Here is a 56,261-nt window from a genome sequence, read left to right on the forward strand (position 1 = left end):
TGGCCGCCCGCCGCGTCTGGCTGGACGCGCTCGGCTCCTAGCCCACCCCTCCGCACGCCGACCACGGCCCGGGATCCTCCACAGGATCCCGGGCCGTCGTCCGTCCGGGTCGCGGCACTGGCATGGTGCGCGCATGTCGCCCCGCCTCGCCCCCGTCCTGTCCGTCCTCGACCTCCCGCTCGCCGAGCTCTGCTCCGCCCGTCTCGACGGGGAGGTGTACGAGGTCGACGCCTGCTACTCCCCCGTCGACGAGCTCGCGTCGCCGTGGCTCCGTGCCGCCGCCCTCGCCGCCCAGGTGCCGTCCCGCCTCATCGCCGAGCGGTCCACGGCCGCCTGGGTGCACGGCGCCGTCCGCACCCCGCCGCGCACGCACGAGTACTGCGTCGACAGCGTCGCCCGCTGCCACCCGCCGGCCCTGCGCAACGTCCGCATCCGCGAGGTGGTGCTCGACGAGCGCGACACGCTCGTGCTCGCCGGGCTCCGCGTCACGACGCCGCTGCGCACCCTGTGCGACATCGCGCGCACGGTCGCCGACCTGACGCCGCGCCACCGCGCCGCGTGCCTCGGCCTGCTCGCGATGCCGGGGGTCACCGAGGCCGCGGCCCGCGAGCACCTCGCCGGGTGCGGCGCCCTCCCCGACAAGCGCCGGGCGCTGGCCCGCCTCGACGAGCTGGCCCGCCTCGCGGCGACGGCCGAGCCGGGACGGGACCCGTCCTCCTCCGGAGCGGTCAGCCCCCGTTGACGCGGTACACGTCGTACACCGCGTCGATGCGCCGCACCGCGTTGAGCACGCGGTCCAGGTGCGTCACGTCACCCATCTCGAAGACGAAGCGGCTGATGGCCAGACGGTTCGACGAGGTGGAGACCGAGGCCGAGAGGATGTTCACGTGGTGCTCCGAGAGCACGCGCGTCACGTCGCTGAGGAGACCGGAGCGGTCGAGCGCCTCCACCTGGATGTGCACGAGGAACAGGCTCTTCGACGACGGCGCCCACTCCACCTCGATCATGCGGTCGGGCTCCGCGCGCAGCGACTCCACGTTGTGGCACGAGGCCTGGTGCACGGAGACGCCGGCGCCACGCGTGACGAAGCCGATGATCGCGTCGCCGGGCACGGGCGTGCAGCACTTCGCGAGCTTCACGAGGATGTCGGGGGCGCCGCGCACCAGCACGCCGGAGTCGCTGTTGCGCGACACCCGCGATCGCTGCGTGACGGCGAAGACCTCCTCGGCCTCCCCGCCGCTGTCGCCCTGGATGGACGACAGCACCTTCTCGATCACCGACTGCGTGGAGACGTGACCCTCGCCGACGGCCGCATACAGCGCGGCCACGTCGTCGTACTTCATGCTCTGCGCCACGTCCGAGAACGCGTCCTGGTTCATGAGCTTCTGCAGCGGCAGGTTCTGCTTGCGCATGGCCCGCGCGATGGCGTCCTTGCCCTGCTCGATGGCCTCCTCGCGGCGCTCCTTCGTGAACCACTGCTTGATCTTGTTCCGCGCGCGGGCGCTCTTGACGAACGCCAGCCAGTCCTTGCTCGGGCCGCTGTCCGGGTTCTTCGAGGTGAAGACCTCGACGACGTCGCCCGTCGTCAGCGGGTTCTCGAGCGGCACGAGCCGGCCGTTGACCTTCGCCCCCATGGTGCGGTGGCCGACGTCGGTGTGCACCGCGTAGGCGAAGTCCACGGGCGTGCCGCCGGCGGGCAGGCCGATCACCTTGCCGTGCGGCGTGAAGACGTAGACCTCCTTCGCGCCGATCTCGAAGCGGAGCGAGTCGAGGAACTCCCCCGGATCGGCCGTCTCCGACTGCCAGTCGGAGATGTGGGCGAGCCAGGCGAGGTCGGTGTCCCCCTGCGGCGACACCTCCGTGGTGCGACCGCCGTTCATCCGCTCCTTGTACTTCCAGTGCGCCGCGACGCCGAACTCGGCCCGCTGGTGCATCTCGTGGGTGCGGATCTGGATCTCCACCGGGCGCCCCTTCGGCCCGATGACCGTGGTGTGCAGGGACTGGTAGAGGTTGAACTTCGGGGTCGCGATGTAGTCCTTGAAGCGACCGGGCACGGGCGTCCAGCGCGCATGGATGGCGCCGAGCACCGCGTAGCAGTCGCGCAGGGAGTCGACCAGCACGCGGATCCCGACGAGGTCGTAGATCTCGTCGAACTCGCGTCCGCGCACCACCATCTTCTGGTAGATCGAGTAGTACTGCTTCGGTCGGCCGGCGACCTTGCCGCGGATCCGGGCGGCGCGCAGGTCGTCGTTGACGCTGTCGATCACCTGCTGCACGAACTGCTCGCGCTGCGGCGTGCGCTGCTTCACGAGGTTCTCGATCTCGACGTAGATCTTCGGGTAGAGCACCGCGAACGAGAGGTCCTCGAGCTCCCACTTGATGGTCGAGATGCCGAGGCGATGCGCCAGCGGCGCGTAGATCTCGAGCGTCTCCTTCGCCTTGCGCTCGGCCGACGCCGACTCGACGAAGCCCCAGGTGCGCGCGTTGTGCAGGCGGTCGGCGAGCTTGATCACGAGGACGCGGATGTCCTTCGACATCGCCACGACCATCTTCCGCACCGTCTCGGCCTGCGCGCTGTCGCCGTACTTGAGCTTGTCGAGCTTCGTGACACCGTCCACGAGCATCGCGATCTCGTCGCCGAACTCGTGGCGGAGCATGTCGAGCGTGTACTCGGTGTCCTCGACGGTGTCGTGGAGGAGGGCGGCGGCCAGGGTCTTCGGCCCGATGCCGAGGTCGGCGAGGATCTGCGCGACCGCCACGGGGTGCGTGATGTACGGCTCGCCGCTCTTGCGCTTCTGCCCGTCGTGGGCCCGCTCGGCGACCGCGTACGCCCGCTCGATGAGGCTCATGTCGGCCTTGGGGTGGTGCAGACGCGCCGTGCGGATGAGCTGCTCCACGGCGCCCGCGGGCTGGGCCCGGGAGAAGAGGCGCGGCACCAGACGCCGGAGGGAAGCCGTGCTCGAGGTCGTCTCCGTCATCGTTCAGCCTCCCAGGCGTGTGCTGGAGACCAAATTATCACCGCGTCCGAGCGCTCCCGACCACGGCCGATGCGGCGGACGCGGGCCGGACGGCCCCAGCGGCGCGACGGACCGGGCCGTGCGGCGTCCCGCTGCGCCGGGCCGCCGGCCGGACGCCGCGGGCGGACACCGGGCGATCAGGCGACGCGGCCGTCCGCGCCCTCGTCGGTGACGACGTCGCCGCCCATCTGCGACCACGCGTGCATGCCGCCCGTGACGTTCGACGCGGCGAAGCCGCCGCGGATGAGCGCCTGCGTCGCGATCGACGAGCGGTGGCCGGAGCGGCACACCACCGCGATGTGCTGGTCGGTCGGGATCTCCCCGGCGCGGGCCTCGAGCTCGCCCATGGGGATGTGGTGGGCGACGGCCGAGTGGCCGGCCTCCCACTCGTCGTCCTCGCGGACGTCGAGGAGCCAGGACTCGCCCGTGGCGGTGCGGGCCTTGGCCGTGGCGGCGTCGAGCTCCTCGGGGACGCCTGCTCCGTTCATGCTGCTCATGCCTCCACCGTACTGACGGCGCGCTCGGCCTGGGCACGGCTCGCGGCCGTGGCCGCCAGCGCATCGCCCCTCTTGACCTTCGGCTCGCCCTCACGGAGGTGCGCGTACAGCGGCGCGGCGATGAAGATCGTCGAGTAGGTGCCCACGATGATGCCGATGAACAGCGACAGGGCGATGTCGCGCAGCGTGCCGGCCCCGAGGACCACGGCGCCGATGAAGAGGATCGAGCCGACCGGCAGGATCGCGACGATCGAGGTGTTGATGGAGCGGACCAGGGTCTGGTTGACCGCGAGGTTGACCGACTGCGCGAACGTGCGCCGCGACTCCTGCCCGTCCTCCGCCGTGTTCTCCCGGATCTTGTCGAACACCACGACCGTGTCGTAGAGCGAGTACCCGAGGATCGTCAGGAAGCCGATGACGGCCGCCGGCGTGACCTCGAAGCCCGTGATGCCGTAGATGCCGGCGGTGAGCACGAGGTCGTGGAGCAGGGCCACGATCGCCGCGACCGACATCTTCCACGTGCGGAAGTAGACCGACATGACGACCGCCGCCAGCGCGAGGAACACCACGAGGCCCCAGAGCGCCTGGCGGGTGATGTCCTGGCCCCACGACGGGCCGATGAACGACTCGGTGACGCTCGACGTCTCGACCCCGTAGGCCGTGGCCAGCGCCTGGCGGACCGCGGTGCTGTCCTCGGGCTGCAGCTGGTCGGTCTGCACGCGGACGCCGTCGGAGCCGACGGACGACACGCGCGCCGGGACGGGAGTCACGGTGGCCACGGCGTCGCTCGCGATGTCCTGCGACTGGGACTGCACCCCGCTCACGGTGTACTCGGATCCGCCGGTGAACTCGATGCCGAACGTGAAGCCGCCACGCAGCAGCGGGCCGAGGATCGAGACGAGGATGCAGATCGCGGCGATGCCGTACCAGAGGCGGCGGCGCCCGACGATGTCGAACGAGCGCTTGCCCGTGTAGAGGTCGTTGCCGAACTCGGAGAAGCCAGCCATCAGTCGTCCCTGCTCGTGTCGTCGGGTCGCGGCGCGTCGATCGTCGCGGTCGAGGTGGATCCGGTGGTCGACCCCTGCGCGGCCTTGCGCTCCGCGATGGTCTGCCGGCGTGCGGCCTCCTTCGCCGCGGCGGCGTTGCGGCCCGTGCTGGCGGCAGGCGTGCGGAAGGTGGCGCGGCCGCGGTAGACCGCGCCGAGCGCCCGCGGGTCGAGCCCGCTCATGCGGTGGCCCTCGGCGAAGAAGCGCCGCTCGGCCAGCAGCTGCAGGATCGGGTGGGTGAAGAGCGAGACCACGATGAGGTCGATGATCGTCGTGAGGCCGAGCGTGAGCGCGAAGCCCTTCACGTTGCCCACCGCGAGGATGAACAGCACGGCCGCCGCGAGGAAGTTGACCGTGTCGGACGCGATGATCGTGCGCAGCGCGCGCTTCCAGCCCTGCTCCACGGACGAGACGAGGCCGCGGCCGTCGCGGAGCTCGTCCTTGATGCGCTCGAAGTAGACGATGAACGAGTCCGCCGTGATGCCGATGGCCACGATGAGGCCCGCCACCCCGGCGAGCGACAGCCGGTACCCCTCCCGCCAGCTGAGGAGCGTGATGAGGAGGTACGTGATCACCGCGGCGATGACCAGGGACGCGACGGTCACCAGGCCGAGCGCCCGGTACTGCACGAGCGAGTAGAGCACCACCAGCGCGAGCCCGATGAGGCCCGCGATGAGGCCGCTGGTGAGCTGCGAGGAGCCGAGCGTCGCCGAGATGACGTCGGAGCTCTGCAGGGTGAAGCTGAGCGGCAGGGCGCCGAACTTGAGCTGGTCGGCCAGGGCCTTCGCGCTCTCCTGCGTGAAGTTGCCGGTGATGGAGGGCTTGCCGTTCGTGACGACGCCCTGCGTGACCGGCGCCGAGATCACGTCGTTGTCGAGCACGAACGCGAACTGGTTGCGCGGCGACTCGAGCGTGATGAGGCGGGTCGACATGTCGCCGAACTGCTTGGTACCGTCGCCGTCGAAGACGAGGTTGACCGACCACGTGCCGGTGCTGACGCCCTGGCTGGACTGCTGCAGGCCGCTGGTGGCGTCGGAGATGGTGCTGCCGTCGACCTCGACCGGACCGAGCAGGTACTTCGCGGCGCCGTCGTCGGCGCACGCGATGATCGCGCGGTCGGCGGGGGCGGCCTGGCCGTCGCTCTCCGGGGCGGTGGCGCAGTCGTACGCCGCGAACTCGGCCTGCAGGCGGGGCGTCGCCCACGAGAGGTCGCTGGGGCCGGTGGGCTCCGCGGTGGGCTCGTCGGAGAGGGTCGCGGGATCCGGCGTCGCCTCGGCGGCGGGGGTCTCGGCGGCCGGGGTCGATCCGTCGGTCGGCGTCGTGCCGTCCGCGGGTGCCGAGCCGTCGGTGGGGGTCGGCGTCGGGGTCGGGCCGACCGAGGCCGTGCCCGCCGCGCCCACGAGCACGGGCCGCAGCTCGAGCTTCGCGGACGACTGCAGGCGCTGCATGGTGGCCGCGTCGGGCTCACCCGGCAGGCTCACGACGATGTTGCTGCCGCCCTGCGTGGTGATCTCGGCCTCGCTGACGCCGCTGGCGTCGACGCGCTGGCGGATGATCGACACGGCCTGCGCGAGCTGCTCGCTCGTCGGCCCCGAGGACGCGCCGTCGAGCTGCGGGGCGAGGATGATCTGCGTGCCGCCCTCGAGGTCCAGCGCGAGCTTCGGGCTCCAGGACCCGTTGCTGAACGCGACGCTCGCGGCGTTGCCGCCGGCCAGGAGGCCGATGATGACGAGCAGCCAGACGAGCTTGCGCCGGGCCTTGCGTACCGGTGTGGGCGACTTGGCCACCTGGACACTCGACTTTCTTCACGGTGCGCCGGCGTGATCCGCGCGGCTCCCCGGATGGAGGGTGGGATCGGTCCGGGCGCGGTGACGCCCGGGAGGGGCGGGCGGCCGTGGCCGCCCGCCCGGTGGATCAGGAGCGGGCGGCGGGGCCGTCGCCGTCGTCGAGTCGACGCGCGGAGTCCGGCGTGCCGGTCTCGTCGACCACGTCGGCGGCCGGGGCGTCGTCCACGAGCGCGCTCGCGTCGTCGGCGACGGCGACCGTGGGCTCGACGACGCGCGCGATCGTCTGGCGGTGGAGCTTCAGCACCGTGCCGGGCGACACCTCGAGGTACGCGAGGTTGTTCTCCTCGTCGAAGGAGACGAGCGTGCCGTAGATGCCGGAGGCCGTCATGACCTCGGCACCGGGGACCATCTGGGTCTGCAGCTCGGCGAGGTCCTTCTGGCGCTTCCGGCTGTTGCGGAACATGAAGAAGATGAGGAGCGCCAGGACGGCGAACATGATCAGGGTGAACGGGTCCATGCGGGACGGGCCTTTCAGGTGCTGGGGTGTGACGGACGCGACGAACCGGCGACGTTCCGCGGGAGGCCAGCTTGAATCATAGGCCATCGTCGAACAGGGCCTCGGCGGCCGCACCCGGCGCAGAGGGGCGGGCGGGTGCCCCCGGGACGGGCGGCGGCTCGAGCCCGAAGTGCCGCCAGGCGGCGGGCGTCGCGACGCGACCCCGCGGGGTCCGCGTCACCAGACCGATGCGCACGAGGAACGGCTCGACGACCGACTCGATCGTCTCCGCCTCCTCCCCCACGGAGACCGCGAGGGTGTTGAGCCCGACGGGGCCCCCGCCGAAGCGCGTGAGTATGCCGCGCATGACGGCGCGGTCGAGGCGGTCGAGGCCGAGGGGATCCACGTCGTAGAGGTCGAGCGCGGCGCGGACGGAGTCGACGCCGGCCTCCGTCCCGTGGACGAGCGCGTAGTCGCGCACCCGGCGCAGGAGCCGGTTGGCGATGCGCGGCGTCCCGCGGCAGCGGCCGGCGATCTCCGCGACGGCCTCGTGCTCGATCTCCAGGTGCAGCATGCGCGCCGCCCGCTCGATGACCTGCTCGAGCTCGTGCGTCTCGTAGAACTCGAGGTGCGCGGTGAAGCCGAAGCGGTCGCGCAGCGGACTCGGCAGCATGCCCGAGCGCGTGGTCGCGCCCACGAGGGTGAACGGGGAGAGCTCCAGCGGGATGGAGGTCGCACCCGCGCCCTTGCCGACCATGATGTCGATCCGGAAGTCCTCCATCGCGAGGTACAGCATCTCCTCGGCGGAGCGGGCCATGCGGTGGATCTCGTCGACGAAGAGGATCTCGCCGGGCACGAGCGCGGACAGCACCGCCGCGAGGTCGCCCGCGTGCTGGATGGCCGGGCCGCTCGTGAGGCGCAGCGGCCGGCGGCTCTCCTCCGCGACGATCATCGCGAGCGTGGTCTTGCCGAGGCCGGGCGGGCCCGCGAGCAGGATGTGGTCGGGCGAGCGGTTCTGCATGGCGGCGGCCGTGAGCAGCAGCTCCAGCTGGCCGCGCACCTTGACCTGCCCGACGAACTCGGAGAGCGACCTCGGGCGCAGCGCGCCCTCGAAGGCGAGCTCGGCGTCGGACTCGGGGACGGGGCTCGACACGTCGCCGTGCTCGAGCGCGCTCACCGGTCGGCCGCCGCGACCGACGTGGAGGCGCCCTGCGGCTGCTGCGGCCCGAGGATCCCGAGCGCGACGCGCAGGAGGCGCGGCATGTCCGCGGGCGCGCCCTGCTCCTCGGTCGACGCGACCGCGTCGTCGACCGCCGTGCGGGCGACGCGCTCGGACCAGCCGAGCCCCACGAGGGCCGTGACGACGTCCGTCGTGATGGAGGCGGGCGCGGACGAGGCCGGGCGCGTGCGCGGCTGGGTGACGAACAGCTTGCCCGCGAGCTGCAGGACGATGAGCTTCGCGGTCTTCGGACCGATGCCCGACACGCGGCGGAAGGCGGCGTCGTCCTCGATCGCGACGGCATGCGCCATGGCCTCGGGATCCAGGTGCTCGAGCACCGCGAGGGCCGACTTCGGTCCGACGCCCGTGACGCCGCAGAGCAGCTCGAAGGCGCGCAGCTCGTCCGGGCCGGGGAACCCGAAGAGGGTGAGCGAGTCCTCGCGGACCACGAGGGACGTGAGGACGGTGGCCTCGGATCCGTGCCGCAGCTCGAGCGCGTGCCGGGGCGTCACCTGGACGCCGTAGCCCACCCCGTGCACCTCCAGCAGGAGGGCCTGACCGGAGACGGACAGCACGGTGCCGCGGAGGGAGGAGATCACCACCCAACCCTACGAGCTAGCGCCGACCCCGCTGCGCACGCTCGGCCGCGATCCACGCGGCCTGCGCGGTGGTGGGCCCCGCGGCGGCGGGCGCGCCGGCGGCGGTCGGCCGTGGCGCCGGCGCCGGCGTCCCCGCGATGCCCGCGCGCGACATCCCGGCCCGCCAGCCGGCGCAGATCGCGAGGGCCAGCGCGTCGGAGGCGTCGGCGGGCGTCGGCAGCTCGTCGAGGCCGAGGATCCGCGCGACCATCGTCGCGACCTGCTTCTTGTCGGCCTGGCCGTACCCGGTCACGGCGGCCTTGACCTCGCTCGGCGTGTGCATGGCGACGTCGAGCCCGCGGCGCGCGGCGCCCACGAGCGCGACCCCCGTGATCTGCGCCACGCCCATGACGGTCGAGAGGTTGTCCTGCGCGAACACGCGCTCGATGGCGACCACGGACGGCCGGTGCCGGTCGACCAGCTCCTCGATGCCGTCCCCCACCGCGAGCAGGCGGTGGTGCAGCTCGTCCGTCGGGCTGGTGCGCACCACCTGGACGTCGACGATGCGCGCCGTCCGGTCGGCGAAGACGTCGACCACCCCGACGCCGCAGCGGGTCAGGCCGGGGTCGATCCCGAGGATCCGCACGGACGCGCCGCTGCCGCCCGCGCCGCTCCCCCTGGCACCGGCGATGAGGGCCTACTCCTCGTCGTCGTCGAGCGCGGCCTGCACGTCGGCGGGCACGTCGCTGTTGACGTAGATGTTCTGGACGTCGTCCAGGTCCTCCATGGCGTCGACGAGCTTGTTGACCTTGCGCGCGGTCTCGAGGTCGACCTCGACCTTGACCTGCGGCACGAACTCGACGTCGGCGGAGTCGTAGTCGATGCCCGCCTCCTGGAGCGCCTGGCGGACGGCGACCATGTCGCTCGGCTCGCACTGGATCTCGAAGACCTCGCCGTGGTCGGTGACCTCCTCGGCGCCCGCGTCGAGGACCGCGGCGAGGACGTCGTCCTCGGTCGGGGTCTCCGCGTGCGGCACCGCGAGGACGCCCTTGCGGTGGAAGTTGTAGGCGACGCTGCCCGGGTCGGCCATGGTGCCGCCGTTGCGGCTCATGGCCGTGCGGACCTCGGCGGCCGCGCGGTTCTTGTTGTCCGTGAGGCACTCGACGAGCATCGCGACCCCGTTGGCGGCATAGCCCTCGTACATGATCGTCTGGTAGTCGACGACCTCGCCGAGCAGGCCGGCCCCGCGCTTGACCGCGCGGTCGATGTTGTCGTTCGGGACGCTGGTCTTCTTCGCCTTCTGCACCGCGTCGACCAGGGTCGGGTTGCCCGACATGTCGGCGCCGCCGATCTTGGCCGCGACCTCGATGTTCTTGATCAGCTTCGCGAACGACTTGGCGCGCCGCGAGTCGATGATCGCCTTCTTGTGCTTCGTGGTCGCCCACTTGGAATGTCCGGACACGGGTGGTTCTCCTTACGCGGCGTCTGCTCGCTGTCAATGATGGACCATCGGGGCCTCCCGCCGAGGGACCCGGCTGGTCAGAGGGTGCGGCCCGCCCGCTCGACCATGTCGAGGAAGAGGCGGTGGAACCGGAGGTCGCCCGTGACCTCCGGGTGGAACGAGGTGCCGAGGAGCGCGCCCTGCCGGACGGCCACCACGCGGCCGTCGTCGAGCGTCGCGAGCGCCGAGGCGGCGGCTCCGACCGACGCCACCACGGGCGCGCGGATGAAGACGGCGTGCACGGGCGGGTCCCCGAGCTCCGGCACGTCGAGGTCCACCTCGAACGACGCCGTCTGCGACCCGAACGCGTTGCGCCGCACGGAGACGTCGAGCCCGCCGATGCTCCGCTGCCCGTGGATCGCGTCGACGATCTCGTCGGCCAGCATGATGAGGCCGGCGCAGGTGCCGTAGACGGGAAGCCCGTCATCGATGGCCGCGCGGAGCGGCTCGGCGACCCCGAATTGCCGCGACAGCTTGTCCATCACCGTGGACTCTCCGCCCGGGATCACGAGACCGGAGATGCCCGGGAGGTCCTTCGGCTGCCGGACGAGCCGCGTCCGGGCGCCGAAGCCCTCGAGCACGCGCACGTGCTCGCGCACGTCCCCCTGGAGGGCGAGGACGCCGACGACGGGGCCGTCGCCGTGCGGTGCCGCCGTGCTACCAGCCACGCTCGGCGAGGCGGTGCGGGGCGGGGACGTCGGCGACGTTGATCCCGACCATGGCCTCGCCCAGCCCGCGCGACGCCTGGGCGATCGCGTCGGGGTCCTGGTAGAGCGCGGTCGCCGTGACGACGGCCTTCGCGCGCGCGACCGGGTTGCCCGACTTGAAGATGCCGGATCCGACGAACACGCCGTCGGCGCCGAGCTGCATCATCATCGCGGCGTCGGCCGGGGTGGCCACGCCGCCCGCGGTGAAGAGGACGACGGGCAGCTGCCCGGTCGTCGCGACCTCGAGCACCAGGTCGTACGGCGCCTGCAGCTCCTTCGCGGCGACGTAGATCTCGTCGTGCGTGAGGGCGCTGAGCGCACGGATCTCGGACTTGATGGTGCGGATGTGCTTGGTGGCCTCGGAGACGTCTCCCGTGCCGGCCTCGCCCTTGGAGCGGATCATGGCCGCGCCCTCGGTGATGCGGCGGAGCGCCTCGCCCAGCGTCGTGGCGCCGCAGACGAAGGGGACGGTGAAGCCCCACTTGTCGATGTGGTTGACGTAGTCGGCCGGGCTCAGCACCTCGGACTCGTCGATGTAGTCGACCTCGAGGGACTGCAGCACCTGGGCCTCGACGAAGTGGCCGATGCGCGCCTTCGCCATGACGGGGATGGAGACCTCAGCCTTGATCTGGTCGATGAGGTCGGGGTCGCTCATGCGGGCGACGCCGCCCTGCGAGCGGATGTCGGCGGGGACGCGCTCGAGCGCCATGACGGCGACGGCGCCGGCGTCCTCCGCGATGCGCGCCTGCTCGGCGTTGACGACGTCCATGATGACGCCGCCCTTGAGCATCTCCGCGAGTCCGCGCTTGACGCGGCTCGAGCCGACCTGTCCGGGGGTGTTGATGTCAGTCATTGTGATCCCTATCCTATTCGCCCGCCGGGGCGGGCCAGGCTGCTGCGATGGATGCACGGACGTCGCCCAGCAGCTGCGGCAGCGCCTTGGTCTTCGCGATGATCGGCAGGAAGTTCGCGTCCTGCCCCCACCTCGGCACGATGTGCTGGTGCAGGTGCTCGGCGATGCCGGCGCCCGCGACCTGCCCCTGGTTCATCCCGATGTTGTAGCCGTCGTTCCGCGAGACCTCGCGGACGACGCGCATCGCGGTCTGCGTGAGGGAGCCGATCTCGGCCACCTCCTCCGGGCTCGCCAGGTCGTAGGTCGCGATGTGCCGGTAGGGGCAGACGAGCAGGTGCCCGCTGTTGTAGGGGAAGAGGTTCAGCAGCACGAAGGCGTGCTCCCCGCGCGCGACGATGAGCGAGTCCTCGTCCGACATCGACGGCGCGATGCAGAACGGGCACTCGTCGCGGTCCGGCTGCTGGCCCTTCTGGATGTAGACCATCCGGTGCGGGGTCCAGAGCCGCTGGAACTCGTCCGGCACGCCCGCGAGGTGTCCGGCGTCGTCGACGCGCGCGCCGCCGAGGTCGTCCTCTCCCCCGGGCTCGTGGTCCGACAGGGTCAGACGGGCCACGCGGTCACCACCTGCTCGCGGCGCGCGATGGCGCCCGTGATGCGCTCGACCGCCTCGTCGACGGGCACGCCGTTGACCTGCGTGCCGTCGCGGAAGCGGAAGCTCACGGATCCCGCGGCGCGGTCGTCCTCGCCGGCGATGAGCTGGTACGGCACGCGGAGCTTGGTGTGCGTGCGGATCTTCTTGGGCATGCGGTCGTCGGAGGTGTCGAGCTGCGTGCGCACGCCCGCCGCCCGGAGCCGGTCGAGGACGCCGCCGAGGTACTCCTCGTAGTCCTCGGCCACGGGGATGCCGACCACCTGCACGGGCGACAGCCACACCGGGAACGCGCCCGCGTAGTGCTCCGTGAGCACGCCGAAGAAGCGCTCGATGGACCCGAACAGCGCCCGGTGGATCATGACCGGCTGCTTGCGCGTGCCGTCGTTCGCCGTGTACTCCAGGCCGAAGCGCTCGGGCAGGTTGAAGTCGAGCTGGATGGTCGACATCTGCCAGGTGCGGCCTATCGCGTCGCGCGCCTGCACGGAGATCTTCGGGCCGTAGAAGGCGGCGCCCGCGGGATCCGGCACGAGCTCGAGGCCCGTGTCGACCGCGACCTGGCGGAGCGTCTCGGTCGCCTCCTCCCAGACCTCGTCGGAGCCGACGAACTTCTCGGGGTCCTTCGTGGAGAGCTCGAGGTAGAAGTCGTCGAGGCCGTAGTCGCGCAGCAGCGAGAGCACGAACTCGAGCGTGCCCTTCAGCTCGTCGGCCATGCGCTCGCGGGTCGTGAAGATGTGGGCGTCGTCCTGCGTCATGCCGCGCACGCGGGTGAGGCCGTGGATCACGCCGGACTTCTCGTTGCGGTAGACGGTGCCGAACTCGAACAGGCGCAGCGGCAGCTCGCGGTAGGAGCGCTGGCGCGACCGGTAGATGAGCACGTGCATGGGGCAGTTCATGGGCTTGAGGTAGTAGTCCGCGCCCTGGCGCGTGATCTCCCCCTCGTCGTTCCGCGCCTCGTCGAGGTGCATGGCGGGGAACATGCCGTCCTTGTAGAAGTCGAGGTGCCCGCTCGTCTCGAACAGGTTCGACTTCGTGATGTGCGGCGAGTAGACGAACTCGTAGCCGCCGTCCTCGTGCCGACGACGCGAGTAGTCCTCCATCTCGCGGCGGATGATGCCGCCCTTGGGGTGGAAGACCGCGAGGCCGGAGCCGATCTCGTCCGGGAACGAGAACAGGTCGAGCTCGGCGCCGAGGCGGCGGTGGTCGCGCTTCAGCGCCTCCTCGATGCGGCCCTGGTACGCGCGCAGCTCGTCCTTCGTGGGCCACGCCGTGCCGTAGATGCGCTGCAGCTGCGGGTTCTTCTCGGATCCGCGCCAGTAGGCGGCCGCGACGCGCGAGAGCGCCCAGCCGTTGCCCACCATGCGGGTGCTCGGCAGGTGCGGTCCACGGCAGAGGTCGCGCCAGAAGACCTCGCCGGTCTTGCCGTCGACGTTCTCGTAGACCGTGAGCTCGGCGCCGCCGACCTCGACGGACTCGCCGTCCTCGCCGAGCTCCTCGGAGGAGCCTCCCTTGAGGCCGATGAGCTCGAGCTTGTACGGCTCGTCGGCCATGAGCTCGCGGGCCTCCTCCTCGGTCACGACGCGGCGCGTGAAGCGCTGGCCCTGCCGGATGATGCGCTCCATGTTCTTGGAGATGGCCTTGAGGTCCTCGGGCGTGAAGGGCTCGGCGACGTCGAAGTCGAAGTAGAAGCCGTCGGTGACGGGCGGCCCGATGCCGAGCTTCGCCTCCGGGTCGATCTGCTGCACGGCCTGCGCCATGACGTGCGCCGCCGAGTGCCGGAGGATCGCGAGGCCGTCGGGCGAGTCGATGCGGACGGGCTCGACGACGTCACCGGGCGCGACCTCGGCCGCGAGGTCCTTCAGCTCCCCGTCGACGCGCATGGCGACGACGGCGCGGTCGCTGAACAGGGTGAACCCCGTGCCCGCCTCCGTCGCCTCGACCGGCTGAGCGCTCGGCTCCGCGGGCGCGGCCTCGTCGTGGATCTCGGGCTGGGCGGCGTCTACCACTGCGGGCTCCTTGCGGGACGGGGAGGGAACCGATCCAGACTACCGGCGCGCGGCAGCCGCTCCTCGACGGGAGGAGACGGAGCACCCCGCCGGCTCGGGCACGGGTCCCGGGAAAAGAAGAAGGCCCCGGTCTCCCGGGGCCTTCTGGTGGTGAGCGATACTGGGATCGAACCAGCGACCTCTTCCGTGTCAGGGAAGCGCGCTACCGCTGCGCCAATCGCTCATGCACTTGCTCGAGGTGGGGACGGGATTTGAACCCGCGTGGACGGCTTTGCAGGCCGCTGCCTCGCCTCTCGGCCACCCCACCACCGGTGGTTCCCACCTTGTGAAAGGGACCCCCTTCGGGGCCCCTGTTCGAGCGGATGACGAGATTCGAACTCGCGACCCTCACCTTGGCAAGGTGATGCGCTACCACTGCGCCACATCCGCATTTCGCTCGCTGTCCCCGGCTTCCCGGCGACCCTGCGTGCTCGATGACTCTAGCCGAACTCGCGTCGCGGGCGCAAAACGACGCGCTCCGCAGCGCTCCCGGAGCGCCGTCCACGGGCCCGCTGCCCCGTGTTCACGCGGATCCGTCCACCGCGGCGCTCGATGCGACCCGGGCGTGTCGCGAGCTGGTCGTCCGCGGCAGCGCGCACGGGGCGCCGGTGACCGCGACCGCCCTCGCGGTATGGCATCATGGATCCGCACCGTCCGCGGTGCGAGCACGGGCGATTGGCGCAGTTGGTAGCGCGCTTCCTTCACACGGAAGAGGTCATCGGTTCGAGTCCGGTATCGCCCACCATCACCTCCCGCGTCCTCCTGCTGCCCTGCGCCCTACTGCAGCAGTGCCCGCGCCGTCGACTCGTCCAGCACGATGTCCGTCACGAGCCCCGCGGCCAGCGCCCCGCGCACGCTCCGCGCCTTGGACGCCCCCGCGACCACGCACACGCGCCGGGGAGCCCGACGGATGGTGGCGAGGTCCGGACCGCTGGCGCGCGCGTTGATCGCGATGTCCGCCGACGACCCGTCCTCCCGGAAGAAGACGGTGGACACGTCTCCCACCACGCCGTCCGCGTCGAGGGCGCGCTGGTCGGACCTCTCGAGGTAGCCGCCGGAGTAGACGTGGCTCGGCACGAGGGCGACCGGGGAGCCGACGCCGAACAGCACCATGTCCATCCGCTCCTGCAGCTCGAGCACGCGCTTCGTGCTCCGCTCGCGCCAGAGCGCCTGCTTCGTGGCCGGGTCGTCGAAGAAGGCCGGCACCGGGAACTGCTGCACGGTCGCGCCGTACGCCTGGCCGAACCGCCGGAGGATCTCGCTCGCGTACATGATCCCCGTGGTGCGCACGTTCCCCGCCCCGTTGAGCTGCACGACGAGCGTGTTGTGCGTCGGCTTCGGCACGAGGTAGCGGCTGACGGCGCTCACGGTGGAGCCCCATGCGACGCCGACGACCATGTTCGAGTCGACGTACTGGGTGAGCATCCGTGCAGCGGAGAGCGCGACGCGGTCCACCCGGTCGACGTCGCTCGTCTGGTCGGGCACCGGCACCACGTGCGCGACGACGCCGTAGCGGTCGTGCAGCTGCTCCCCCAGCACGGTCGCGAGGTCGAGCGGCGAGCGGATTTGGATGTCCACGAGCCCCGTCTCCCGGGCGAAGGAGAGGAGCCGCGAGATCGACGAGCGGCTCGTGTCGAGCTCGCGGGCGATGGCCTCCATCGTGAGGTCCTGCATGTAGTAGAGGTGCGCCGCGCGGAGGGCGTCCTGGGTGCGCTCGTGCGCGATGCCGTCGACCATCCGGTCATGCTTGCACATCCGTGCACGGGCTTCGCATGATCCGTTCGCGGGCGGATGATGGAGGCATCAGCAAGCGCACCACGCACGCATCAGGACAACAGGAAGAAGCCTCCTCGTGACCACGTCGAAGAAGACCGACCTCAGGGACAACGTCGCCCGCATCCACGACCGCCCGAGCGCGCAGGTGCTCGTCATCGGCGGCGGCATCAACGGCATCGCGACGTTCCGCGACCTCGCGCTGCAGGGCGTCGACGTCGTGCTCGTCGAGCGCGCCGACTACGGCTCGGGCGCCTCGGCGGCCAGCTCGCACATGATCCACGGCGGCATCCGCTACCTCGAGAACGGCGAGTTCCGCCTCGTGCGCGAGTCCGTAGAGGAGCGCAACGGCCTCATCCGCATCGCGCCGCACTACGTGAAGCCGCTGCAGACGACCATGCCGATCTTCTCCACCTTCTCCGGCATCCTCAACGCGCCGCTGCGCATGCTCACCCACAAGCAGCGCTCCACCAAGGAGCGCGGCGCGCTCCTCATCAGCGTCGGCATGACGCTGTACGACTCCTTCTCGCGCGACGGCGGCTCGGTCCCCCGTCACCGCTTCCGCGTCGGCAAGGCGGCCCGCGAGGACATGCCCGCCCTCAACAAGGACGTCAAGTTCACCGGCACCTACTACGACGCATCCGTGCACGAGCCGGAGCGCCTCGCGCTCGACGTGCTCAAGGACGGCCTCGCCGCGGGCGAGCACGCCCGGAGCGCGAACTACCTCGAGGCCGTGGGCGTCGAGGACGGCGGCGTGAAGCTGCGCGACGTGATCTCGGGCACCGAGTTCGTCGTGAAGGCGGACGTCGTGGTCAACGCGTCGGGTCCCTGGACCGACCTCACGAACGACGCCATGGGCGGCGACACGAAGTTCATGGGCGGCACCAAGGGCTCGCACATCGTCGTCGACAACGCCGAGCTGCTCGAGGCCACCAAGGGCCGCGAGATCTTCTTCGAGAACAACGACGGCCGCATCGTCCTCATCTACCCCCTCAAGGGCCGCGTCCTCATCGGCACGACCGACATCGACGCCGACCCGCGCGAGCCGGCCGTGTGCACCGAGGAGGAGGTCGACTACTTCTTCGACCTCGTCAAGCACGTGTTCCCGCAGATCGAGCTGGGACGCGACCACATCGTGTACCGCTACTCGGGCATCCGCCCGCTGCCGCGCCACGAGGACACGGCGCCCGGCTTCGTCTCGCGCGACTACCGCATCGTCGAGACCGAGATCGCGGGCCTCCCCGACGCGAAGGTGCTGAGCCTCGTCGGCGGCAAGTGGACGACGTTCCGCGCGCTGTCCGCCCACCTCTCGACGGAGGCGACCACGCGCCTCGGCGTCGAGCGCTCGGTCGACACGACGGGCATGCCCATCGGCGGCGGCAAGGACTTCCCGTCCTCCAGCACGGCCCGCGCCCGCTGGATCGCCACGCAGGCGGCCCGCGCGGAGGGCATCGGCACCGAGCAGGTCGACCGCCTGCTCAACCGCTACGGCACGCGCGCCACGAGCGTCATCGACGTGCTCTCGGGCCAGCCCTCCACGCCGCTCGCGACCGACCCGCAGCTCACGCGCGCCGAGATCGCGTACTTCGCCACGCACGAGGACGCGGTGCACCTCGCGGACGTGGTCCTGCGGCGCACGAACCTCGCGTTCGTCGGCGGGGTGACCCACGAGATGCTCGCGGAGATCGCGGACGTGCTGCAGGAGGCGCTCGGCTGGAGCGACGACGAGCGCGACGCCGAGATCCAGGACACCGTCGACACGCTGCTCACCCACCACGGCGTCGACGTGGGCGCCACGAAGGTCGCCGCGGACGCGACCGTCACGGAGTTCGCGAACTAGCGCGACGCACCGCGGATCCGATCCGCACCCGGGAGGCCGGTCGCCCTGTGGCGGCCGGCCTCCTCGCGTGCTGCCGCTCGCGCATCCCGGGCGCCCGCTGTCAGGCGACGGGGCTACGTTCGGGCCATGACCCATCCCCGGCTCGACCCGATCCCGCTGACCACGCTCCAGGGCGAGCAGACCACCTTCGGCGCCTACGCCGACAAGGTGGTGCTCGTCGTCAACGTCGCCTCGCGCTGCGGGCTCGCGCCCCAGTACGAGAAGCTCGAGCAGCTGCAGCGCACCTACGGGGAGCGCGGCTTCACCGTGATCGGCTTCCCGAGCAACCAGTTCCTGCAGGAGCTCGGGTCCGCGGAGGCCATCGACGAGTACTGCTCCACCACGTGGGGCGTCACCTTCCCGATGATGGAGAAGGTCAAGGTCAACGGGCGTTCCGCCCACCCCGTCTACGCGGAGCTGACGCAGACGCCGGACGACGACGGTAAGGCCGGGCGGGTGAAGTGGAACTTCGAGAAGTTCGTCGTGACACCGTCGGGCGCCGTGCACCGCTTCCGGCCCACGGTGGAGCCGGACGCGCCCGAGATCGTCGCGCTGATCGAGGCCGAGCTGCCCGGCTGATCCGCGAGCGCCGCGCGCCGCGCACGGCCCGTCCGCTCAGCCGCGGCGCGCGACGAGGCCCGCGAGGTAGGACGCCTGCCCGGCGTGCTGCAGGTCGTCGGAGAGGACGCTGACGAGCCGGGCGGCGAGGGTCACGGGCGGGTTCCACGCCTCGTCGACGACCCGGTCCAGCTCGGAGTCGTCGAGGCCCGCGAGGTAGGCGAGCGTCGCGGCCTGCACCGCGTCGAGGTAGCCGAGGAGCAGCTCCGCGGTTGCCCCCGCGAGCGCGGCGACGTCCTCCGAGGTCTGGCCGTAGCCCGTCGCGGCGTCCTCGAACGGCAGGGCGAAGCGCTCCGCCCAGCCGCCGGTCGTCCAGGCCTGCTCGGCACCCGCGACGTCGGCGACCTGCGCGTCCTGGACCCGGGCGAGGTGCCAGACGAGCCAGCCGACGGAGTTGGCCTCGGGATCCGGTCGGTGCGCCAGGTCGTCGGCGTCGAGCCCCTCGACGGCGTCGTGCACGATCCCGGCGATGCGCCCGTAGGCGTCGATGAGCAGGTCGGTGGCGGGGGTCATGGGTCTCCTCGGGTCGGCGGCGGTGCGGGCAGGGGGACGACCGCCCCTCCATCCTGCTCCGCGCGCGGGCGTGGGAGGCTCGGGGGATGACGCGCCTCTCCCCCGCCGCCCCGTGGTCGACGCCCGACGACGACGCCTGGTGCCCGTGCACGAGCGGCGACCCCTACGGCGCGTGCTGCGCGCCGATCCACCGCCGTGACGTCCCGGCGCCCACGGCCGAGCGCCTGATGCGGTCGCGGTTCTCGGCCTACGCGCGCGGCGACGCGACGCACCTCGCGCGCACGTGGGATCCCTCGACGCGGCCGGAGGGGATCGACCTCGACCCCTCCGTGCGGTGGTTCCGCCTCACGATCCTCCGCACCTCCCTCGGCGGCCCGGCGGACGCCACGGGCGTCGTCGAGTTCGAGGCCGCGTTCCGGCACGAGGGCGCACAAGGCAGCCAGCGCGAGGCCAGCCGCTTCGCCCGGCACGCGGGGTCCTGGGTCTACCTCGACGCGATGTGACCGGTGCGGGGCGCCGCGCTCACGCCTCCCCGAAGCCCGACTCGATGAGCTCGACGAGCGCGGTGACGGCCTCCGCCGCGTCGTCGCCCGTCGCCTCGATGACGACGTGCGCGCCGCGCGTGAGGCCGAGGGCCATCACGCCCAGGAGCGAGGCGGCGTTCTGGCCGTTGACGGTGATCGCCGAGGAGTAGGCGGACGCACGCGTGACGAAGTCCGCCGCCGGGCGGGCGTGCAGGCCGTCGCGGTTGACGAGGACGGCCTCTCCGCGCACGGTGCCGGAGCCGGAGCCGGAGCCGGAGCCGGAGCCGCTCGCGGGAGCGGGCTCGGCGCCGTCGGCGCGGGGATCCGGGGCGAGCCCCGCGTCCGCGTCCTCCGCGGCGTCCGCTGTCGCGGCCGAGGCGGCTGCTGCCGCGACCTCCTCGAGCGTGCCCCCGGTCTCGGCCGCGACCGCGGCGGCGACGGCGCCCTCCACGAGCGGCGCGCGCACCACGACGATGCGGGCGGCCGCGTCCTCGTCGAGCAGGTCGACGGCGGTCTCGGCCGTCAGGTAGGCGGATCCGAGGTCGGCGAGCACGACGACTCCGTCGCCGCCCTCTGCCTCCGCGAGCGCCGCGGAGACGACGTCGAAGCTCGTGCCGATGCCGGCGTCGTCGCGGCTGCCGTCGCCGGATCCACCCGCCGGCACGAGCGCGACGGTCGGCGCCATCTGCCGCGCCAGGTCGACGAGCCCGTGCGCGATGAGCGCGCTGTGCGACACGAGGACGAGGCCCACGCTCACGACGCGGCCGCCTCGGCGTCGCGGGCGGTGGTGGCGGCCGCGCGGAGGATCAGCGCGGACGACTGCGCACCCGGATCCCGGTGGCCGATGGCCCGGTCGCCGAGGTACGAGGCTCGGCCCTTGCGCGCCACCAGCGGCTCGGTGTCCGCGGCCCCGCGCTCGGCGGCGTCCGCGGCGGCCGCGAGCGCGTCGGCGGCGCCGGATCCCGCGTCGGCGGCGGCACGCGCGGCCTCGGCCGCGGGACCCCACGCGTCGACCATGGTCTTCTCGCCGCGCTCGGCCTTGCCGCGCAGCACGATGCCGCCGACCGCCGCCTCGAGGAGGTCGCCGATCGCGGCGGCGTCGAGCTCGGCGCGGCCGGCCACCGCAGCGGACGCCTTCAGGTACGCGGTGCCGAGCAGCGGCCCGGAGGCGCCGCCGACGGTGGAGATCAGCGTGGTGGCGACGGTCTTGAGCACGTCAGCCGGCGATGCGTCGTCCGCGATGCCCGCGAGCTTCCCCGCGACGGCGCTGAAGCCCCGGTCGAGGTTCTCGCCGTGGTCGCCGTCCCCGATCTCGCGGTCGAGGGCGATGAGCTCCGCCCGGTGGTCGGCGACGACGCGCGCCGCCTCCGCGGTCCAGGCCGTGGCCCAGCTGGTCCCGAGTGCCATCCGACTACCTCCCCCACCGCAGGGCGGCGGTCTGCACGGGCGAGTCCCACAGCTCGATGAGCTCGTCGTCGAGCTGCAGCACCGTGAGGGACAGGCCCTCCATGTCGAGGGCCGTGACGTAGTCTCCCACGAGGCTCCTCGCGACGGTCAGGCCGGCCTCCTCGAGCACGGCGGCCGCGCGCCGGTACGCGATGTGGAGCTCGGACAGCGGCGTCGCCCCCATCCCGTTCACGAGCAGCAGCACGCGGCTCCCGGCGGGCGCGGCCAGGTCCTCGAGCACGGGGTCGAGCAGGCGGTCCACGATGGCGTCCACCGGCTCGAGCGGCAGGGTGGCGCGTCCGGGCTCGCCGTGGATCCCGATGCCGATCTCCATCTCGTCGTCCCCGAGCGCGAAGCTCGGCTCCCCCGCGTGCGGGACCGTGCAGGCGCGGATCGCGACGCCCATGCTGCGGACCCGCGCGACGACGCGCTCGGCGATCCCCGCGACGGCGTCGAGGTCGTCCCCGCGCTCGGCGGCGGCCCCCGCGATCCGCTCCACCAGCACCGTGCCGGCCACGCCGCGGCGGCCGGCCGTGTAGAGCGAGTCGGTGACGGCGACGTCGTCGTCGACCAGGACCGTGCGCACCCGGACGCCCTCCGCCTCGGCGAGCTCGGCGGCCGTCTCGAAGTTGAGGACGTCGCCCGTGTAGTTCTTCACGATGTGCAGCACGCCGGCTCCGGCGTCCACCGCGAGCGTGGCGGCGACGATCGGATCCGGCGTCGGGCTCGTGAACACGGGACCCGGCACCGCGGCGTCGAGCATGCCGTGTCCGACGAAGCCCGCGTGCAGCGGCTCGTGCCCGCTGCCGCCGCCGCTGACGAGGGCGACGCGCCCGGGTCGGGTCGGCTCCGCGCGTCGCACGTACAGCGGGTCGGCGCTCAGGGACACCAGGTCGGCGTGCGCGGCGGCGAAGCCGGCGACGGCCTCCTCGGCGACGGTCCTCGGGTCGTTGATCAGCTTCTTCATGCCGGCTCCTCGCGGGTCGCGGGCGGCACGCGGGCCGCCGGGCCTCCGAGCCGGATCGAGGTCGGGACTCGGTCGGCGGCGACTCGGGTACGCGCCCAACATACGCCCGCAGGGCATCGCGGGACAGAGCAGTGCGCGCCGCGCGGCGGGAGGGCATCCGCGTCGCGAAGCGGCCTGCCGCGGCCGGGACGGCGCGCACCCCGGCACTACATTGGAGGGACCGCGATGACGCGGCAGAGGTCGCCCCCGCGCCTCGACGAACGATCGGAGCACCACGTAGTGGATCTTGGAGTCATTTTCCTGTCGGAGACGGTGGGCACCGCCCTCCTCGTCCTGTTGGGATGCGGAGTCGTGGCGAACGTCGCGCTCGTCAAGTCGAAGGGGCTCGCCGGCGGCACCCTGATGGTGAACTTCGGCTGGGGCCTCGCGGTCTTCGCCGGCGTCACCGTGTCGTACGCGTCCGGCGCCCATCTCAACCCGGCCGTGACGCTGGGCCTCCTGGCCGCGGGCAAGGTCGAGGACCCCGCGAGCGTCCCCGTCTACATCCTCGCCCAGATGGTCGGCGCGATCATCGGAGCCGTCTTCTGCTGGCTCGCCTACAAGCAGCACTTCGACGAGGAGCCCGACGCGGCCACCAAGCTCGGCGTGTTCTCGACCGGCCCGTCCATCCGCAACTACGGCTGGAACCTCGTCACGGAGATCATCGGCACCTTCGTCCTGGTGATCGTGATCCTCGGCTTCAGCCTCGCGAACAACCCCGACGCCGACGCGTCCACCCCGGCCGGCCTGTCGGCGCTCGGCGCGATCCCCGTCGCCCTCCTCGTGGTGGGCATCGGCGCCTCCCTCGGCGGCCCGACCGGCTACGCCATCAACCCGGCCCGCGACCTCGGCCCCCGCATCGCGCACGCGATCCTGCCCATCAAGGGCAAGGGCCCGAGCGACTGGTCCTACGCCTGGGTCCCCGTCGTGGGCCCCGCCATCGGCGGCGTGCTCGCCGGCCTCGCGTCCTACGCGCTGCTCCCCATCCTCTAGACCCCCACGACCCCCAGAAGGAGAGACCACATGAGCGAGAAGTACATCGTCGCCATCGACCAGGGCACCACCAGCACGCGCGCCATCGTCTTCGACCACAGCGGATCCATCGTGTCCGTCGGCCAGCTCGAGCACGAGCAGATCTTCCCCCGCGCGGGGTGGGTCGAGCACGACCCGATGGAGATCTGGCGCAACACCCGCGAGGTCATCGGCCAGGCGCTGTCCAAGGCCGACATCACGCGCCACGACGTCGAGGCCGTGGGCATCACCAACCAGCGCGAGACCGCCGTCGTGTGGGACCGCACGACCGGCAAGCCCGTCTACAACGCCATCGTCTGGCAGGACACCCGCACCCAGAAGATCGTCGACCGCCTGGCGGCCGACGGCGGCGTCGAGCGGTTCAAGCCCACCGTCGGGCTCCCGCTGGCCACCTACTTCTCCGGCACGAAGATCGTCTGGATCCTCGAGAACGTCGAGGGCGCGCGCGAGAAGGCCGAGGCCGGCGAGCTGATGTTCGGCACGACCGACACCTGGGTCCTCTGGAACCTCACGGGCGGCACCGACGGCGGCGTCCACGTCACGGACGTGACCAACGCGTCCCGCACGCTCTTCATGGACCTCGAGACGCTCCAGTGGGACGACGAGATCCTGAAGGCGTTCGACGTGCCGCGCTCGATGCTCCCCGAGATCAAGAGCTCCTCCGAGGTCTACGGCCAGGTCGAGTCCTCCAGCCTCCTGCGCGAGGTGCCCATCGCGGGCATCCTGGGCGACCAGCAGGCGGCCACGTTCGGCCAGGCCGCCTTCGACCAGGGCGAGTCGAAGAACACGTACGGCACCGGCAACTTCCTGATCTTCAACACCGGCACCGACATCATCCACTCGCAGAACGGCCTCCTCACGACGCTCGGCTACAAGCTGGGCGACGCGGAGCCGCACTACGCGCTCGAGGGATCCATCGCCGTCACGGGCTCGCTCGTGCAGTGGATGCGCGACAACCTCGGCCTCGTGTCGAGCGCCGCGGAGATCGAGACCCTCGCCGCCACGGTCGAGGACAACGGCGGCGTGTACTTCGTGCCGGCGTTCTCGGGCCTCTTCGCGCCGTACTGGCGGTCCGACGCGCGCGGCGCCCTCGTCGGCCTCACGCGGTTCGTGAACAAGGGCCACATCGCCCGCGCGGCCCTGGAGGCCACGGCCTTCCAGACGCGCGAGGTGCTGGACGCGGTCAACGCCGACTCGGGCGTCGACCTCACGGAGCTCAAGGTGGACGGCGGCATGATCGCCAACAACCTGCTCATGCAGTTCCAGGCCGACATCCTCGGCGTCCCCGTCGTCCGCCCCGTCGTCGCGGAGACCACCGCGCTCGGCGCCGCGTACGCCGCCGGCCTCGCGGTCGGGTTCTGGAAGGACCTCGACGACCTGCGCAGCAACTGGCAGGAGGACAGCCGCTGGACGCCCGACATGGACGACGCCGAGCGCGAGCGCCAGCTGCGCCTCTGGAAGAAGGCCGTCACGAAGACCTTCGACTGGGTCGACGACGACGTGCAGTAGTCCGCACCCGCACGATCCGCACGCTCCGTCGCCCTCGGTGACGGGGCGTGCGGTGCGTCCGGGCGATCGTCAGATCAGCGTCGGCTGCCCGTCGTCCGCGGGGACGTCGTCGACGGGCGCGACCAGGTCGGGGCCGTCGTTGCGCACGCTGTTGACGCGCGTCGACACCCGCCGCGGCACGAGGTGCGGCTCCGGCAGGGATCCGAGCAGGTGCCGCACGTCGTCCACGGCGGTCGTGCCCGCGTCCAGCCAGTCGTCCAGGCGGTCCGCCGGGACGATCACCGGGGTGCGGTCGTGGATGTGCCCCAACGCGTCGCTCGCGGCCGAGGTGATGATGGCGAGGCTCCGGAGCCACGCGCCGGGCTCGCCCTCCGCGACCCGCGGGTCCCGCCAGTGCTCGTAGACGGCGGCGAAGGCCAGCGGGCCCTCGTCCGCGCCGTGCAGGTAGACCGGCTGCTTCCCGCTCGCGGTGACCTGCCACTCGTAGTAGCCGTCGGCCGGCACGACGGCGCGACGCGTGAGAACCGCCGTGCGGAAGGTCGGCTTCTCCGTCACCGTCTCGACGCGGGCGTTGATGAGCGGCGGACCCTGGAGGGACTTCGCCCACGGCGGGACGATCCCCCATCGCGCAGCGGTCAGCACGCGTCGGGCCTCGCCCTCCGGGTCGTCGCGCGGCCGTCGGTCGGCGACCATCCGGACCGTCGTCGTCGGGGCGACGTTCCACGAGGGCGGCGGATCCTCGCCCTCGACGTCGTCGACCGACCAGTCGCCGACGAGGTCGCCCGTCGCCCGCGCCACCACGAATCTCCCGCACATGCGCCCATCATCCCCCGCACCCGCGACGACGGCCGGAGCGCCCGGGCATCAGGAGCGGGTGGCGGTGGCCCACTCCTCGAGCTTGGCTGCCGCGCGGCCCGAGTCGACGGCGTCCGCGGCGACGAGCAGCTTCTCGCGGAGACGACGTGCCATGGGCTGCTGCACCCGGGTCGGGTCGTCCATCAGGTCGAAGGCCTCGAGCCCCGCCGCGGCGTTGAGCAGCACGACGTCGCGCTGCGGTCCGCGATCGCCGGCCAGCACCCGCCGGATGACGTCGGCGTTCTGCTCCGGCCCCTCGCCGAGCAGCGCCTCGATGGGCGCGCGCGGGATCCCGAGCTCGAGCGGGTCGAGGTCGTGCTCGGTGACCGCGCCGCGGCTGACCTCCCAGATGTGGCTGTGGCCCGTGGTCGTGAGCTTGTCGATGCCGTCGTCGCCGCGGTACACGAGCGCCGTCGCCCCCCTGGTGCGGAACACGCCCACCATGAGCGGCACGCGGGCGAGGTCGGCGACGCCCACCGCCGACGCCTCCGGACGCGCGGGGTTGCAGAGCGGCCCGAGCACGTTGAAGAGCGTCGAGATGCCGAGCTCCTGCCGGGTGGCGGACGCATGGCGGAAGCCGGGGTGGAACATCGCGGCGTGCGCGTACGTGATCCCGGTCTCGCGCAGCACCGCGGCCACGCGCTCCGGGGGGATGGAGAGGTCGACGCCGAGGGCAGTGAGCACGTCCGAGGCGCCGGACGACGAGCTGGCCGCGCGGTTGCCGTGCTTGATCACCGGGACGCCCGTGGCGGCCGCGATGACGGAGGCGACCGAGGAGATGTTGAGGACGGCGCCGTAAGGGTCGCCTCCCGTGCCCACGATGTCGAGCGCGCGCGGGTCGGCGTCGAGCGGCACGGCGTCCTCGAGGACGGCGTCGCGGAACCCGACGATCTCGTCGACCGTCTCGCCGGAGGCGCGCAGGGCCACCAGCAGGCCGCCCAGCTGCGCGGATGTGGCCTCCCCGCGCATCACCTGGCGCATGGCCCAGGTGGACTCCGCGACCGACAGGTGCCGCCCCTCGATCAGGGTCGTGATGAGCGCGGGCCAGGTGGGGGCGGAGGGCATGCGGATCAGCCTAACGAGAGGCTGGACGCGATCTCACGGGCGGCCCGGGTGGGCGTCGGCGTCGTCGGCCTGGGACATAATGGAACCTGTGACGACCACCTCCATCTCCCCTGCATCCACCGCGCCGGTGGTGAACCGGCCGAACACGGTCGCCGTCGGCACCATCGTGTGGCTCGGCAGCGAGGTGATGTTCTTCGCGGGCCTCTTCGCGATCTACTTCACCCTCCGCTCCACGTCCGGCGCCCTCTGGGAGTTCGAGGCGGGCCGCCTCAACGTGCCCTTCTCCCTCGTGAACACGCTCATCCTCGTGTCGAGCTCGTTCACATGCCAGTTCGGCGTCTTCGCGGCCGAGCGCCTGCAGGCGCGTGCCACCGGCTGGAAGCCCAGCCAGTGGGGCACGGTCGAGTGGTTCTTCCTCACCTACGCCCTCGGCGCGATCTTCGTCGTCGGCCAGATCTTCGAGTACGCCACCCTCGTCACCGAGGGCATCACGCTCAGCAGCAATGCCTACGGCTCGGCGTTCTACATGACCACGGGCTTCCACGGCCTCCACGTCACCGGCGGCCTCATCGCCTTCCTCCTCGTCATCGGCCGCATCTTCGCCGTCCGGTCCATGGGGCACAGGGAGGCGACGAGCGCCATCGTCGTGTCCTACTACTGGCACTTCGTCGACGTCGTCTGGATCGGGCTCTTCCTGGTCATCTACGTCCTCAAATAGCACCGAGCGGGAGCAACGAACACAGCATGAGCACCACCACAGCACGCGCCCGTCGCACCGGTCGCCGCAGCCCCCTGACCACCGTCGCCCTCCTCGCGATCGGCCTGCTCTTCACGGGCGGCGCCTACGCGCTGATCCAGTCGGGCACCGCATCGGCGGACGTCGACCTCAAGTCCGCGCAGACCATCGAGGAGGGCCAGAAGCTCTTCGGCTCGAACTGCGCCACCTGCCACGGCATGGACGCGACCGGCTCCGGCGTCGCCCCGAGCCTCATCGGCGTCGGTGCGGCGTCCGTCGACTTCCAGGTCGGCACCGGCCGCATGCCCCTCCAGGGCACCACGGTCCAGGCGCCCGAGAAGCCGACGCAGTTCACGGACACCCAGGTCAAGGAGCTGGCCGCGTACGTCGCGTCCCTCGCCCCCGGCCCGGCGATCCCCGAGAGCCAGTACCTCGACGGGGAGGGCGACGCCGCCAACGGCGCCGAGCTCTTCCGCATCAACTGCGCCATGTGCCACAACGTGGCCGCGGCCGGAGGCGCCCTCACGGAGGGCAAGTTCGCCCCCAGCCTCGAGGGCGTGGACCCGGTCCACATCTACGAGGCCATGGTCACCGGCCCGCAGAACATGCCGGTCTTCAACGACACCAACATCTCCCCCGAGGACAAGCGCGACATCATCACGTCGCTGCAGTACATCGAGGAGAACAGCACGGTCGGCGGCGCGAACCTCGGCGGGCTCGGCCCGGTCTCCGAGGGGCTCTTCATGTGGATCTTCGGTCTCGGCGGCATCGTCGCCCTGACCGTGTGGCTCACGGCCCGGTCCAACTGACGCCCGCATCGATGACCCGCACCAGAACACAGGAGAGGCACGCACATGGCACACGACGATAAGGACGAGTCGGGCGTCGTCCCCGCGGGCTACGACGCCGGCGAGCTCGAGCCGGCAGGCCGTGACGTCGTGCTGCCCGGCGGCACCGCCGTCGCCACGCGCGACGCGTTCGCGAACCCCGGCTTCCCGGAGCACCGTCTCCGCGTCACCGACAAGGACCCGAAGAAGGCCCGGACGGCCGAGCGCGTCGTCTACACCTGGTTCTACCTGTCCATCGTGGGCAGCGTCTTCGCGATCGGGGCCTACTTCGGCTTCCCGATCTACGCGGACGACCCGGGCAGCGTGCGCCTCAACAACCTGTTCCTCGGCGTCGGCATCGCGCTCGCGCTGCTGAGCCTCGGCATCGGCGCGATCCACTGGTCGAAGGCGCTCATGAGCGATCACGAGCTCATCGACGAGCGCCACCCGCAGGGCGGTTCCCCCGCCACGCAGGCCCGCGCCGTCGAGATCTTCGCCCAGGCGAACGAGGAGTCCGGCTTCGGCCGTCGCTCGCTCATCCGCAACAGCCTCATCGGCGCCCTCGTCGCCTTCCCGCTGCCGGCCGTGGTCCTCTTCCGCGACCTGTACCCGGGCAGCGCCGAGGAGCCCGCCTCCGCCCTCAGCCACACGCTGTGGAAGAAGGGCGAGGTCCTGACCCGCGACCCCTCCGGCACCCCCATCAAGGCGTCGGACGTCACGATCGGCTCCGCGTTCCACGTCATCCCGGCCTCCCTCATGGAGCTCGAGGAGGGCAAGCTCGAGGAGAAGGCCAAGGCCGCGGTGCTGCTCATGCGCCTGCGCCCCGAGGACCTGGTCGAGCTGCCCGAGCGCAAGGGCTGGTCCTACGACGGGATCGTCGCCTACTCGAAGGTCTGCACGCACGTGGGCTGCCCGGTGGCGCTCTACGAGCAGCAGACGCACCACCTGCTCTGCCCCTGCCACCAGTCCCAGTTCGACGTGACCAACCACTGCGAGGTCATCTTCGGACCGGCCAAGCGGCCCCTGCCGCAGCTGCCCATCGCCGTCAACGACGAGGGCTACCTCATTGCACAGAGTGATTTCACCGAGCCCGTAGGGGCGAGTTTCTGGGAGCGTCGTGGTGACTACAACAGCTGATCCGACCACGACGGGCGCCACCGCGCCCGCCGCCAAGAGCGGGGGCGGCCTCACCGCCGCCGCCGCGACCTACCTCGACGAGCGCACCAGCGTCAGCGTCGCCGTCAAGGAGTTCGGGCGGAAGATCTTCCCGGACCACTGGTCCTTCATGCTCGGCGAGGTGGCGCTCTACAGCTTCGTCGTCATCCTGCTGACGGGCTCCTGGCTCACCTTCTTCTACGACCCGTCGATGGCGGAGACCCACTACGAGGGCTCGTACGCGCCGCTCAAGGGCGTCGAGATGTCGGTCGCCATGTCGTCGTCGCTCGACATCTCGTTCGACATCCGCGGCGGCCTGCTCATGCGCCAGATCCATCACTGGGCGGCCCTGCTGTTCGTGGCCTCGATCGGCCTGCACATGCTGCGCATCTACTTCACGGGTGCGTTCCGCAAGCCGCGCGAGCTCAACTGGTTCATCGGCTTCGTCCTCTTCATCCTCGCGATGGCCGAGGGCTTCACGGGCTACTCCCTCCCCGACGACCTGCTCTCCGGCAACGGCCTGCGGATCATCGACGGCATGGTCAAGGGCATCCCGGTCATCGGCACGTGGATCTCGTTCCTGCTCTTCGGCGGCGAGTTCCCGGGCACGGCGATCATCCCGAGGCTCTACACGCTGCACATCCTGCTGCTGCCGGCGATCCTCGTGGCGTTCCTGGCCCTCCACCTGCTCTTCGTGGTCGTGCACAAGCACACCCAGTTCGCCGGCCCCGGCCGCACGAACGAGAACGTGGTCGGCGTCCCCGTGCTCCCCACGTTCGCGGCGAAGGCCGGCGGGTTCTTCTTCGTCGTCTTCGGCGTGATCGTGGTCATGGCGTCGTTCTTCACGATCAACCCCATCTGGAACTACGGCCCCTACGACCCGTCCCCGGTGTCGGCGGGAACGCAGCCCGACTGGTACATCGGCTTCGCCGACGGCGCCCTGCGCCTCGTGCCGCCGGGACTCGAGTTCGTGCTGCTCGACCACACGTTCTCGTTCAACATCATCCTGCCGATCACGGTCCTGGGCCTGTTCATCGTGCTCGTCGCGCTCTACCCCTTCATCGAGGCGTGGATCACCGGCGACAAGCGCGAGCACCACATCCTCGACCGTCCGCGCAACGCCCCGACCCGCACCGCCATCGGCGCGGCCGGCGTCTCGTTCTACGCGGTCCTCTGGTCCGCCGCGAGCTCGGACCTCATCGCCACGCACTTCAAGGTGTCGATGGAGGGCGTCATCCACACGCTGCAGGCGCTCCTTATCCTCGGACCGGTCATCGCCTACCAGGTCACCAAGCGCGTCTGCCTGGCGCTCATGAAGAAGGACCGCGAGATCGCCCTCCACGGCGTCGAGTCGGGCCGCATCGTGAAGCTCCCCGGCGGCGAGTTCATCGAGGTGCACGAGCAGCTCGACGAGTTCGAGCGCTGGCGCCTCGTGAGCTACGACGACTACAAGCCGCTCATGATCCGCCCGGACAGCCGTGGACGCATAACGGTCAACCAGCGGGCCCGCGCGGCGCTGTCGAAGTGGTTCTTCGAGGACCGGATCTCCCCGGTCACCACGAAGGACGTCGAGCGCAGCCACGGCGACCACCACTAGGAACACCCGCTCGCGCTGACGCGCGAACGCCCCGAGAGCCGGTCCGGCGTCATGCTGGACCGGCTCTCGTGCGTCCATCACACGACGACACGACCTGGAGGAGCACGCGTGGACCTGATCCGGCTCGCGTCCTGGCTGCGGTGCCCGACCTGCGGCGAGGAGCTCCGCGCGATCCCCGCGCTCGTGCTCCGCTGCGACCGGGGTCACGCCGTCGATGCCAACAAGCGCGGGTACGCGACCCTCCTCGCGCCGGGCACGCGCGTCGTCGGCGACACCGCGGCGATGCTCGCCGCCCGGGACCGCTTCCTGGAGCGGGGGCACTACGCCCCCGTCGTCGACGCCCTGAGCGAGGCGGTCGGCGCGGGGATCGAGGCGGACAGGCCGCCGGAGCCGCTCCGCATCGTCGACGCCGGCTGCGGCACGGGGCACTACCTTCGCGCGCTCCTCGACCGCCTTCCCGGGTCCGTGGGGATGGCCGCCGACCTCTCCCCTTCCGCCGTGGCCATCGCGGTGCGCGGCCGCTCGGACGTCGACGGGGTGGTCGCCGACACCTGGGCCTCGCTCCCGCTCCGCGACGGGACCGCCGACCTCATCCTCGACGTCTTCGCGCCGCGCAACCTCCCCGAGTTCCACCGGGCGCTCGCGCCGGGCGGTCGCGTCGCCATCGTCGCCGCCGGACCCGGACACCTCGCCGAGCTCCGTGCCGCCGGCCGTGCCGTGGGTGTCCAGGAGGACAAGCGGGAGCGCATCCTCGACGCCGCCGATCCGCTGTTCGAGCGGATCTCGGAGGCCCGTGTCCACCGCGTCCTGAGGCTTACGGAGGACGACGTGGCCCTCCTGCTCGGCATGGGGCCGTCGGCGCACCATCCGGGCGTCGCCGCCGACCTCGCGGCACCCGCGCCCCCCTCCCCGTCGACGCGGGCACCCGTGCCGGACAGCCAGGACGTGACGGTCGACGTCATGATCCACGTCCTCCGCCGACGGGACGCCCCGACGGCCGCGTGAGGGCAGCTGCGGGCCTCCGACGCGCCTCCGCGACCTCGCGGCTCTGCGCCTCGCGCGTGCCCCTCGAGGCTGGCCGGGCAGCTCTCCTATCGTGCTGCTGAGTGATCCGCCAGACCCTGGTCCGCACGGCTCCGACGGGTAGCGTGATCCTCATCACGCTGTTGCTGCCCGGGGGGTGCGGTGCAGGCTGGCGGACTCCCCGGGTGGACGCCCGCTCTCGCGGACGACGTACCGTCCCCGGTCCGTCCCCTCGACCTGACCCATGGGACACGGATCGCACCTTGCTCGACTCGCTCACCCTCCGCGTCGCCTTCGGCGTGACGACGCTCACCCTGTTCCTGCTGTTCGCCCTCGTCACGTTCCGCACCACGCGATCGCCGTTCAGCTTCTGGTGGTGCGCCGCGCTCGCCCTGTTCATGGGCGGCTCGCTCGCGTACCTCCTCGACGGCACCGCCGGTCAGGTGTGGGCCAATCCGCTGGGTAACGGCCTCATCGTCGCCGGATCCGCCTCCGTCTGGATGGGGAGCAGGTCGCTCCGGGAGCGGCCGACTCCCTGGTGGCTGGTGGTGCCGCCCGCGGCGCTCGTCGTCGCCGTCTCGTGCGCCGACTCCCCCGCGACCAACGACTGGTCCGGGGGCCCGCTCTACCTCGCCCTGATGTCCACCCTCATCGGGCTCTCGACGCGGGAGATCGCCCTCCTCGGAGCCGGGCAGTCCCGGACCCGCTGGCCGCTGCTGCTCGCCTCCGGCGCCCTCGCGACCTACTACGGCCTGCGTCTCGTCGCCTTCGTCGCCACCGGCCCCCGGAGCCCCGCCTTCACCACCTGGTTCGGCACGCCGTCGACGACGCTCATCACGCTGGTCCTCCTCGTGGTGGTGTCGTTCAGCATGGCGTCGCTCAGCGGCGAGCAGGTGGCGAAGAAGCTCGCCGCCCGCGCCGCGCGAACCCGGCAGGAGCTGGTGGAGGGCGGCGGCGTGCAGCGTCGGCTGCTCCCGCAGACCGTGCCCGACATCGCCGGCTACGAGGTCGCGGGGACGTGCGTGCCGAGCGGCGCGGTCAGCGGGGACTTCTTCGACTGGCAGCGGACACCGGACGGCCTGGTGGTCACCCTGGCCGACGTCATGGGCAAGGGAGTCGGCGCCGCCATGATCGCGGCGACGGTCCGCGCCGCGCTCCGCGTAGCGCTCCCCGCGCACGACCCGGGAGGGACGATGACCGTCGTCGACCGCGCGGTGGAGTCCGACCTCGACGCGAATGACGCCTTCGTGACGCTGCTGCATCTGCGGCTCGACGCGCCGAGCGGCGAGATCCAGCTGGTGGACGCGGGCCACGGCCTCGGCGTGGTCTGCCGGGCCGACGGCTCCCGGGAGCCCATCCCCTCCCGGAACCTGCCCCTCGGCGCCCTCGGCACGCAGGACTGGGCGGTCACGACCGTGCGCCTGGACCCGGGCGATCTGCTCCTCATCTGCAGCGACGGGGTCCTCGACCTGTTCGACGGCACCCTGGCCTCGATGGACCTGGCGGCGCTCACCGCCATGTCCATGGCGTCGAGCGCTGCCCAGGCCGTCGCGAGCCTCACCCGCCTGGCCGCGGACGGGACTCCCCCGGACGACGTGACGGTCGTGGCCATCCGCCGGGTCGCGGCTGCGGCCTGAGCGGGCACCGTGGATCGTCCCGGCCCGTGACCGCCCTCCCCCCTGCGCGAGACGATGCGTGCGGCCCGCGGGAGCTTCTGACCGGGGCACATCGCCCCAGCGGACGGGTACCGGACGCGACGATGCCCGGCCCCTCGCGGGACCGGGCATCGTGACGAACGGTGCTGCCTAGCGCAGCAGCTTCTTGTAGAACTCGGCGGTGCGCTCGTAGCCGAGGCGCTTGTAGAACTCACCGGCACGACGCGTGCTCATCGTGATCTGGCCGACGCCGCGATCGCCGCAGAGACGCTCCACCGCCCTGACCAGGGAGGACCCCGTGCCGGCGCTGCGCGCGGTGCTATCGACCACCAGCTCCTCGAGGTGGGCGCTGAGCCCGCCGGCGTAGAGGAGCCGGGACACGACCAGGTACGCGTACCCGACGACACGGCCGCCGTCCTCCGCGACCAGGAGCACGTCGCGACCGACGTCCTTGTTCGCCCGCAGGATGTGGGAGAACGTGACGTCGAAGTCGTCGCGGGTCGCCGGGGCGTTGATCATGTCGAGCTGCTGGCAGAGGGCGAAGACCGCGTCCCCGTCCGTGGCCAGCGCGTGCCGGATGTCGACCACGGGATCAGCGGGCGAAGTAGCCGCGGTAGTACTCGTAGGTCCAGCCCACGAGCGCGATGATCGCGAGACCGCCGCCGATGATCGCGATCCAGATGCCCACGGCGAGGCCGAGGAACACGGAGGCGGCACCGGCCGCGAGGATGACCGGCCACCAGCTCCACGGGCTGAAGAAGCCGAGCTCCGGGTCGCCGTCGTCGACGTTGGCGTCGCTGCGGTCCTCCGGGAGCTCGCCGTTCTGCGCCGCGTAGAGGCGCGCCACGAAGAAGCCGATGAACGCGGCCAGCACCCCGGAGAGCGCGATGGCCAGCGTGCCGACCCACTCGACCGTGTTCTGGTCGATGAGGTGCCAGATCGTGTACGCGGCCGCGGCGATGACGAAGAAGACCGCGAGGACGTAGAAGAGGTTCCTATTGGCGCGCACGTCACTTCACCTTGTCGCTGGAGATGTCGTAGGTCGCGGCATCCGGAGCGTCCTTCGCCGGACCGATTCCCACGGGGATGCCCGCCTCGGGGTGGTTGAGGTCGAAGGCCGGGGCCTCCGAGCGGATGCGCGGGATGGACGTGAAGTTGTGCCGCGGCGGCGGGCACGACGTGGCCCACTCGAGCGAGCGGCCGTAGCCCCACGGGTCGTTGACCGTGACGCGCGGCGCCGTGCGGGCGGTGATCCAGACGTTCAGGAAGAACGGGATCATCGACAGCGCGAGGATGCCGGCGCCGATCGTCGACAGCTGGTTCATCCACGTGAAGTCGTCCTCGGGCTGGTACGTCGCGTAGCGACGCGGCATGCCCATGACGCCCAGCCAGTGCTGGATGAGGAACGTGGTGTGGAAGCCGACGAACAGCAGCCAGAAGTGGACCTTGCCGAGGCGCTCGTTGAGCATCGTGCCCGTCCACTTGGGCCACCAGAAGTAGAAGCCCGAGAACATGGCGAACACGACCGTGCCGAACACCACGTAGTGGAAGTGCGCCACGACGAAGTACGTGTCGGACACGTGGAAGTCGAGCGGGGGCGACGCCAGGATGACGCCGGTCAGGCCGCCGAACGTGAACGTGATGAGGAAGCCGATCGCCCAGAGCATGGGGGTCTCGAACGTGACCGATCCGCGCCACATGGTGCCGATCCAGTTGAAGATCTTCACGCCGGTCGGGACCGCGATGAGCATGGTCATGAGCGAGAAGAACGGCAGGAGGACCGAGCCGGTGACGTACATGTGGTGCGCCCACACCGTGACCGAGAGGGCCGCGATGGAGATGGTCGCGTAGACCAGCGTCTTGTACCCGAAGATCGGCTTGCGGCTGAAGACCGGGAAGACCTCGGAGACGATGCCGAAGAACGGCAGCGCGATGATGTACACCTCGGGGTGTCCGAAGAACCAGAACAGGTGCTGCCAGAGGATGGCGCCGCCGTTGGCCGGGTCGTAGATGTGGGCGTCGAAGATGCGGTCGGCGCCGAGGCCGAAGAGCGCGGCGGCGAGCACCGGGAACGCCATCAGCACGAGGATCGACGTCACGAGGATGTTCCAGGTGAAGATCGGCATGCGGAACATCGTCATGCCGGGCGCGCGCATCGTGATGATGGTAGTCACGAAGTTCACGGCGCCGAGGATGGTGCCGAATCCGCTGAGCGCGAGACCCATCACCCAGAGATTGCCTCCCAAACCCGGCGAGAACGTCGTGCTGGACAGCGGCGCGTACGCGAACCATCCGAACGAGGCCGCGCCGGCCGGCGTGAGGAAGCCCGCGACTGCGATGAGGGAGCCGAAGTTGAAGAGCCAGTACGCGAAGGCGTTGAGGCGGGGGAACGCCACGTCCGGCGCGCCGATCTGCAGCGGCATGAGCACGTTGGCAAAGCCGGCGAACAGCGGCGTCGCGAACATGAGCAGCATGATCGTGCCGTGCATGGTGAAGAGCTGGTTGTACTGCTCCTTGGTCTCCACGACGTGCAGGCCGGGCTCGAAGAGCTGGGCGCGGATGACGAGCGCCATGACGCCGCCGAGGCAGAAGTAGAGGAACGAGGTGATCAGGTACAGGTACCCGATCGTCTTGTGGTCGGTGGAGGTGATCCAGTTGACCACGACGTTGCCCCGGCGCTCGGCCTTGCCGTTGCCGTCGAGGACCTTCGCCTGACCCGCGGGGATCGCGGTGGGACGGTTGAGGGTCGATGTCACGTTTCTGCTGCCCTACTCTTCGGACGACTCGGTGGTGGCCGGCACGTCGGTGCCGGGGAGGTTCTGCAGGCGGTCGTAGTCCTTGCCGAGGTCGCCCTCGAAGCCGGCCGCCTTCTGGCTCTCGATGTAGGCGTTGTACTCGTCGATCGAGACGACCTTCACCTGGAAGAGCATGAGGGAGTGGTACTCGCCGCAGAGCTCGGCGCACTTGCCCATGTACGTGCCCTCCTTCTCCGGGATGAACGTCATGTAGTTCGTCTTGCCGGAGATGAGGTCCTTCTTGTACAGGAAGTCGACGACCCAGAAGGAGTGGAGCGTGTCGCGGGTGTTGAGCTCGAGCTCGACCTTGGTGTTCACCGGCAGGTAGAGCGTGGGGAGCTTGTCCTTGTCGATCGAGCCCTGGGGCCCGTCGGGGTCGTCCACGGCCTGGACGCCCTGCTCGTAGGCGCCGCCCTCGATCGCCTGGCCGGACTCGGTCTCGCCGCCGAGGTAGTTGAAGTCCCACGCCCACTGCTTGCCGAAGACCTGGACCTTGACCTCGGGCTGGTCGAAGCGCGCCTCGATGGCGGCCTGGTCCTTGGCGGTGAAGGCGAAGAAGCCGAGCACGAGGATGAGCGGCACGATCGTGTAGAAGATCTCGATCGGCATGTTGTAGCGCATCTGCACGGGGAGGCCGGTCTGGCCCTTGCGGCGGCGGTAGACGACCGCGGCCCAGATGGTGAGGCCCCAGGTCAGCACGCCGACCGCGAGGAGCACGATCCATGCCGTGACCCACAGGCCGATGACCGAGTCGACGTGGTTCGTCGTGCCGGCCTCGGTGGGGAGGAAGCCCTGGAGCTGCTGCTGCGTGCACCCTGCGAGGAGTACCGAGATGCCTATGGCGACGGGGATCGTCAGCCAACGTTGACGGCGAGTGGAGCGCACGTGCAGACCCTTCGAAGAACCGGATGTGACGTGTTCCACCCTACGCGACAGGGAGCCGCCCGAAGGACGACTCCCTGTTCGAAGCCCGGTTTCCCGGGGCCAGATCGCTTACCGCTCCATGTGTCAGTGGAACGAGTCGCCGCACGCGCAGGAGCCGCCGGCGTTCGGGTTGTCGATGGTGAAGCCCTGCTTCTGGATGGTGTCCTCGAAGTCGATCGTCGCGCCGTCCAGGTAGGGGACGCTCATCTTGTCGACGATGACCTCGACGCCGTCGAAATCGACCGTGGCGTCGCCGTCGAGCTCGCGCTCGTCGAAGTAGAGCTGGTAGATGAGGCCGGAGCAGCCGCCGGGCTGGACGGCGACGCGGAGACGGAGGTCCTCGCGGCCCTCCTGCTGGAGCAGGCTCTTGACCTTGCTCGCGGCGGTGTCCGTGAGTCCGACGCGGTGGGCCGCCTGGGCGGTCTCGGTCAGCGTGGTGTCGGTCATGAGCACTCCTCGGGTGGTGGGATCTGCGGTCGGGCGACTCCGGTGGAGTCTACGTCGTGCAACCGCGGGAGTCACCCGGGTGTTCCCGCCGTCCCGTGCGTGTCCGGCGCGGACGGGGGCGGGACGGCGGCGGCGCTCAGCTGCGGCGGGCGATGCGGGAGAGCAGCACGGCCTCGCTGAGGATCGCGCGCTGGAGCACGCCCAGGTGCTGCGACTCGTTGGGGCTGTGCGCGCGCGTGTCCGGGTCCTCGACGCCCGTGACCAGGATCTGGGCGGACGGGAACGCCTCGACGAGGTCGGCGATGAACGGGATCGACCCGCCGATGCCTGCCTGCACGGGCGCGCGGCCCCAACCCGCGGTCATCGCGGCGGTCGCCTCGGCCATCGCCCAGCCGGTGGTGTCGACGAGGAACGGGTCGCCCTGGTCGACGTCGTTGATCTCGACGTGCGCCCCGAAGGGCCGGTGCCCCTGGATGTGCGCCTCGAGGGCGCGGAAGGCGTCCGCGGCGGTCTGGCCGGGGGCGATGCGGGCGCTGATGCGCACGGACACCTCCGGGAGGAGCGTGTTGCTCGCGTTCGCGACCGAGGGCGCGTCGATGCCCGTCACCGTGATGGAGGGCTGGGCCCACAGGCGGGTGAGGATCGGGCCGGTGCCGACGGGCGAGACGCCCGGGAGGAGGGCGGCCTCCTCCGCGAGGCGCGCGTCGTCGTACTCGTGCGTCTCCATCGCGGCGCTCGTGAGGCCGGCGACGGCGACGGACCCGCCCTCATCCCAGAGGGAGTCGAGCAGGCGGACGGCCGCCATCATCGCGTCAGGCACGGCACCGCCGAACATGCCCGAGTGCGAGGCGTGGTCGAGCGTGCGGACCGTGAGGCGGAAGGTCACGTTGCCGCGGAGGGCGATGGTGATGGACGGGGTGTCGACGTCCCAGTTGTCGCTGTCGGCGACGACGATGACGTCGGCGGCCAGTGCGTCGTGGTGCTTCGCGAGGAAGTCGGCGAAGGAGCGGGATCCCGCCTCCTCCTCCCCCTCGATGAAGACGGCGAGGCCGAGGTCGAGGTCGTCGCCCTCCGCCTCGACGAGCGCGCGGATGGCCGCGACGTGCGTCATGATGCCGGCCTTGTCGTCCGACGCGCCGCGCCCGTGCAGTCGATCGCCGCGCAGGGTCGGCTCGAAGGGCGGCGTCTCCCAGTGCTCGTCGGCTCCGGGCGGCTGCACGTCGTGGTGCGCGTAGAGGAGGACGGTGGGCTTGCCGTCCCGGGGCGCGCGCGTGGCGAGCACCGCGGGCTGCCCGTCGTCGCCCGCGGGCGTCGTCGCCCGGTGGACGGAGACGTCGTCGAAGACGCCGAGGCCCGCCAGCAGGCCCGCGACGGCGTCGGCGCTCGCGACGACGTGCGTGGGATCGAAGGCCGGCCAGGAGACGGAGGGGATGCGCACGAGCGCGGAGAGGTCCGCGATCGTGGTGGGCAGTCCGCCCGCGACGGCGGCGGCGAGCCGGTCGACGGCCTCCTGATCCGGTGCGGTCACGGCGTCTGCGGAGGTGTCGGGAGGCGTCATGCAGGTAATCTTAGATTCACTCCAGGCAAGGACGATTGACGTGGCGAAGCAGCACACCCCCGCAGAGACCCCCTCCGAGACGAGCGCTCCGGCGTCCGCCGAGGGCCGCACGACCGACGGGAAGAAGGGCCCCACCCCCACCCGGCGCGAGCGCGAGGCGGCGAACCTGCGCCCGCTCGTCCCCCAGGACCGCAAGCTCGCCGCGCAGCAGGCGAAGGAGAAGGCCCGCGAGGCCCGTGCCCGGGCGAACGCCGGCATGGCCGCGGGCGACGAGCGCTACCTGCCCGTCCGCGACAAGGGCCCGCAGAAGCGGTACGCCCGCGACGTCGTGGACGCCCGCTGGAGCGTCGGCGAGTTCCTGCTCCCCGTGATGGGCGTCGTCGTGGTGCTCACCTTCGTGCTGCCGAACCTGGCGGCCGTCCCGCTGCTGTCGATCTACGTCTTCGTCCTCGCCGCCATCGTCGACGCGTACTTCACGGGACGCCGCGTGCGCGCGGCCATCGCGGCCCGGGTCGGCGCCGACCGCGTCGAGCGCGGCATCCGCTGGTACACGGGCATGCGGACGATCCAGATGCGCCCCATGCGCCTGCCCAAGCCGCAGGTGAAGCGCCGCGAGACGGTCACCTTCAGCTGATCCGTCCGCCGGTCGTCCGGCTTCGCGGCCGCCCGCGGCTCAGCGTCGGCGGAGGCGCGCGAGGCCCGCGTTGACCGACCGGGCCCACAGGGGTCCGCGGTAGAGGAACGCCGTGTAGCCCTGCACGAGGGTCGCGCCCGCGTCGAGCCGCGCCTGCACGTCCTCGGCGGTGTCGACGCCGCCGACCGAGATGACGCACGCGTCCGCCGGGAGGGCGCGGCGCAGGATCCCGAGCACCTCGAGCGAACGGGCGGCGAGCGGCGCGCCGGAGAGGCCGCCCGCTCCCGCCGCCTCGACGACGCCCGCGTCGGTGCGCAGACCCGCGCGCGACAGCGTCGTGTTCGTGGCGATGACGCCGGCGAGGCCGAGCTCGGTCGCGAGCTCCGCGATCCGCTCCACCTCGGCGTCCTGCAGGTCGGGGGCGATCTTGACGAGGACGGGGACGCCGTCGGCGGCGTCGCGGATGCTCGTGAGGAGCGGCCGGAGCAGCTCGATCTCCTGGAGCCCGCGCAGGCCGGGGGTGTTCGGGGAGCTCACGTTGACGGCGAGGTAGTCGGCGACGGGCGCGACGAGGCGCGTCGTGCGGACGTAGTCGGCGACCGCATCCTCGACGGCGACCGCGCGGGTCTTGCCGATGTTGACGCCGATGACCGGCCGGTCGCGGCGCGCGCGCAGGCGGCGGAGCCGGTCCGCGAGGGCAGCCGCTCCCCCGTTGTTGAAGCCCATGCGGTTGATCACCGCCCGGTCCTCGACGAGGCGGAAGAGGCGCGGACGGGGATTGCCCGGCTGTGCCTCGGCCGTGACCGTGCCGACCTCGACGTGCCCGAAGCCGAGCTGCCCGAGCCCGAGCACGGCCTGCGCGTCCTTGTCGAACCCCGCGGCGACGCCGAACGGGGACGGGAAGCGGAGGCCGAGCGCGTCGACGGCGAGCGACGGATCCGGTGCGGTCAGCCGGCGGGCGATCCAGCCGAAGCCGGACGGCGGGAGGAGGGAGATGGCCGTGGACGCGAGGTGGTGGGCGTCCTCCGGGTCCATGCGCGACAGGACCGTGCGGAAGAGGAGGGGATACATCGGCACCAGGCTAGCGGGTGCCCGGACGGTCGCCGGCGGCCCGGGCGGAGGACGTCAGCGCGAGTCGGCGTCGGAGGACGCGGCGTGCGCGACGCGCAGCTGCGCGATGGCCGACTCGAAGTCGTCGAGGGAGTCGAAGCCCTGGTAGACGCTGGCGAAGCGGAGGTACGCGACCTCGTCGAGCTCGCGGAGCGGCGGGAGGATCGAGAGGCCGATGTCGTTCGCCTCGATCTGCGAGGCTCCCGTGGCCCGGATCGCCTCCTCGACGCGCTGCGCGAGGACCGCGAGGTCGGTGTCGGTGACGGGCCGGCCCTGGCAGGCCTTCCGCACGCCGGTGACGATCTTCTCCCGGCTGAACGGCTCGACGACGCCGTTGCGCTTGATCACGCTGAGGCTCGCGGTCTCCGTGGTGCTGAAGCGGCGGCCGCACTCGGGGCACTGCCGGCGCCGGCGGATCGACAGGCCGTCGTCGCTCGTGCGGGAGTCGACGACGCGGGAGTCGGGGTGGCGGCAGAAGGGGCAGAACATCGTGTGGCCAGGATACGTCAGCGCGGCAGGCGCGCCGTCACCGCGTCGCCGTGCGCGGGGAGGTCCTCGGCGCGGCTGAGCGCCACGATCATCGGCTCGGCCTCGCGGAGGGCGCGGGCGTCGTAGCGCACGACCTGCTGCGGGCGGAGGAACGTGTACGCGCCCAGGCCGGAGCCGAAGCGGGCCTGGCCGCCCGTGGGGAGCACGTGGTTGGAACCCGCGAGGTAGTCGCCGAGGCTCACGGGCGAGTGCGGGCCGAGGAAGATGGCGCCGGCGCTGTGCAGGTGCGCGAGCAGCGCGTCCGGGTCGGCGGTCTGCACGGAGAGGTGCTCCGGGCCGTACGCGTCGCTGTAGCGGCAGGCGGTGACGAGGTCGTCGACCACGAGGATCGCCGACTGCGGGCCGGTGAGCGCCTGGCCGACGCGGGCCGAGTGGCCGGTCGTGGCGGTGAGGGCCTCGACTTCCGCGTCCACGGCGCGCGCCAGCTCGGGCGAGTCGGTGACGAGGACGGATGCGGCCATCTCGTCGTGCTCCGCCTGGCTGACGAGGTCGGCCGCCACGAGGCGCGCGTCGGCCTGCGCGTCGGCGATGACGAGGATCTCCGTCGTGCCGGCCTCCGAGTCGATGCCCGTGATGCCGCGGACGACGCGCTTGGCCGCCGCGACGTAGATGTTGCCGGGGCCGGTGACGACGTCGACGGGCTCCAGGCCGATGTCGGCCACGCCGTGAGCGAAGGCGCCGATGGCACCCGCGCCGCCCATGGCGTAGACCTCGTCGACGCCGAGGAGCCCGGCGGCGCCGAGGATGACGGGGTGCACGGATCCGCCGTGCGCGGCCTGCGCCGGCGAGGCCAGCGCGATGCTCGCGACCCCGGCGACCTGCGCGGCGACCACGTTCATCACGACGCTGGAGGGGTAGACGGCCTTGCCGCCCGGCACGTAGAGCCCGACGCGGCGCACGGGCTGCCAGCGCTGCACGATGGTCCCGCCGGGGACGACCGTGGTCGTGGTCTCGGGCGGGACCTGGGCAGCGGAGCCGAGGCGCACGCGGCGGATGGCCTCCTCGAGCGCGGCGCGGACGGCCGGGTCGAGGGCCTCGACCGCGGCGGCGATCGCGGCGGCGGGCACGCGCAGCTCCTCCGGCCGCACGCGGTCGAGCCGCTCCGCCTGGTCGAGGAGCGCGGCGCTCCCCCGGGTGCGCACGTCCTCGACGAGCTCGCGCGCCACGTCGAGCGCGACGGCCACGTCGGTGACCGGACGCGGGAGGAGGTCGAGCAGGTCGGCGGTGCTGGGCGTTGTGCCGCGGAGGTCCTGGATGCGCATCATGACTCCGGAAGTCTACCGAGCGGGCGTGCGGCGGATCCGGCGGCTAGCGTCTCCGGCATGGACGCGCACCCCGCCACCACGCTCTCCGAGGCCCCGGGCCAGGCCGCCTTCCGCGCCGCGTTCCGGCGGCATGCCGCGGGCGCCGCGATCGTCACGACGCGCGACGCGCACGGATCCCCCGTCGGGTTCACGGCGACGTCCCTCGCCTCCGTGTCGGCGGATCCGCCGCTCGCGAGCTTCAGCCTCGCGCGCACCGCGTCGAGCGCCGCGGCCCTCGCGGTCGCCGACCACGTCGCCGTCCACGTGCTGGGTGCGCGCGACCGGCACCTGGCGGAGCGCCTCAGCGGCCCCGCGGCCGAGCGCTTCGCCGGGGACCACTGGTCCCCCGGCCCGCACGGCCTGCCCGTCCTCGCGGGAGGCACCGCGCTCCTCGTCGCCCGGATCGTCGAGCGGGTGCACGTCCACGACGCGATCGTGGTCGTCGTGCGCGTCGAGGACGGCGGCGCGGGCGTCGACGACGAGCCGCTCGTCTACCACGCCCGCCGCTACCTGCGGCCGGGCGCCGAGGCCTGAGACGCGGCGACCGGCGCCCGCCGGTGCGGATCGCCCCCGTGCGTCAGCCCAGGCAGTTCGGCCCGAGCAGCGACTTGAGCTCGCCGTAGAGGTCCGCGCTCACCGTGACCGGGTACGGGATCTCGAACACGCGCCCGCTGTCGCCCTTCACGAGCTGGAGGCGCACCTCGGTGTCGCCCGAGTGGCGGATCAGCACGTCGTTGAGGCCCATGACCGTCTCGGTCGTGGCGCGGTTCTCGGCGAGGCTGATGAGCAGCGGGCCGGAGCCGAGGCTCTGGCCGAGGTCGGGCTGGAACATCGAGAACGCGTGGATGTTCATGCCGTCGTCGCGCGTGGATACCCGGCCGCGGATGACCACGACGGTGTCGCCCTGCAGCGCCGGCGCGAACTCCTGGTACGCCTTGCCCATGAACATGCAGGTGATCTCGCCGCCGAAGTCCTCGAGCTGCACCATGCCGTACTGGTTGCCCGAGTTGCGCGCGGTGCGGTGCTGCACGCTCGTGAGGAGGCCCGCGAGCGTGACCGTCTCGCCGTCCATGGACGCGTCGGTCGCGAGCAGCTCCGCGATGCCCGTCGAGGCGAGCTTCGCGAGCGGGATCTCGAGGCCGGCCAGCGGGTGGTCGGACACGTAGAGGCCGAGCATCTCGCGCTCGAACGCGAGCTTGTCGCGCTTCGCCCACTCCGGCCGCTCGGGCACCTTGCGCGCGTGCTGCGGCTCGTCCCAGAGGCTGTCGAAGTCGAAGCCGACCTGGCCGTTCATGGCGGCGCGCTTGTCGCTGACGGAGGCGTCGATCATGCCCTCGTGCACCTCGAGCAGCGCCCGCCGGGTGTCCCCCAGCGAGTCGAACGCGCCCGCCTTGATGAGCGACTCGACGGTGCGCTTGTTGGCGACGGGAAGCGGCACCTTCTTGAGGAAGTCGTCGAACGACTCGAACGCGCCCTGCTCCGTGCGGGCGCCCCGGAGCGCCTCCACCACGTTGGCGCCGACGTTGCGCACGGCGCCGAGGCCGAAGCGGATGTCGGATCCGGCCGCGGCGAAGAACCCGATGGACTCGTTGACGTCCGGCGGGAGCACCTTGATGCCCATGCGGCGGCACTCGTTGAGGTACAGCGCCATCTTGTCCTTGGAGTCGCCGACGCTCGTGAGGAGCGCGGCCATGTACTCGGCCGGGTAGTGCGCCTTGAGGTACGCGGTCCAGTAGGAGACGACGCCGTACGCCGCGGAGTGCGCCTTGTTGAACGCGTAGTCGGAGAAGGGCAGCAGGATGTCCCAGAGCGCCTTCACCGCGGCCATCGAGTAGCCGTTGTCGATCATGCCCTGCGAGAAGCCGGCGAACTGCTTGTCGAGCTCGGACTTCTTCTTCTTGCCCATCGCGCGGCGGAGGAGGTCGGCCTGCGCGAGCGTGAAGCCCGCGAGCTTCTGCGCGACCGACATGACCTGCTCCTGGTACACGATGAGGCCGTGCGTGGTGCCGAGCACCTCGCGCAGCGGCTCCTCGAGCTCCGGGTGGATCGGCGTGATCTCCTGCAGCCCGTTCTTCCGCAGCGCGTAGTTCGTGTGCGAGTTCGCGCCCATGGGGCCCGGGCGGTACAGCGCGATGACGGCGGAGATGTCCTCGAAGTTGTCGGGCTTCATCATGCGCAGGAGCGAGCGCATGGGCCCGCCGTCGAGCTGGAAGACGCCGAGGGTGTCGCCGCGCGCCAGGAGGTCGTACGCGCCCTGGTCGTCGAGCCCGAGGTCCTCGAGCACGAGCCTCTCGCCCCGGTTCGACTCGATGTTGTTGAGCGCGTCGTCGATGATCGTGAGGTTGCGCAGCCCCAGGAAGTCCATCTTGATGAGGCCGAGCGACTCGCACGCGGGGTAGTCGAACTGCGTGACGATCTGGCCGTCCTGCTCCCGCTTCATGATCGGGATGATGTCGATGAGCGGCTCGCTCGACATGATGACGCCGGCCGCGTGCACGCCCCACTGGCGCTTGAGGTTCTCGATGCCCTGCGCTGTCTCGAAGACCTTCTGCGCCTCCGGGTCCATCGCGAGCACCTCGCGGAAGTCGCCGGCCTCGCGGTAGCGCGGGTGGTCGGTGTCGAGGATGCCGGACAGCGGGATGTCCTTGCCCATGATCGCCGGCGGCATGGCCTTGGTGAGCTTGTCGCCCATGGAGAAGGGGTAGCCGAGCACGCGGCTGGAGTCCTTGAGCGCCTGCTTGGCCTTGATGGTGCCGTAGGTGACGATCTGCGCGACGCGCTCGTCGCCGTACTTGTCGGTCACGTACCGGATGACCTCGCCGCGGCGACGGTCGTCGAAGTCGACGTCGAAGTCGGGCATGGAGACGCGGTCCGGGTTGAGGAACCGCTCGAAGAGGAGGCCGTGCTGCAGCGGGTCGAGATCGGTGATGCCCATCGCGTAGGCGACCATCGACCCGGCGCCGGATCCGCGACCGGGGCCCACGCGGATCCCGTTCTCGCGGGACCAGGCGATGAAGTCCGCGACCACCAGGAAGTAGCCCGGGAAGCCCATCTGGGCGATGACGCCGACCTCGTAGTCGGCGCGCTTGCGCACGTCGTCCGAGAAGCCGCGCGGGTAGCGGCGGACGAGGCCGCGCTCGACCTCCTTGACGAACCAGGTCTGCTCGCTCTCGCCCTCGGGCACCGGGTAGCGCGGCATGTAGTTGGCGGACTCGTTGAACTGCACGTCGCAGCGCTCGGCGATGAGGAGCGTGTTGTCGCACGCCTCCTGGTGGTCGCGGAAGAGGTGCCGCATCTGCTGCGCGGTCTTGAGGTAGAACTCGTCGGCGTCGAACTTGAACCGGTTGGGGTCGTCGAGCGTGGTGCCGGACTGCACGCACAGGAGCGCCGCGTGGCTCGTCGCGTCGTGCTCGTGCGTGTAGTGCAGGTCGTTCGTGGCGACGAGCGGGAGGTCGAGGTCCTTCGCGAGGCGCAGGAGGTCGCTCATGATCCGGCGCTCGATGCCGAGGCCGTGGTCCATGATCTCGCAGAAGTAGTTGCCCGCCCCGAAGATGTCGCGGTAGTCGCTCGCGGCCTTGACGGCCTCGTCGTACTGGCCGAGGCGCAGACGCGTCTGCACCTCGCCCGACGGGCAGCCCGTGGTGGCGATGAGGCCCTTCGCGTACGTGCTGAGGAGCTCGCGGTCCATGCGCGGCTTGAAGTAGTAGCCCTCGAGCGACGCGCGCGACGACAGGCGGAAGAGGTTGTGCATCCCCTCCGTGGTCTCGGCGAGCATCGTGAGGTGCGTGTAGGCGCCGGATCCGGAGACGTCGTCCCGCCCGCCGTCGCCCCAGCGGACGCGCGTGCGATCCCCGCGATGCGTGCCCGGCGTGATGTAGGCCTCGGTGCCGATGATGGGCTTCACGCCCGCGGCCTTCGCCTGCTTCCAGAAGTCGAACGCGCCGAACACGTTGCCGTGGTCGGTGATGGCGACGGCGGGCATCTGCTGCTCCGCGGCGGCCTGCACGAGCGGCCCCACGCGGGCCGCCCCGTCGAGCATCGAGTACTCGCTGTGGACGTGGAGGTGGACGAACGAGTCGTTGCGGGGCACGGGTCTCTTCTACTGGTCGTGGCTGCGGTCTGGCCATCATAGGCAGGCCGCGGGAGGCCTCTCGGGCGTGTCGGGCGTCAGTCGCGCAGACGCGAGAGCGCGCGCTCCAGGTCGGCCGGGTACGTGCTCGAGAACGACGCGCGGTCGCCCGTGGCGGGGTGCGTGATCTCCAGCCGCATCGCGTGCAGCCACTGCCGGTGCAGGTCCAGCTGCGCGGAGATCGTGGGGTCGGCGCCGTACATGGCGTCGCCGACGCAGGGGTGCCGCTGCGCCGCCATGTGCACGCGGATCTGGTGGGTGCGGCCGGTCTCGAGGTGCACCTCGAGCAGGGCCGCCCGCGGGAACGCCTCGAGCGTCTCGTAGTGCGTGACCGAGGGCTTGCCGTCGGCGGTGACCGCGAACTTCCAGTCGCTGCGCGGGTGCCGGCCGATGGGCGCGTCGATGGTGCCGGCGAGCGGATCCGGGTGCCCCTGGACGACCGCGTGGTAGATCTTCTCGACCTCCCGGTCGTGGAACTGCCGCTTCAGCTCGGTGTACGCGCGCTCCGTCTTCGCGACGACCATCAGGCCGCTGGTGCCCGCGTCGAGCCGGTGCACGATGCCCTGCCGCTCCTCGGCACCCGAGGTGCTGAGGCGGAATCCGGCGGCGGCCAGCGCGCCGAGCACGGTCGGCCCGGTCCATCCCACGCTGGGGTGCGCGGCGACGCCGACGGGCTTGTCGACCACGACGATGTCGTCGTCGTCGTGCACGATGCCGAGGTCGGGCACCGCGAGCGGCACGACCGACGGCTCCTGCCGCGGCTGCCAGCTGACGGCGAGCATGGATCCGGCCACCAGCCGGTCGGACTTGCCGGCCTCGCGGCCGTCCTGCGTCACGCCGCCGGCCTCGGCGACCTCCGCCGCGAAGCTGCGCGAGAAGCCGAGGAGGCGGGCGAGGCCCGCGTCGACGCGCTGGCCGTCGAGCCCGTCGGGGACGGGGAGGGTGCGGTGCTCCATCGGGTGACCTCTTCCGGTGCGGGTGCGGTGCCGGCGGGCGGCGGGTGCGGGCCGCGCGAACGACGACGGCGACGCGGGACCCCGTGGCTCCGAGGAGCCGGGTCCCGCGTCGCCGTCGGGCGCGCGGGTGGTGCGGTGCTAGTTGCCGAACGAGGCGGTGGCGGGCGCCTCGCTGGAACCGGACGCGTCCAGCTCGCGGAGCTGGCCCTCGATGTAGCCCTTGAGCTTGGTGCGGTACTCGCGCTCGAACGTGCGGAGCTCGTCGATGCGGCCCTCGAGGACCTGGCGCTCCTTCTCGAGGACGGCGGTCTTCGAGCGCTGCTCGGCCTCGGCCTCGGCGGCGATGCGGGCCGCGGTGGCGTGCGCCTCGGCGACGAGCGCGTCGCGCTTCTCGACGCCCTCGCGGACGTGCTCCTCGTGGAGCTTGCGGGCGAGCTTCAGGAGGCTGCTGGTGCTGCTGGTCTCGTCGTCCTCGTCGACCGCGGGAGCCTGCGCCGCGACGGGGGCCGGGGCAGGCTCGGGCTCGGGCTCGGGGGTGGGCTCGGGCTCGGCGACGACGGGCGCCTGCTCGACCGCGGCGGGCGCGGGAGCGGGGGTGTCGATGACCGTGGTCGCGGCGGGGGCGGACTCGCCGGACGAGAGGCGCTGACGCAGCTCCTCGTTCTCCTGGTGGAGGCGGCGCAGCTCGACGACCACCTCGTCGAGGAAGTCGTCGACCTCGTCCTGGTCGTATCCCTCGCGGAACTTGGTCGGCTGGAAACGCTTGTTGACGACGTCTTCAGGAGTGAGAGCCATGGCCTGCCACCTCTTTTGTGCATAGAGCGGGGTCCGCGAGCGGACGGGGATTCGGGACAACGTGCGCCTCAACGCTACCAGCGGATCGCATCGGTCCGGGGACCGGATGGCGGATCGGCGGACGGAGGGCGGGGCCTCAGCGCACCAGGCCGCCGACGACGTTGAACAGGATGATGGCGACGAGCATCGTGATCATCCAGCCGAAGTCGATCGCGACCGGGCCGAGCCGCAGCGGCGGGATCAGCCGACGGACGAAGCCGATGGGCGGGTCGGTGACCGTGTACGAGGCCTCCGCGACGATGAGCATCGCGCCGCGCGGACGCCACTGCCGCGAGAGCGACTGGACCAGGTCGAGGACGAAGCGGCCCCACATGCAGATGAGGAACGCCAGGAGGGCGAACCACAGGACGGTGGCGACGATGTTGACGATGATCACGGACACAAGTATGGCGGGCGTCGATGGGAGGTCCCGTCGACGCCCGCCATCGCGGTGCTGGGTGGATCAGCGCCCGAAGAAGGAGGCCTCGACCTCGGCCTCGGTGGCCGACTGCTCGCCCGAGACGGCGACGTGCGACGGCGAGAGCAGGAAGACCTTGCTCGTGACGCGCTCGATCTTGCCGTAGAGGCCGATGGACAGGCCGCTCGCGAAGTCGATGAGGCGGCGGGCGTCGTCGTCGGTCATCTGCGAGAGGTTGATGATGACGGGCACCCCCTCGCGGAAGTTCTCGGCGATGACCTGCGCGTCCTTGTAGGCCTTGGGGTGGACGGTGAGGATCTCGTTCATTTCAGCCGGCGCCGCATTCCTTGTGGTGGTCGAGCTCTTGTGCAGGGGGGTCACGGGTGCCCGCTTCGCCTGCGGCTGCTGCTGCTGCTGGGGAGCGGGGGCGGGCGCCGGGACGGCCTGCACGGGCGACTGCTGCTGCGCGGGCTGCTGGCCCTGCTGGTAGTCGAGCTCCTCGTCGGCGAGTCCCAGGTACACCATGGTCTTGCGAAGTGGGTTGGCCATCATTCCTCTTTCCGGGTCGGCCTCCGAACCGGACCGCACTGTCGACATTAAGGGCCGCCGGGTCGCTTTCCCGTGATTGCCGATCCGACCCGAAGGTGTGTCGCGCCCTCGAGCAGCGCCTCGCGGAGGTCGCCGGACATGCCCGCGGAGATGGCCCGCGCGTCCGGCAGGATGCGGCGGACGTCGTCGGAGATCCCGCGCAGGCGCGCGAACGCGCGGCGGGGCTCCCCGTCGTCGGGGGCGACGGCCATGACGCCGAGGACGCGGATCCCGGCGGCGGCCGCGGCGTGCTCCGCGAGGGCCTCGGCCTCCGCCGGCGGCACGCCGCCGCGCGCCGGGTCGTCGGTGAGGTTCACCTGGAGGAAGACGCGCGTCTCCTCGGCGTCGGAAACGAGCGCGTCGATGAGCGACGGGCGGTCGACGGAGTGGATCACGGAGGCGTAGCGCCGCACCTGCCGCGCCTTCTTGCCCTGGAGCTGCCCGACGAAGTGCCAGGCGACGCCCTGCCCCTCCAGCTCGGCGGCCTTGCCCTGCGCCTCCTGGTGCCGGCTCTCGCCGAGGTCGCGCACGCCGAGGTCGACGAGCGCCCGCAGGAGCGACACGGGCTGGAACTTGGTGACGACGATCGTGGTGACCTCGTCGGGGGCGCGACCGGCGTCGCGGATCCCGTCGGCCACCTCCGCCTGCACGGACGCCCACCGCTCGGCGAGGCCGGGGTGGGCCTCGCCGGGGTGGGCGTCCGACGCGTGCGCGCCGCCGGTCAGCGGAGCGTCGCTCACTTCAGGAAGTCGGGGATGTCCAGGTCGTCGCCGTCGTCCTCGAACGTCGGGTCGCTGGCCGGGACGGACGCGACGGGCGCCTCCGCCTTGGGGCGCGCGGGCGCCGACTCGACGGCCTCGGGAGCGGCGACCGCTCCCCCGCCCGCGGCGACGAAGCCGCTGCGGCGGTTCTCGACCTTGGCCGACGGCTCGCCGCCGTCGAAGCCCGCGGCGATGACGGTGACGCGCACCTCGTCGCCGAGGGTGTCGTCGATGACCGCGCCGAAGATGATGTTGGCCTCGGGGTGCACGGCCTCCTGCACGAGCTTGGCCGCGTCGTTGATCTCGAAGATGCCGAGGTTCGACCCGCCCTGGATGGAGAGCAGCACGCCGTGGGCGCCCTCGATGCTCGCCTCGAGGAGCGGCGACGCGACGGCCAGCTCGGCCGCCTTGATCGACCGGTCGGCGCCGCGGGAGGAGCCGATGCCCATGAGCGCGGATCCCGCGCCCTGCATGACCGACTTGACGTCGGCGAAGTCGAGGTTGATGAGGCCCGGGGTCGTGATGAGGTCGGTGATGCCCTGGACGCCGGCGAGGAGCACCTGGTCGGCGGTCGCGAAGGCCTCGAGCATGCTGATGCCGCGGTCGCTGATCTCCAGCAGGCGGTCGTTCGGCACGACGATGAGCGTGTCGACCTCGTTCTTCAGCGTCGCGACGCCGAGCTCGGCCTGGGCCGAGCGGCGCTTGCCCTCGAAGCCGAACGGCTTCGTGACGACGCCGATGGTGAGCGCGCCGATCGACTTGGCGATGCGCGCCACGACGGGCGCGCCGCCGGTGCCGGTGCCGCCGCCCTCGCCCGCGGTGACGAAGACCATGTCGGCGCCCGCGAGGGCCTCCTCGATCTCCTCCGCGTGGTCCTCGGCGGCACGACGGCCGACCTCGGGGTCGGCGCCCGCGCCGAGGCCGCGGGTGATCTCGCGGCCGACGTCGAGCTTGACGTCGGCGTCGCTCATGAGCAGCGCCTGCGCGTCGGTGTTGATCGCGATGAACTCCACGCCCCGCAGACCGAGCTCGATCATGCGGTTGACGGCGTTGACGCCGCCACCGCCGATGCCGACGACCTTGATGACGGCGAGGTAGTTCTGGTTGTTCGACACGACGGGCCTCCGCTAGAACCTTCGACCTCCGGTGGAGGCTTAGAGTTTACTCAGTATGCATTTCCTGATCCCGACGTTAGGGGGCTCGGGGTCGGTGCGGCGGCTCCCGTGCCGCGTGTCGCGAAGCCCGGTCCGTTCCGGGCGGGATCAGGGTCCGGCGACGGGCGCGTCGGGCGCGGAGACGTCGTACGAGCCGACGTCGCCGCGGGCCTTCACGAGCGCCTGCAGCACCTGCGCCTTGTCGGCGGAGCGCTCGCCGCTCCCCCACAGCACCTTCTTGCCGCTGCGGAGGGTGAGCATCACGTCGTCGGTGGTGTTCGCCTGGATGCTGTCGACCTGCGGCAGGAAGTCCGACGGGAGCGCGATGAGCACGGCGGTGGCCGCCTGGAAGCGCGGGGACGAGAAGTCGGCGCTGGGCAGGTCGATGAGCGGGTAGCCGTCGGGGCGCGCCGTGGCGCGCTCGATGGTGACGCCCGCGGGGTCGACGAGGTCGAAGCCCGCCCCGGACTGGATCACGGCGACGGGCGTGCGCTCGACGATGCGGATCACGAGGGTCGACGGCGGGCGGCTCTCGGTGCTGTAGCTGCGGATGAGGGGGAACGCCCGGAGCTCGTCGCCGACGCGGTCGAGGTCGACGAGCGGGAGCGGCGTGCCGACCTGGTCGGACAGCGCGGCCTGGATGCTCCCCGGCGACACGCGGTCGGCGCCCTCGACCTCGACGGTGCGCAGGGCGAGCAGCGGCGAGTAGACGGCGATGCCGACGACGAGCGCGAGGACGAGGAAGGCCCCGAGCGCGCCGAGGAGACCGGCGCGGCGGCGACGCGCCCGCTGCGTGAAGCGGCGCACCTCCTGGCGCTCGTACCGCTGGCGCTCGCGGCGGGCGCGGCGCAGCTGCCGGCGCGCCTCCGCGTCGCCCGTGGTGGCGCTGGCGGGACGCGCCGGCCGATGCGCACGGGGGGTCGGCTCGCCGTCGCCCTCCGCGTGGGTGCGTCGGCGCAGGGGACGCGCGGCGGCAGCGGCTCCCGCGGTCTCCGCGGCGCCGCGCGCACGGCGGCCCAGGCGTCCGGCGAGGCCGCCCGGGCGCGCGGCGGCGGGCTCCCGCCCGGTGCTCGGGGCGGGGGGCGCCGTGACAGGGGCCTGCGCGAGGTGCGGGAGGACGATCGGCTCGGTGTCCGGCTCGTCGTCGTCGCGCCAGTCGGCGCGGGGTCGCGGTGCGGCGGGCGGCGGGGTGCTCGGCCGGGCGGGGGCGCCGGTCCCGGTGCCGGTGCGAGGAGCGGGCGGGGGCGTCACGGGCCGCGGCGTCACCGGCCGCGGCGTCACCGGGCGCGGGGTCGTCGGCCGCGGGGTCGCCGGACGCTGCGGGCTCGCCGCAGGCGGCCGGGTCGTGGCCGGCTCGGAGCGGGACGACGCCGGCTCCGAGCGGGGCGGCGCGGCGGGCGGGGTGGCCGGCCGGGATCCGCGGCGACGGGAAGGCGGGGCGTCGGCGCCGTCCGCGGGCGCGTCCGACGCCGGCTGCCGCGGGACCCGGGGCCGGTCGAAGCCCTCGGGCCGCTTCACTCGCCGGGCCGGGGGGACGCGGCGGGGTCGGCCGGGCGCGCGAGAGCGTCGACCACCTGCGGGATGATCCGGTAGACGTCGCCGCAGCTGAGGGTCACGATGAAGTCGCCGTCCCGGGCGATCCCGGCGGCGCGGTCGGCGGCCGCCTGCCAGTCGGGGAGGTAGTCGACGCGGGTCGCGTCGGCGAAGCGCTCGGAGACGAGGGCGCCCGTGACGCCGGGGATGGGGTCCTCGCGCGCGCCGAACACGTCGAGGACGATCGTGTGGTCGGCCAGCTCCTCGTAGACGCGCGCGAAATCGCCCGCCATCATCTGCGTGCGGCTGTAGAGGTGCGGCTGGTGGACGGCGATGATGCGGCCGGATCCGACGACCGTGCGGGCGGCCTCGAGGGCCGCGCGGACCTCGGTCGGGTGATGCGCGTAGTCGTCGTAGACGCTCACGCCGCGCACCTCCGCGTGCAGCTCGAAGCGGCGGCCGGTGCCCGTGAAGCCGGCGAGGCCCCCGACGGCGTCGTCGGGATCCACGCCGAGGCCGACGAGCACGGCGTAGGCGCCGGCCGCGTTGATCGCGTTGTGGCGGCCGGGGACGCGGAGCGCCGCGCGGCGCGCGACGCCCTCGTGGGTGATCGTGAAGGCGACGGGGCCGTCGGTGACGATGTCGGAGATGCGGACGTCGGCCGCCGGGTCCTCCCCGAAGGTGACGATGCGGCCCTCGATGCGCGCGGTGACGCGACGCGCGCCCGGGTCGTCGCTCGAGATGACGACGAGCTCCGAGGCGGCGCTCGCGAAGCGGACGAACGCGTCGTCGAACGCCTCGTGCGATCCGTAGTGGTCGAGGTGGTCGGCGTCGACGTTGGTGATGAGCGCGACCGCGGTGTCGTAGAGGAGGAAGGACCCGTCGGACTCGTCGGCCTCGACGACGAAGAGCTCCTCGGATCCGGGGGCGCTCGAGACCCCCAGCCCGCCGATCACGCCGCCGTTGACGAACGACGGGTCGCGGCCGGCCTCGAGGAGCGCGGTGACGATCATGCCGGTGGACGTGGTCTTGCCGTGCGCGCCCGCGACGGCGACGAGGCGCTGGCCGCTGATCAGCCAGGCGAGCGCCTGCGAGCGGTGCAGGATCGGCAGGCCCCGCTCCTTCGCGAGCACGTACTCGGGGTTGTCCTGCCACAGCGCGCCCGTGACGACGAGCGCCTCGGCGTAGCCCACGTGCCGGGCGTCGTGCCCCACGTGGATCTCGGCGCCGAGCTCCCGGAGGGCCTGGACGGCGTCGGAGTCGCGGGAGTCGGATCCGGTGACGCGGTGGCCGGCGGCGAGGAACAGCCGGGCGATGCCGCTCATGCCGGACCCGCCGATGCCCACGAAGTGGACGCGGCCGAGCTCGGTCGGGATGTCCATGGTCAGGTCGGGTGCGATCACGTGCGGTCTCCTCGGGAGGGTGGGTGGCGGGCGGCGGCGGTCAGCGCCGGGCGCCGGGCCGGGACGGGCGGGCGACGAGGGCGTCGCGGACGAGGTCGGCCATGCGGGCGGCGCCGTCGCGCGCGCCGACGGACGCCGCGGCCTCGGACATACGCGCGAGCGCGGCCGGGTCGGACAGGAGCGGGAGCACGTGCGCGAGCACCCAGTCGGGCGTGAAGGACGCGTCGGCCACGACGATCCCGCCGCCGGCCGCGACCACGCCGCGGACGTTGACGGCCTGCTCGCCGTTGCCGACCGGGTACGGCACGTAGACCGCGGGGACGCCCACGGCCGTGAGCTCGGAGAGCGCGCCCGCGCCGGCGCGGGAGACGACGAGGTCGGCGGCCGCGATGGCGAGCTCCATCCGGTCGGAGTAGCCGACCACGTGGTAGCGCTCGACGCCCGGGTCGGTGAACTCCTGGGCGCCGCCGACGATGTGCAGGATCTGCGCGCCGGTGGCGGTGATGCGCTCGGCCACCTGCACGACCGTGCGGTTGAGGCTGCGGGCGCCCGTGGATCCGCCCGTGACGAGGAGCGTCGGCCGGTCGGCGTCGAGGCCGAGCTCGGCGCGCGCGGCGGCGCGGACGGTCTCCCGGTCGAGGGTCGCGATCTCGCGGCGGAGCGGCATGCCGACGACCCGGGCGCGCGGGAGGACGGTGTCGGGGAACGTGATGCCCACCGCGGTGGCGACGCGGGCACCGAGCCGGTTGGCGAGCCCGGGCGACGCGTTCGCCTCGTGCACGACGACGGGGACGCCCGAGCGGCGGGCGGCGAGGTAGGCGGGCGCGGCCGCGTAGCCGCCGAAGCCGACGACCACGTCGATGCCGCGCTCGGCGATCATGCGGCGGATCCGGCCGACGGCCCGCGCGAAGGCCGGCGCGAAGCGCACCGCGGCGCCGTCCGGCCGGCGCGGGAACGGCAGGCGCGCGATGGTGAGCAGCTCGTAGCCGCGGGCCGGGACGAGGCGCGCCTCGAGCCCTTCGCGCGTGCCGAGCACGAGGATCGTCGACTCCGGCTCGCGGGCGCGCAGCTCGTCGGCGACGGCGAGCAGCGGGTTGACGTGCCCCGCGGTGCCGCCGCCCGCGAGCAGGTAGACCGTCACGAGCGCATCCCGATCACGGCCGGGATGACGTCCGGCGACTCCTCGGTCGTGGGCCTCCGGGCGAAGCCGAGCACGATGCCCATGGCCACGAGCGTCGTCACGAGCGACGAGCCTCCCGAGGACACGAACGGCAACGGCACCCCGAGCACGGGGAGCAGGTTGAGCACCACGCCGATGTTCACGAAGGCCTGCACGATGATCCACGTCATGACGGCGCCCGTCGCGACGCGGGCGAAGGTGTCGGTGTTGGCGCGGATCACGCGGATGAAGCCGATGGCGAGCACCACGAACAGGAGGATGACGACGATCGCGCCGATGAGGCCGAGCTCCTCGCCGATGATGGCGAAGATGTAGTCGTTGTCGGCCTCGGGCAGCCACATCCACTTGGCCTTCGAGTTGCCGAGGCCCACGCCGA

General features: G+C 71.9%; 55 protein-coding genes and 4 tRNA genes (2 of these 59 cut by a window edge). 16 read left to right on the plus strand and 43 right to left on the minus strand.

What is annotated here, in order from left to right:
• Together H9X71_RS09080 and H9X71_RS09085 are read left to right on the plus strand one after the other, a co-directional pair.
• On the plus strand, positions 1–41 hold the final stretch of the coding sequence (locus H9X71_RS09080; protein WP_191146803.1) for a DUF349 domain-containing protein. 1,192 nt of this gene lie to the left of the window's left edge; only the last 41 of its 1,233 coding nucleotides appear in the window; the start codon falls outside the window, past its left edge; it ends in the stop codon at positions 39–41.
• 92 nt (positions 42–133) lie between these two features.
• Positions 134–742, plus strand: coding sequence for a type IV toxin-antitoxin system AbiEi family antitoxin (locus tag H9X71_RS09085; protein WP_191146804.1), 609 nt, complete (start codon positions 134–136; stop codon positions 740–742).
• On the opposite strand, the gene H9X71_RS09090 is transcribed toward H9X71_RS09085, so the two are convergent.
• The 16 genes from H9X71_RS09090 to H9X71_RS09165 form a co-directional block, all read right to left on the minus strand.
• Positions 729–2,978 (minus strand): RelA/SpoT family protein, encoded by a 2,250-nt coding sequence (locus H9X71_RS09090; protein WP_191146805.1) that lies wholly within the window; start codon positions 2,976–2,978, stop codon positions 729–731. The genes H9X71_RS09085 and H9X71_RS09090 overlap by 14 nt on opposite strands.
• A gap of 176 nt (positions 2,979–3,154) precedes the next feature.
• Positions 3,155–3,514, minus strand: coding sequence for a rhodanese-like domain-containing protein (locus tag H9X71_RS09095; RefSeq protein WP_191146806.1), 360 nt, complete (start codon positions 3,512–3,514; stop codon positions 3,155–3,157).
• On the minus strand, positions 3,511–4,521 hold the full coding sequence (gene secF / locus H9X71_RS09100) for a protein translocase subunit SecF (protein ID WP_191146807.1): 1,011 nt from the start codon (positions 4,519–4,521) through the stop codon (positions 3,511–3,513). The genes H9X71_RS09095 and secF overlap by 4 nt, the downstream gene beginning before the upstream one ends.
• On the minus strand, positions 4,521–6,347 hold the full coding sequence (gene secD / locus H9X71_RS09105) for a protein translocase subunit SecD (protein WP_191146808.1): 1,827 nt from the start codon (positions 6,345–6,347) through the stop codon (positions 4,521–4,523). Before secD ends, secF begins: the two co-directional genes overlap by 1 nt.
• A gap of 127 nt (positions 6,348–6,474) precedes the next feature.
• Positions 6,475–6,864 carry a preprotein translocase subunit YajC gene (yajC, locus tag H9X71_RS09110; protein ID WP_191146809.1) on the minus strand — a complete coding sequence of 130 codons (390 nt, stop codon included), beginning with the start codon at positions 6,862–6,864 and terminating at the stop codon, positions 6,475–6,477.
• Positions 6,865–6,940: 76 nt separating this feature from the next.
• Positions 6,941–8,020, minus strand: coding sequence for a Holliday junction branch migration DNA helicase RuvB (gene ruvB / locus H9X71_RS09115; protein WP_191146810.1), 1,080 nt, complete (start codon positions 8,018–8,020; stop codon positions 6,941–6,943).
• Positions 8,017–8,661: a Holliday junction branch migration protein RuvA gene (gene ruvA, locus H9X71_RS09120; protein ID WP_191146811.1), complete on the minus strand. Its 645-nt coding sequence runs from the start codon at positions 8,659–8,661 to the stop codon at positions 8,017–8,019. Before ruvA ends, ruvB begins: the two co-directional genes overlap by 4 nt.
• Before the next feature lie 16 nt (positions 8,662–8,677).
• Positions 8,678–9,286, minus strand: coding sequence for a crossover junction endodeoxyribonuclease RuvC (gene ruvC, locus H9X71_RS09125; protein ID WP_191146812.1), 609 nt, complete (start codon positions 9,284–9,286; stop codon positions 8,678–8,680).
• Between the two features lie 51 nt (positions 9,287–9,337).
• Positions 9,338–10,102 carry a YebC/PmpR family DNA-binding transcriptional regulator gene (locus tag H9X71_RS09130; RefSeq protein WP_191146813.1) on the minus strand — a complete coding sequence of 255 codons (765 nt, stop codon included), beginning with the start codon at positions 10,100–10,102 and terminating at the stop codon, positions 9,338–9,340.
• 77 nt (positions 10,103–10,179) lie between these two features.
• Positions 10,180–10,809 carry a pyridoxal 5'-phosphate synthase glutaminase subunit PdxT gene (gene pdxT, locus H9X71_RS09135; protein WP_191146814.1) on the minus strand — a complete coding sequence of 210 codons (630 nt, stop codon included), beginning with the start codon at positions 10,807–10,809 and terminating at the stop codon, positions 10,180–10,182.
• The gene (gene pdxS / locus H9X71_RS09140; protein WP_191146815.1) at positions 10,799–11,701 is read right to left on the minus strand and encodes a pyridoxal 5'-phosphate synthase lyase subunit PdxS; all 903 of its coding nucleotides are present in this window, start codon (positions 11,699–11,701) and stop codon (positions 10,799–10,801) included. The genes pdxT and pdxS overlap by 11 nt, the downstream gene beginning before the upstream one ends.
• 13 nt (positions 11,702–11,714) lie before the next feature.
• Complete coding sequence (locus tag H9X71_RS09145) at positions 11,715–12,299, minus strand: HIT family protein (protein ID WP_191149140.1); 585 nt, start codon at positions 12,297–12,299, stop codon at positions 11,715–11,717.
• Between the two features lie 2 nt (positions 12,300–12,301).
• Complete coding sequence (gene thrS, locus H9X71_RS09150; protein WP_191146816.1) at positions 12,302–14,356, minus strand: threonine--tRNA ligase; 2,055 nt, start codon at positions 14,354–14,356, stop codon at positions 12,302–12,304.
• A gap of 148 nt (positions 14,357–14,504) precedes the next feature.
• Positions 14,505–14,579, minus strand: a tRNA-Val gene (locus H9X71_RS09155).
• A 13-nt stretch (positions 14,580–14,592) separates the two neighbouring features.
• Positions 14,593–14,663: transfer RNA gene (locus tag H9X71_RS09160), tRNA-Cys, on the minus strand.
• A 50-nt stretch (positions 14,664–14,713) separates the two neighbouring features.
• A tRNA-Gly gene (locus tag H9X71_RS09165) sits at positions 14,714–14,785 on the minus strand.
• 279 nt (positions 14,786–15,064) lie between these two features.
• Between H9X71_RS09165 and H9X71_RS09170 the strand changes: the two genes are divergently transcribed.
• Positions 15,065–15,140: transfer RNA gene (locus H9X71_RS09170), tRNA-Val, on the plus strand.
• Positions 15,141–15,172: 32 nt separating this feature from the next.
• Here H9X71_RS09170 and H9X71_RS09175 read toward each other — a convergent pair.
• Positions 15,173–16,132: a sugar-binding transcriptional regulator gene (locus H9X71_RS09175; RefSeq protein WP_191146817.1), complete on the minus strand. Its 960-nt coding sequence runs from the start codon at positions 16,130–16,132 to the stop codon at positions 15,173–15,175.
• 115 nt (positions 16,133–16,247) lie between these two features.
• Here H9X71_RS09175 and H9X71_RS09180 point away from each other — a divergent pair, with 115 nt between their 5' ends.
• Both H9X71_RS09180 and H9X71_RS09185 read left to right on the plus strand, forming a co-directional pair.
• Complete coding sequence (locus H9X71_RS09180; protein WP_191146818.1) at positions 16,248–18,008, plus strand: glycerol-3-phosphate dehydrogenase/oxidase; 1,761 nt, start codon at positions 16,248–16,250, stop codon at positions 18,006–18,008.
• A 126-nt stretch (positions 18,009–18,134) separates the two neighbouring features.
• Positions 18,135–18,626 (plus strand): glutathione peroxidase, encoded by a 492-nt coding sequence (locus H9X71_RS09185; RefSeq protein WP_191146819.1) that lies wholly within the window; start codon positions 18,135–18,137, stop codon positions 18,624–18,626.
• 36 nt (positions 18,627–18,662) lie between these two features.
• Here H9X71_RS09185 and H9X71_RS09190 read toward each other — a convergent pair whose 3' ends face one another.
• The gene (locus H9X71_RS09190; protein WP_191146820.1) at positions 18,663–19,178 is read right to left on the minus strand and encodes a mycothiol transferase; all 516 of its coding nucleotides are present in this window, start codon (positions 19,176–19,178) and stop codon (positions 18,663–18,665) included.
• Between the two features lie 86 nt (positions 19,179–19,264).
• On the opposite strand from H9X71_RS09190, the gene H9X71_RS09195 reads away from it, so the two are divergent.
• Positions 19,265–19,681 carry a YchJ family protein gene (locus tag H9X71_RS09195; protein WP_191146821.1) on the plus strand — a complete coding sequence of 139 codons (417 nt, stop codon included), beginning with the start codon at positions 19,265–19,267 and terminating at the stop codon, positions 19,679–19,681.
• 19 nt (positions 19,682–19,700) lie between these two features.
• Here the strand turns inward: H9X71_RS09195 and dhaM are convergent, their stop codons facing one another.
• Genes dhaM through dhaK form a run of 3 tightly spaced genes read right to left on the minus strand, consistent with a single transcriptional unit; the run spans position 19,701 to position 22,115 of the window.
• Positions 19,701–20,459, minus strand: coding sequence for a dihydroxyacetone kinase phosphoryl donor subunit DhaM (gene dhaM / locus H9X71_RS09200; protein WP_191146822.1), 759 nt, complete (start codon positions 20,457–20,459; stop codon positions 19,701–19,703).
• Positions 20,456–21,109 carry a dihydroxyacetone kinase subunit DhaL gene (dhaL, locus tag H9X71_RS09205; protein WP_191146823.1) on the minus strand — a complete coding sequence of 218 codons (654 nt, stop codon included), beginning with the start codon at positions 21,107–21,109 and terminating at the stop codon, positions 20,456–20,458. Before dhaL ends, dhaM begins: the two co-directional genes overlap by 4 nt.
• Positions 21,110–21,113: 4 nt before the next feature.
• Complete coding sequence (gene dhaK, locus H9X71_RS09210) at positions 21,114–22,115, minus strand: dihydroxyacetone kinase subunit DhaK (protein WP_191146824.1); 1,002 nt, start codon at positions 22,113–22,115, stop codon at positions 21,114–21,116.
• Positions 22,116–22,340: 225 nt separating this feature from the next.
• Between dhaK and H9X71_RS09215 the strand changes: the two genes are divergently transcribed.
• The gene (locus tag H9X71_RS09215) at positions 22,341–23,147 is read left to right on the plus strand and encodes an MIP/aquaporin family protein (RefSeq protein ID WP_191146825.1); all 807 of its coding nucleotides are present in this window, start codon (positions 22,341–22,343) and stop codon (positions 23,145–23,147) included.
• 30 nt (positions 23,148–23,177) lie between these two features.
• A complete protein-coding gene (glpK, locus tag H9X71_RS09220; RefSeq protein ID WP_191146826.1) occupies positions 23,178–24,695 on the plus strand; it encodes a glycerol kinase GlpK in 1,518 nt (505 codons plus the stop codon).
• 69 nt (positions 24,696–24,764) lie between these two features.
• Here glpK and H9X71_RS09225 read toward each other — a convergent pair whose 3' ends face one another.
• Together H9X71_RS09225 and trpD are read right to left on the minus strand one after the other, a co-directional pair.
• Entirely contained in the window at positions 24,765–25,511 is a 747-nt protein-coding gene (locus H9X71_RS09225) for an SOS response-associated peptidase (protein WP_191146827.1), read from the minus strand.
• 48 nt (positions 25,512–25,559) lie between these two features.
• Complete coding sequence (gene trpD, locus H9X71_RS09230) at positions 25,560–26,615, minus strand: anthranilate phosphoribosyltransferase (RefSeq protein ID WP_191146828.1); 1,056 nt, start codon at positions 26,613–26,615, stop codon at positions 25,560–25,562.
• A gap of 79 nt (positions 26,616–26,694) precedes the next feature.
• Between trpD and ctaE the strand changes: the two genes are divergently transcribed.
• From ctaE to H9X71_RS09260, 6 genes are all read left to right on the plus strand, one after another.
• Positions 26,695–27,333, plus strand: a complete 639-nt coding sequence (gene ctaE, locus H9X71_RS09235) for an aa3-type cytochrome oxidase subunit III (protein WP_081001874.1) — start codon at positions 26,695–26,697, stop codon at positions 27,331–27,333.
• Between the two features lie 26 nt (positions 27,334–27,359).
• Positions 27,360–28,160, plus strand: a complete 801-nt coding sequence (qcrC, locus tag H9X71_RS09240) for a cytochrome bc1 complex diheme cytochrome c subunit (RefSeq protein ID WP_191146829.1) — start codon at positions 27,360–27,362, stop codon at positions 28,158–28,160.
• Positions 28,161–28,205: 45 nt separating this feature from the next.
• The gene (qcrA, locus tag H9X71_RS09245; RefSeq protein ID WP_191146830.1) at positions 28,206–29,315 is read left to right on the plus strand and encodes a cytochrome bc1 complex Rieske iron-sulfur subunit; all 1,110 of its coding nucleotides are present in this window, start codon (positions 28,206–28,208) and stop codon (positions 29,313–29,315) included.
• Positions 29,296–30,930: a cytochrome bc1 complex cytochrome b subunit gene (qcrB, locus tag H9X71_RS09250; protein WP_414750535.1), complete on the plus strand. Its 1,635-nt coding sequence runs from the start codon at positions 29,296–29,298 to the stop codon at positions 30,928–30,930. Before qcrA ends, qcrB begins: the two co-directional genes overlap by 20 nt.
• 108 nt (positions 30,931–31,038) lie before the next feature.
• Positions 31,039–31,935 (plus strand): methyltransferase domain-containing protein, encoded by an 897-nt coding sequence (locus tag H9X71_RS09255; protein WP_191146832.1) that lies wholly within the window; start codon positions 31,039–31,041, stop codon positions 31,933–31,935.
• A gap of 281 nt (positions 31,936–32,216) precedes the next feature.
• Positions 32,217–33,590 carry a PP2C family protein-serine/threonine phosphatase gene (locus tag H9X71_RS09260; RefSeq protein WP_191146833.1) on the plus strand — a complete coding sequence of 458 codons (1,374 nt, stop codon included), beginning with the start codon at positions 32,217–32,219 and terminating at the stop codon, positions 33,588–33,590.
• A 168-nt stretch (positions 33,591–33,758) separates the two neighbouring features.
• Here H9X71_RS09260 and H9X71_RS09265 read toward each other — a convergent pair whose 3' ends face one another.
• The 6 genes from H9X71_RS09265 to H9X71_RS09290 form a co-directional block, all read right to left on the minus strand.
• Positions 33,759–34,196, minus strand: coding sequence for a GNAT family N-acetyltransferase (locus H9X71_RS09265; RefSeq protein ID WP_191146834.1), 438 nt, complete (start codon positions 34,194–34,196; stop codon positions 33,759–33,761).
• A 4-nt stretch (positions 34,197–34,200) separates the two neighbouring features.
• Positions 34,201–34,617, minus strand: coding sequence for a cytochrome c oxidase subunit 4 (locus H9X71_RS09270; protein WP_191146835.1), 417 nt, complete (start codon positions 34,615–34,617; stop codon positions 34,201–34,203).
• 1 nt (position 34,618) lies between these two features.
• Positions 34,619–36,364: an aa3-type cytochrome oxidase subunit I gene (ctaD, locus tag H9X71_RS09275; protein WP_191146836.1), complete on the minus strand. Its 1,746-nt coding sequence runs from the start codon at positions 36,362–36,364 to the stop codon at positions 34,619–34,621.
• A gap of 12 nt (positions 36,365–36,376) precedes the next feature.
• Entirely contained in the window at positions 36,377–37,288 is a 912-nt protein-coding gene (ctaC, locus tag H9X71_RS09280) for an aa3-type cytochrome oxidase subunit II (protein WP_191146837.1), read from the minus strand.
• A gap of 123 nt (positions 37,289–37,411) precedes the next feature.
• Entirely contained in the window at positions 37,412–37,774 is a 363-nt protein-coding gene (gene erpA, locus H9X71_RS09285) for an iron-sulfur cluster insertion protein ErpA (protein ID WP_012038530.1), read from the minus strand.
• Between the two features lie 136 nt (positions 37,775–37,910).
• Positions 37,911–39,332 carry a dipeptidase gene (locus H9X71_RS09290; RefSeq protein ID WP_191146838.1) on the minus strand — a complete coding sequence of 474 codons (1,422 nt, stop codon included), beginning with the start codon at positions 39,330–39,332 and terminating at the stop codon, positions 37,911–37,913.
• A 40-nt stretch (positions 39,333–39,372) separates the two neighbouring features.
• On the opposite strand from H9X71_RS09290, the gene H9X71_RS09295 reads away from it, so the two are divergent.
• Positions 39,373–39,966: a DUF3043 domain-containing protein gene (locus tag H9X71_RS09295; protein WP_191146839.1), complete on the plus strand. Its 594-nt coding sequence runs from the start codon at positions 39,373–39,375 to the stop codon at positions 39,964–39,966.
• Between the two features lie 39 nt (positions 39,967–40,005).
• Here the strand turns inward: H9X71_RS09295 and H9X71_RS09300 are convergent, their stop codons facing one another.
• From H9X71_RS09300 to hisD, 3 genes are read right to left on the minus strand one after another with little or no spacing between them, the layout of a single operon-like run.
• On the minus strand, positions 40,006–41,037 hold the full coding sequence (locus H9X71_RS09300) for a quinone-dependent dihydroorotate dehydrogenase (RefSeq protein ID WP_191146840.1): 1,032 nt from the start codon (positions 41,035–41,037) through the stop codon (positions 40,006–40,008).
• A 54-nt stretch (positions 41,038–41,091) separates the two neighbouring features.
• Positions 41,092–41,565 (minus strand): transcriptional regulator NrdR, encoded by a 474-nt coding sequence (gene nrdR / locus H9X71_RS09305; RefSeq protein ID WP_191146841.1) that lies wholly within the window; start codon positions 41,563–41,565, stop codon positions 41,092–41,094.
• Positions 41,566–41,582: 17 nt separating this feature from the next.
• Complete coding sequence (gene hisD / locus H9X71_RS09310; RefSeq protein WP_191149141.1) at positions 41,583–42,887, minus strand: histidinol dehydrogenase; 1,305 nt, start codon at positions 42,885–42,887, stop codon at positions 41,583–41,585.
• 60 nt (positions 42,888–42,947) lie between these two features.
• On the opposite strand from hisD, the gene H9X71_RS09315 reads away from it, so the two are divergent.
• Complete coding sequence (locus H9X71_RS09315; RefSeq protein WP_191146842.1) at positions 42,948–43,463, plus strand: flavin reductase family protein; 516 nt, start codon at positions 42,948–42,950, stop codon at positions 43,461–43,463.
• Positions 43,464–43,506: 43 nt separating this feature from the next.
• Here H9X71_RS09315 and dnaE read toward each other — a convergent pair whose 3' ends face one another.
• The 11 genes from dnaE to ftsW all read right to left on the minus strand — a co-directional run.
• Positions 43,507–46,968: a DNA polymerase III subunit alpha gene (gene dnaE, locus H9X71_RS09320; RefSeq protein ID WP_425321413.1), complete on the minus strand. Its 3,462-nt coding sequence runs from the start codon at positions 46,966–46,968 to the stop codon at positions 43,507–43,509.
• Between the two features lie 128 nt (positions 46,969–47,096).
• Positions 47,097–48,014, minus strand: a complete 918-nt coding sequence (locus tag H9X71_RS09325) for an RluA family pseudouridine synthase (RefSeq protein ID WP_191146844.1) — start codon at positions 48,012–48,014, stop codon at positions 47,097–47,099.
• Between the two features lie 138 nt (positions 48,015–48,152).
• Positions 48,153–48,809, minus strand: coding sequence for a DivIVA domain-containing protein (locus H9X71_RS09330; protein WP_191146845.1), 657 nt, complete (start codon positions 48,807–48,809; stop codon positions 48,153–48,155).
• A gap of 136 nt (positions 48,810–48,945) precedes the next feature.
• Entirely contained in the window at positions 48,946–49,245 is a 300-nt protein-coding gene (locus H9X71_RS09335; protein ID WP_191146846.1) for a YggT family protein, read from the minus strand.
• 66 nt (positions 49,246–49,311) lie between these two features.
• Positions 49,312–49,815, minus strand: coding sequence for a cell division protein SepF (locus tag H9X71_RS09340; protein ID WP_191146847.1), 504 nt, complete (start codon positions 49,813–49,815; stop codon positions 49,312–49,314).
• Between the two features lie 47 nt (positions 49,816–49,862).
• The gene (locus H9X71_RS09345) at positions 49,863–50,594 is read right to left on the minus strand and encodes a YggS family pyridoxal phosphate-dependent enzyme (protein ID WP_191146848.1); all 732 of its coding nucleotides are present in this window, start codon (positions 50,592–50,594) and stop codon (positions 49,863–49,865) included.
• Positions 50,591–51,730 (minus strand): cell division protein FtsZ, encoded by a 1,140-nt coding sequence (ftsZ, locus tag H9X71_RS09350; protein WP_191146849.1) that lies wholly within the window; start codon positions 51,728–51,730, stop codon positions 50,591–50,593. Before ftsZ ends, H9X71_RS09345 begins: the two co-directional genes overlap by 4 nt.
• A 147-nt stretch (positions 51,731–51,877) precedes the next feature.
• Positions 51,878–53,020, minus strand: a complete 1,143-nt coding sequence (locus H9X71_RS09355; RefSeq protein WP_244961538.1) for a cell division protein FtsQ/DivIB — start codon at positions 53,018–53,020, stop codon at positions 51,878–51,880.
• A gap of 263 nt (positions 53,021–53,283) precedes the next feature.
• Positions 53,284–54,705 (minus strand): UDP-N-acetylmuramate--L-alanine ligase, encoded by a 1,422-nt coding sequence (gene murC / locus H9X71_RS09360; protein WP_191146850.1) that lies wholly within the window; start codon positions 54,703–54,705, stop codon positions 53,284–53,286.
• 40 nt (positions 54,706–54,745) lie between these two features.
• Positions 54,746–55,846, minus strand: coding sequence for an undecaprenyldiphospho-muramoylpentapeptide beta-N-acetylglucosaminyltransferase (gene murG, locus H9X71_RS09365; RefSeq protein ID WP_191146851.1), 1,101 nt, complete (start codon positions 55,844–55,846; stop codon positions 54,746–54,748).
• Positions 55,843–56,261, minus strand: partial view of a putative lipid II flippase FtsW gene (gene ftsW, locus H9X71_RS09370; RefSeq protein ID WP_191146852.1) — the end only. Its footprint extends 871 nt past the window's final position; 419 of the gene's 1,290 nt are visible here — the last part of the coding sequence; the start codon falls outside the window, past its right edge; the stop codon is at positions 55,843–55,845. Before ftsW ends, murG begins: the two co-directional genes overlap by 4 nt.

Source organism: Clavibacter zhangzhiyongii, from assembly GCF_014775655.1.
In the GTDB taxonomy this organism is placed as follows: domain Bacteria; phylum Actinomycetota; class Actinomycetes; order Actinomycetales; family Microbacteriaceae; genus Clavibacter; species Clavibacter zhangzhiyongii.

What these genes read in the sequence shown, in the direction of transcription:
- H9X71_RS09085 (WP_191146804.1), top strand. Translation starts at nt 134, where the DNA reads ATGTCGCCCCGCCTCGCCCCCGTCCTGTCCGTCCTCGACCTCCCGCTC.
- H9X71_RS09090 (WP_191146805.1), bottom strand. Translation starts at nt 2,978, where the DNA reads ATGACGGAGACGACCTCGAGCACGGCTTCCCTCCGGCGTCTGGTGCCG.
- H9X71_RS09095 (WP_191146806.1), bottom strand. Translation starts at nt 3,514, where the DNA reads ATGAGCAGCATGAACGGAGCAGGCGTCCCCGAGGAGCTCGACGCCGCC.
- secF (WP_191146807.1), bottom strand. Translation starts at nt 4,521, where the DNA reads ATGGCTGGCTTCTCCGAGTTCGGCAACGACCTCTACACGGGCAAGCGC.
- yajC (WP_191146809.1), bottom strand. Translation starts at nt 6,864, where the DNA reads ATGGACCCGTTCACCCTGATCATGTTCGCCGTCCTGGCGCTCCTCATC.
- pdxS (WP_191146815.1), bottom strand. Translation starts at nt 11,701, where the DNA reads ATGACTGACATCAACACCCCCGGACAGGTCGGCTCGAGCCGCGTCAAG.
- H9X71_RS09175 (WP_191146817.1), bottom strand. Translation starts at nt 16,132, where the DNA reads ATGGTCGACGGCATCGCGCACGAGCGCACCCAGGACGCCCTCCGCGCG.
- H9X71_RS09185 (WP_191146819.1), top strand. Translation starts at nt 18,135, where the DNA reads ATGACCCATCCCCGGCTCGACCCGATCCCGCTGACCACGCTCCAGGGC.
- H9X71_RS09190 (WP_191146820.1), bottom strand. Translation starts at nt 19,178, where the DNA reads ATGACCCCCGCCACCGACCTGCTCATCGACGCCTACGGGCGCATCGCC.
- H9X71_RS09195 (WP_191146821.1), top strand. Translation starts at nt 19,265, where the DNA reads ATGACGCGCCTCTCCCCCGCCGCCCCGTGGTCGACGCCCGACGACGAC.
- dhaL (WP_191146823.1), bottom strand. Translation starts at nt 21,109, where the DNA reads ATGGCACTCGGGACCAGCTGGGCCACGGCCTGGACCGCGGAGGCGGCG.
- dhaK (WP_191146824.1), bottom strand. Translation starts at nt 22,115, where the DNA reads ATGAAGAAGCTGATCAACGACCCGAGGACCGTCGCCGAGGAGGCCGTC.
- H9X71_RS09215 (WP_191146825.1), top strand. Translation starts at nt 22,341, where the DNA reads ATGACGCGGCAGAGGTCGCCCCCGCGCCTCGACGAACGATCGGAGCAC.
- glpK (WP_191146826.1), top strand. Translation starts at nt 23,178, where the DNA reads ATGAGCGAGAAGTACATCGTCGCCATCGACCAGGGCACCACCAGCACG.
- H9X71_RS09225 (WP_191146827.1), bottom strand. Translation starts at nt 25,511, where the DNA reads ATGTGCGGGAGATTCGTGGTGGCGCGGGCGACGGGCGACCTCGTCGGC.
- trpD (WP_191146828.1), bottom strand. Translation starts at nt 26,615, where the DNA reads ATGCCCTCCGCCCCCACCTGGCCCGCGCTCATCACGACCCTGATCGAG.
- ctaE (WP_081001874.1), top strand. Translation starts at nt 26,695, where the DNA reads ATGGAACCTGTGACGACCACCTCCATCTCCCCTGCATCCACCGCGCCG.
- qcrC (WP_191146829.1), top strand. Translation starts at nt 27,360, where the DNA reads ATGAGCACCACCACAGCACGCGCCCGTCGCACCGGTCGCCGCAGCCCC.
- qcrA (WP_191146830.1), top strand. Translation starts at nt 28,206, where the DNA reads ATGGCACACGACGATAAGGACGAGTCGGGCGTCGTCCCCGCGGGCTAC.
- erpA (WP_012038530.1), bottom strand. Translation starts at nt 37,774, where the DNA reads ATGACCGACACCACGCTGACCGAGACCGCCCAGGCGGCCCACCGCGTC.
- H9X71_RS09290 (WP_191146838.1), bottom strand. Translation starts at nt 39,332, where the DNA reads ATGACGCCTCCCGACACCTCCGCAGACGCCGTGACCGCACCGGATCAG.
- H9X71_RS09300 (WP_191146840.1), bottom strand. Translation starts at nt 41,037, where the DNA reads ATGTATCCCCTCCTCTTCCGCACGGTCCTGTCGCGCATGGACCCGGAG.
- nrdR (WP_191146841.1), bottom strand. Translation starts at nt 41,565, where the DNA reads ATGTTCTGCCCCTTCTGCCGCCACCCCGACTCCCGCGTCGTCGACTCC.
- hisD (WP_191149141.1), bottom strand. Translation starts at nt 42,887, where the DNA reads ATGCGCATCCAGGACCTCCGCGGCACAACGCCCAGCACCGCCGACCTG.
- H9X71_RS09315 (WP_191146842.1), top strand. Translation starts at nt 42,948, where the DNA reads ATGGACGCGCACCCCGCCACCACGCTCTCCGAGGCCCCGGGCCAGGCC.
- dnaE (WP_425321413.1), bottom strand. Translation starts at nt 46,968, where the DNA reads ATGCTCGACGGGGCGGCCCGCGTGGGGCCGCTCGTGCAGGCCGCCGCG.
- H9X71_RS09325 (WP_191146844.1), bottom strand. Translation starts at nt 48,014, where the DNA reads ATGGAGCACCGCACCCTCCCCGTCCCCGACGGGCTCGACGGCCAGCGC.
- H9X71_RS09330 (WP_191146845.1), bottom strand. Translation starts at nt 48,809, where the DNA reads ATGGCTCTCACTCCTGAAGACGTCGTCAACAAGCGTTTCCAGCCGACC.
- H9X71_RS09340 (WP_191146847.1), bottom strand. Translation starts at nt 49,815, where the DNA reads ATGGCCAACCCACTTCGCAAGACCATGGTGTACCTGGGACTCGCCGAC.